Here is a 56,795-nt window from a genome sequence, read left to right on the forward strand (position 1 = left end):
CGGGCTTTGGGCAGGCCTCGGCTGGGCCATGCGCTGGCTCTGGCGAGTCCTGGCACTGGCGCTGACACTGGTTTTCTGGCCCATCCGGCTTTTCCTGCGTGCCATGGACCGCCTGGCCACCCACGTCAACGTGGGCAAGGGCATGCGACTGGCAGACCAGTGGCTCACACCGGCCCTGGAGATTCCTGGCCTGCGCTGGGTGATCCTGGCGGTGGGGGCGGTCACCGGTCTGGTCGTCATGACCACCCCATTCAACTGGTTCGGGCAACTGTTGTTCATGCTGCTCTGCTGGGGACTGTCCCTGGTGCTCCGGCGCCTGCCAGGCCGCTATCCTTCGCTGGCGCTTGCAGCGATCAGCCTGCTGGCGATGGGGCGTTACGCCTGGTGGCGCCTGACTTCATCGATTGAATTCGACTCGGTCATCGAGTCCTTCCTGGGCTACGGCCTGCTGGCGGCAGAGGCTTACACCTGGTTGGTGGTGGTGCTGGGCTTCATACAGACTGCCTGGCCCCTGCACCGCAGTCCGGCGGAGCTGCAAGGCGCACCCGCGTCCTGGCCCACGGTGGATGTGTACATCCCCACCTATAACGAGCCGCTGAGTGTGGTGCGCACCACGGTGCTGGCGTCGATGGCACTGGACTGGCCCAAAGACAAGGTCAAGGTCTTCATCCTGGACGATGGGCGGCGCGAGGAATTCCGTGCCTTTGCCGAATCCATGGGCGTGGGCTATATCGTGCGGCCCGACAACAACCACGCCAAGGCTGGCAACCTGAACCATGCGCTGGGCAAGACCGATGGTGAGCTGATCGCCATCTTCGACTGCGACCACATTCCCACACGCTCCTTCCTGACCACGGCCGTGGGCTGGTTCCAGCGCGACCCGAAGTGCGCCATGCTGCAAACGCCGCACCACTTCTTCTCACCTGACCCGTTTGAGCGCAACCTGGGCACCTTCCGCCGTGTGCCCAACGAAGGTGCCCTGTTCTACGGTCTGATCCAGGATGGCAATGATTTCTGGAACGCCACGTTCTTCTGCGGTTCCTGCGCGGTGATACGGCGCGGCCCTTTGCTAGAAGTGGGCGGCATCGCAGTGGAAACCGTGACCGAGGATGCGCACACCGCCCTCAAGCTGCACCGGCGCGGCTACACCACGGCTTACATCAATGAGACGCAGGCCGCCGGCCTGGCCACCGAGAGCCTGTCGGCCCATGTGGGCCAACGCATCCGCTGGGCGCGAGGCATGGCGCAGATCTTCCGCGTGGACAACCCCTTCCTGGGCAAGGGCCTCACGCTGTGGCAGCGCATCTGCTATGCCAACGCCATGGTGCACTTCTTCTTCGGGCTGCCGCGGCTGGTGTTCCTCACCGCGCCCATGGCCTTCTTGTTTTTTGAATGGCACATCATCAACGCGGGCGCCATCATGATCGCGCTGTATGTGCTGCCATACATCCTGCAGTCCAACATCGCCAATGCGCACGTGCAAGGCGAGCACCGGCACACGTTCTGGGCTGAGGTCTACGAAACGGTGTTGGCCTGGTACGTGGCCCTGCCCACCACGGTGGCTCTGATCAATCCGCGCCTTGGCAAGTTCAACGTGACAGCCAAGGGCGGGCTGGTGGACGAGCCGTACTTCGACTGGGTGATCTCCCGCCCCTACACCGTGCTGGTCCTGCTTAACTTCGCAGCCTTCGGCATGGGGCTGCTGCGCCTGTTCTTTTGGAATACCGAGGAAACCGCCACCGTACTCCTCAATCTGCTATGGACGGTCTACAGCATCCTCATGCTGGGTGCTGCGTTGGGTGTGGCATCCGAAGCACGCCAGGTGCGGCGAATGCACCGCGTGGCCACGCAATTGCCCGCAACCTTGTACCAGGACGACGGAACCGTGCTTCAGGCCCTTTGCATCGACTTTTCCATGACTGGTGTAGGCCTGCAATTGCCTGAAGGCACTCCACTGGCCGTGGGAGACAAGGTGCAGGTGGGACTGTGGCGCAACGATATGGAATGCACCTTTCCAGCCACGGTGATGTTGCACAGAGGCCAGAGCGCCACCGGTTTTCAGTTTGACCCCATGACGCGCGAACAACAAATCGACCTGGTGCAGTGCACCTTTGCCCGCCCCGACACCTGGAGGCAATGGAACGACAGCCACGATACCGACCGACCTTTGCATGGCCTGCAGGAAATCGCGCAGCTGGGCGTGCTGGGCTACCGCAAGTTCTGGACTTCGCTGGTGGAGTCGGCACGCAGCCGATGGCCCCTTCGCAAGCAGCGCGGGCAAGAAAGGCTGCCGGCATGAGCTTCTGGCATTTGATTTTCCTTGCCAAGGTGGGCCTGTACTTTGGTGGCTATATCGGCTTGAACTGGTGGCTGAACCTGCTGTTGTGGGCGTCCATGCTGCCCCCCATTGCGCACAAGAGGTGGCGCCGTGTACGCGCTGCAGTCGCCGTAGCGGCTGCCATCGCACTGCTGTATGCCGACTCTTACCTTCCCAGCCCAGGACGCGTGCTGTCGCAGCTCAAAGCGCTGAGTGGCTTCAGCGCGGACTACTGGCTGGAACTTGCCCAGCGGGTGTTCAACCCTGAAATGCTGCTGGTGGGACTGGTCGGCATCGTGCTTTATGCAGCACTGGCCCGGCGGGTGCGTGCGGGGACGTTTGCATTGCTGGCGTTGTTGAGCGTACCGGTGGTAGCGGCCCTGCAGGAGCAGGCGGCTACGCCCCAGGCCACCATGGCCGCAGCAAGCGGATTGAACTCGGCCGCCGCGCCCAACGACAATCAGGACACGTCGCCAGACGCTCTGCTGCAACGCTTTTACGCGAGCGAAAGCCAAAGGCGCGTCCAGTTCACCGCGCCCAATACGCCCCCGGCATTCGACATCATCCTGCTGCATGTGTGCTCCTTGTCGTGGGATGACATGGACTTTGTAGGACAGCGGGACAACCCATTCCTCAAGCGTTTTGATGTGTTGTTCACCAACTTCAACAGCGCTGCCAGCTACAGCGGACCAGCCTCTCTGCGGGTATTGCACGGCACCTGTGGCCAAACACCACACAACAAGCTGTACGAGGGCATTGATCCGCAGTGCTACGTGTTTCCCAACCTGGAAAAAGTGGGCTACCAGACCGCTGCACTGCTCAACCACGACGGGGTGTACGAAGAGTTTGCCCATGCGCTGGAACAGCGCGGAGGCCTTGCTGGCAAGCTGCAGTCCAATCAGGGCGCGCCCGTGCACATGCAGAATTTTGACGGCTCGCCCATCTATAACGACCACGCCTTGTTGGCGCAATGGTGGAAGAAGCGCAGCACTGACCGCAGCACCGGGCCCGTGGCGCTGTACTACAACACCATCTCCCTGCACGACGGAAATCGCGTGCCAGGCATGGCTTCGCGCAACAGCCTGGAGACATTCAAGCCCCGCTTGGTACAGCTGCTCGCCGACTTCGACAAGTTCATCTCCGAACTGGAGGCAGCAGGCCGCCCTGTGGTCGTGATGCTGGTCCCTGAGCACGGCGCATCGCTGCGCGGAGACAAAATCCAGATGTCGGGTATGCGGGAGATTCCTGGCCCCCGCATCACCCTGGTCCCCGCTGCGGTGAAGCTGGTGGGCATGAAGCCATCTGAGGCATCCGCCCCAGCAGCGCCCGTGGTTGTGAACCAGCCGATGAGCTACCTGGGCTTGTACACCTTGCTAGGCGATCTGATTCGCGACAACCCTTACGTCGACTCCGCGCGCCCGTTGGCGGAGCGGCTCGCAGCCCCGGTCACTACCCCCTTTGTGTCAGAGAACGCCGATGTGATCGTGATGCGCAACATGGAAGGCAAGTACGTGATGCGCTCGGGGAACGGTGAATGGGTTCCCTACAACTATTGACTACGTTGGCTTGAAGCCCGAACGGGGCGTGACGAGGGGTTGCGCGACAGCCCCCTTCTCCGCACCCTGCCGCATGCGTCCCGCATAATCCATCCGCACTGCCGCGCCATCCCGCGATGCCACGGCGGTGCGATGTCCTTCGCGTGCCCGCAACCCCCATCTGCCACCACTCATGAACCCACAAGCCCATCTGCTCTGGAAAGCACCCCGCTGGGCGCTCGCGATCCTGTTGGCTGTGCTGGGCATGCTCGGGCCTTTCTCCATCGACACCTACATCCCCGCGTTCTCAGGCATCGCCGCGGCGCTGGGAGCCACACCGGTGGAAATGCAGCAGACGCTGTCCGCCTACCTGTTCGGCTTTGCGTTCATGAGCCTGTTCCACGGCGCGCTGGCAGACAGCTTTGGGCGCAGGCCCGTGATCTTGTGGGGCATCGCCGTGTTCACGCTCGCTTCCGCAGGGTGTGCGCTGTCGCAAACGATCGGGCAACTGGTCTTTTTCCGGGCACTGCAAGGCCTGTCCACGGGAGCAGGGATCGTGGTCTCCCGCGCGGTGATCCGCGACATGTTCCCTCCAGCACAAGCGCAGAAGGTTATGAGCCAGGTGACCATCTACTTTGGAGTGGCTCCAGCGATTGCTCCCATCATCGGAGGCTGGCTGTTTGTCCACACCGGGTGGCACAGCATTTTCTGGTTCCTGACCTTCGTGGGAGTGGCCCTTTGGACCGCCAACTTCAGGCTGCTGCCAGAGACCTTGCATGTGGAGCAGCGCCAGCCCTTTCATGTGCGCCATCTAATGCGCGGCTACGTGCAGTTGGGCACCAGTGCGCGCTTTGTGCTGCTGGCGCTGGCCAGTGGCGTGCCCTTCAATGGCATGTTCCTGTACGTTCTCTCGGCTCCAGCATTTCTTGGCGATCACCTGTCGCTGGCGCCTACGCAGTTTTTCTGGTTTTTTGTCCTGACCATCTCGGGGATCATGGGCGGTGCGTGGCTCAGTGGACGGCTGGCAGGGCGTATCCCGCCCAAGCGCCAGATCCGCCACGGATTTGTCATCATGTTTTCGGTGGCTGTGTTGAACCTGGTCGCCAATCTGCTGTTCACACCCCACGCCTGGTGGGCTCTGGCGCCCATTGCGGTCTTCTCTTTTGGCTGGGCACTGATGGTGCCGGTGGTGACGCTGCTGGTGCTGGACCTCTACCCGGAGCGCCGAGGCATGGCCTCATCCATGCAGGCGTTTGTCGGCTCTTCGGCCAATGGCCTGGTGGCAGGCGTCATCGCTCCGCTGGTGATGCACTCTACCGTTTTGCTGGCGCTGTCATCACTCCTGATGTTGTGCCTTGGCATGCTGTCCTGGATCTGTCTGCACCATCGCTGGCCCGAGATCGGGCGTACGCCGGTCCACCTCTGATCAATACCCGACTGATCAAGGACTGGGCTGCCGCCGGTCCACGTTTTTTTGCTGGTAATAGCGGTTCTTCTCCGCATACATCGCCTGGTCTGCGCGATGGATCGCGGCTTCTACCGCATCTCCAGACTGGCAACAGGCAATCCCCATGGCCAGGCTCAGATGCTGGCCAGGGTAGAACTGGTTGTTGAGTTCGAGCATCGACAAAATGCGCTCCTGCAAAGCCATGGCTCCTCGCTCATCCGTGCCTGGCAACAACACCGTGAACTCGTCACCACCAATGCGGGCTGCGCAGGCCGGAGCATCCACGGCCTTGGCCAAGACCTCGCCAACGCGGCGCAGCATGGAGTCCCCCGCCGCATGGCCTTGCTCATCGTTCACCACCTTGAGACCATTCAGGTCGATGGCGATGATGGACAGCGGCCAAGGGCCCTTGCGGGTCAGGCGGTTGAGCTCCTCTGCATAAAAGGCTCGGTTGCGCAATTGCGTGAGCACATCGTGCTTGCCCAGGTACTCCAGATAAGCCTCGGCCTTCTTGCGTGCCGTGATATCCACCAATGACAGGAGCACCAGGCCCCAGTCGCTCATGTGATCGGCAAGCACCGAGAACTGCATGTGGATATGCACGGCATCCCCGGACAGTGCGTAGTTAACCACTTCGCGCTGTTGAAAGGTCTTGCCCTCCCACAGGTCCAGCAATTGCTCCGCAAAGGACTCGTGCATCTCACCGCGAAACACCCGACCAATGTTGTTCAGCAGCATTTCTTTGCTCTCTGCGCCGAACATCCGCAGGGTCTGCTGGTTCACATCGATCACCCGGATTTCGTGCATGCAGCGTGTCACGAACTCGGGATGCACCCGGATGAATGTCTTGAAATCATCAATACCCTGCGCACGCACACCATCGAGCAGGCTCTTGACCGCACTGAAGTCCTCCACCCACAAGGACACGGGTGAATGTTCGAACAAATCGCGTGCATACCGTTCGCTGCGGCGCAGCTCGGCACCTGCACGCACAGTGGCCGTAACATCCTCCAGCGACACCAGCACACGGCTCCAGTTGTCCTCGTAACCGGGCAGGATGCGCGCACGGATCTGCACATCCAGCCGGCGTCCGTCGAGCGCGTAGTTGACTGTCTGGTTAGAAAATTCCAGCTGACCGTCCCACAACTGTGACAGTTCATGCGCCACTGCGTCGTGCATGTCGTCCCTGAAGACCTTATCCAGATTGGCTTCCAGTACCTGCTGGCTCTCGGCGGCAAACAGATCCAGCGTGCGCTGATTCACCTTGAGCACCTTGAGGGCTGCACTGCAGGCCCGCAGGCGGGCCGGGTCCTCTGCCAGGAACTGGCGGATGTCGGTCACGCCTTCGGCGCGCCACTGCTCAAAAAGCTGCTTGAGCGCACTGTAGTCCTCCAACCAGAGCGACACTGGCGCCAACCCGAACATGTGCTCAAAGTCCGCACCCGAAGATAAAGAAGACGACACAGCAGATTCCTCCGGCGGCCATTATTGACGAGGCGCCGTTGGCATCCGCAGCTGAAATGGCCTCCCCAATGAAAAAAGGCCAGCACCTTACGGTACTGGCCTTTGCACAAAGGGCGGCGCTAGCGCCACACAACAATCAGCGCGCGGGGCGTGCAGGACGCTTGCGGGCGTCGTGGGCCACAAAGGGCTTGCCACCACCACCGGCAGGCTTGGCAAATGCAGGCTTGCGAGGAGCGAAATCGCCGCGCGGTGCACCCGCATCGCCACGAGGAGCAAAGCCACCACGGCCTGTATCACCAAAACCAGGCTTGCGGCCATAACCGTCACCGTCACGACGCGGCGCAAAACCACGGTCGCCGCCACGGTCATCACGGCCAGCGAAACCGCCGCCGCCTTCACCACGGGCAGGGGCGCCACGGTTGTCACGACCAGCAAAGCCGCCGCCAAAGCCACCGCCGAATCCACCACGATCATTGCCACCACGTGCGGGACCACCGAAGCGACCGCGCGACTGGTTATCACGGTTGTCATACGAACGGCCCGGGGCGCCACGGCCACCACCAAAATCGCCACCGCGAGGTGCCTGCGGAGCGCGCTGTGAAGGCTCCATGCCCGGAATCACTTCGGCCTTGAACTGCTGCCGGCTGTACGACTCAATGTCGTAGATCTTGCGGCGATCGCGGAACTCGGCAAACGTGATGGCCAGGCCATCGCGGCCCGCACGGCCGGTACGACCGATGCGGTGGGTGTAATCCTCAGCCTTCATGGGCAGGCCGAAGTTGAACACGTGGGTGATGGTAGGCACGTCGATGCCCCGTGCGGCCACGTCAGTAGCCACCAGAATCTGCACCTGACCAGCGCGCAGCGCCATCAAACGGCGGTTGCGCAGGCCCTGGCTCAGGGCGCCATGCAACGCGACGGCCGAGAAGCCTTCTTGCTGCAGGTCGTTGGCCAAACCGTCGCACTCCACCTGGGTGCTGGCAAAGACAATGGCTTGGTTGATCGTGGTGTCACGCAGCCAGTGGTCCAGCATCTTGCGCTTGTGTTGGGCATTGTCGGCCCAGTACAGAACTTGCTTGATGTTGGCGTGCTTCTCTTGCGGAGAATCGATGGTCACCTTCTGCACAGACGAACCACCGTCGTGCATCACGCGCATGGCCAGTTGCTGGATGCGGGGCGCAAATGTGGCGCTGAACATCATGGTCTGCTTGCGCTGCGCGGTCAGCTGGTTCAGTTCTGCCAGGTCATCCGAGAAGCCCAGGTCGAGCATACGGTCCGCTTCGTCAACGACCAGGAACTGCACCTTGTCGAGCTTGATTTGCATCGAGCGCTGCAGGTCCAGCAGGCGGCCAGGGGTTGCCACCACGAGGTCAGCGTTTTGCAGTTTGGCGATCTGCAACTGGTAAGGCATGCCACCCACCACATTGGCCACACGCAGGCCACGGCAATGCTTGACCAGGTCGATGGCATCGTGCGCGACTTGCTGCGCCAGTTCACGGGTCGGGCACAGGATCAGGGCACCAGGGGTGGCAGCCTTGAAGTTGCGCGAACTGGTAGGGTCCTTGCGTTTGGCGCGCTTGGGAGCAGGTTCGCCACGGGCAGCGGCTTCGGCCACGGCGCGTTCAAAAGCGGCGCGCTCTTCGGCTTCGGCAGCAGCTTGCTGGTTGATCAGTGTGTGCAGCACAGGCAGGAGGAAGGCGGCGGTCTTGCCGCTGCCCGTCTGGCTGGAGACCATGAGGTCGATGAACTTGGTGGAGTCGTTGCCACCGCCCATCGCCAGAGGGATCGCCTTGAGCTGCACGCTGGTGGGCTGGGTGTAACCCAGATCAGCCACGGCTTGCACGAGTTCAGGGGCCAGGCCCAGCTCGATGAAGCCATTGGGCTCAGCGGTCACAGCAGCATCGGCTTCGACGGCTGATACCACGGCGTCCAGGGGAGAAGACTGCACGGAAATGTCGGCAGCAAAGGAAGTGTCTGCAGGCGCGAATTCGCCCTGCACCAAAGAGGTGTCGGTCATGATTTTTCTCTCACGAAGACGGTCGCGGGCGCAGCCCACGATTGGCTTCGTCAAATGGTTAAAAAACATCAACCATCAAACGAAACCTGCGCTGGCTCAGAGAAGGCCGGAGCGGGTGGGCGTTATTCGCCAGTCCTGCACTGTCGAGTGACAGTCGGCTGGCAAGCCCGGTGTGTGAGGGGAGATGCACAATCTGCGAGGGATTCCTGCGCAGCTATCGATTATTGCACGATTAAGGGTTTGCCCGCAATACCCTCCTTTGCTTTTCGCCAGTGGCAATGCCTTCTCCGCCAGGAATCCAGTCCCGCGTCGTCGTAAAACACGCGCGCCAAAGGCGCGGATCTCACCAGGGCTCCCACGCCCCTCACAAAAGGGATGAGAAGCAGTGGCTCAAGACGTTTTCACATCCACGGCCAACAGGTGCTGACGGTAATGCGCCAGCTCGTCGATGGACTCGTGGACATCGGCCAGGGCCGTGTGTTTTTGCGCTTTCTTGAAGCTGGTGTATGCCTCGGGCTTCCAGCGCTTGGCCAGCTCCTTGAGCGTGCTCACATCCACATTGCGGTAGTGAAAGAACCGCTCGAGCTTGGGCATGTAACGCACCAGAAAACGCCGGTCCTGACCGATGCTGTTGCCGCACATGGGCGCAGTGCCCTTGGGCACGTACTGGGCCAGGAAAGCAAGGATCTTCTGTTCCGCTTCCTCCTCCGTCACCGTGGACGCCTTCACTTTGTCGATCAGGCCGCTGCGGCCATGCGTGCCTTTGTTCCAGGCATCCATCTTGTTCAGCAATTCATCCGGCTGGTGAATGGCAAATACGGGGCCTTCGACGCGGGGTTCCAGGCTCGGACCGGTCACGACCACGGCGATCTCCAGCAGGCGGTCGGTGTCGGGCTCCAAGCCGGTCATCTCACAGTCCAGCCAGACCAGGTTCTGGTCGGATTTGGCAAGCGTGGCAGGGGTGGGGTTGTTGGCTTCTGACATGGCACGCATTGTCGCCGATGGCCTAAACTCGCCGCACATGCCCACCTCTGACGACATTTCCCCCTCTTTGCTGTTCACCCTGGCCTTTGCAGCCGCGCTGCTGCTGGGCCTGGCCCTCAAGTTCTGGCTGGCGACGCGCCAGGTCCGGCATGTAGCACGCCATCGCGCGGCGGTCCCGGTACCGTTTGCCGAGCGCATCGCCCTGGCGGCGCACCAGAAGGCGGCCGACTACACCATCACCAAGGCCCGGCTGGGCATGCTGGAGATGGCGCTGGGCGCGGCCGTGCTGCTGGGCTGGACCTTGCTGGGCGGCCTGGACGCACTGAACCAGGCGCTGCTTGGCGTGCTGGGCGGCGGCATGTGGCAACAGATGGCATTCCTGGTCGCCTTTGCAGCCATCAGCGGCCTGATCGACCTACCCCTATCGCTGTACCAGACGTTTGTTGTGGAAGAACGGTTTGGGTTCAACAAGATGACCTGGCGCCTGTGGCTGGCGGACGCCCTCAAGGGCCTGCTGGTGGGCGCCATCATCGGGCTGCCCATTGCCGCACTGATCCTCTGGCTGATGGGCGCTGCAGGCCCGCTGTGGTGGCTGTGGGCCTGGTGCTTCTGGATGGGTTTCAACCTGCTGCTGATGGTGATTTACCCCACCTTCATCGCACCGCTGTTCAACAAATTCCAGCCGCTTGAAGACGAGTCGCTCAAAGCCCGCGTGACTGCGCTGATGCAGCGTTGCGGCTTCTCGGCCAAGGGCCTGTTCGTGATGGACGGCAGCCGCCGCAGCGCCCACGCCAATGCCTATTTCACTGGCTTTGGTGCCGCCAAGCGCGTGGTGTTCTACGACACCCTGCTGCGCCAGCTGGCACCTGGCGAGGTCGAGGCTGTGCTGGCCCATGAGCTGGGCCACTTCAAGCACCGCCACATCATCCAGCGCATCGTGATGATGTTTGCGCTCAGCCTGGCGGGCTTTGCGCTGCTGGGCTGGCTTTCCACACAGGTCTGGTTCTACACCGGGCTGGGTGTGCGGCCCAACCTCTCGCTGGACCCGGCCATGGCCGCCGCACCCAATGATGCGCTGGCACTGCTGCTTTTCATGCTGGTCGTTCCGGTATTTACCTTCTTCATCTCGCCGCTGTTTTCGCAACAATCGCGTCGCCATGAGTTCCAGGCGGACGCATATGCCGCGGCCCAGGCCAGCGGCGCCGACCTGTCGTCGGCCTTGCTCAAGCTGTACGAAGACAACGCCTCCACGCTCACTCCAGACCCGGTCTACGTGAAGTTTTACTACTCGCATCCACCCGCCACAGAACGGCTGGCGCGCATGCAAACCCCTGCTCACCCATGACTACCATGTTGAAGAAAAAAGACTGGTCCACGCTGACCCGACGCGCCCTGACAGCTACAGAAATAGTAGCAAACCTAGCCAAACTGGAGGGCTGGAGCCTCAGTGGCGACGGCGCCAACGTCGCCATCGAGAAGACCTACCACTTCGCCAACTACTACGAGACGATCTCGTTCGTGAACGCATTGGCGTTCATCGCCAATGCGCAAGACCACCACCCCGATCTGTCTGTGCACTACAACCGCTGCGTGGTGCGACTGAACACGCACGACGTGCATGGCATCTCCAGCACCGACTTCGAGTGCGCCACCCAGTTCGACGCACTGGTCGCACGGTGAGGCAGGCCCACCATGGCTGAACGCAGCGCCCTCATGGAAGGTACCGTGGTGGCCAGCCATGGGCGCCATTGCATGGTCGAGACCCCGGATGGGGAGCGCCGCATCTGCCACCCCCGCGGTAAAAAAAGCCAGGCCGTCGTTGGCGACCATGTGCTATGGCAGGCACCGCCGCCCGGGCAAGGCGAAGAAGGCACCATCGAAAAGGTCAAGGAACGGCGCAACCTGTTCTACCGACAGGACGAGATTCGCACCAAATCTTTCGCCGCCAACCTCGATCAGGTACTCATCCTGATTGCGGCGGAACCGGTGTTCTCCGAAAGCCAGCTATCGCGGGCACTGATTGCTGCAGAGGCGGAGGGCATCAAACCCATCATTGCACTCAACAAGAGTGATCTGGTCGAACCCTTCGCCCGCGCATGGGAGCGACTGCTGCCGTACCGGCACATGGGCGCCGGCAAACACTATGGCGTGCTGCCGCTATCTCTGGCGCTGTCCAGCGATGTGGACCGTGCCCTGCTCATGGAACACTTGCAGGGCAAGACCACGCTGGTGCTGGGCCCGTCGGGGTCCGGCAAGAGCACGCTGATCAACCTGCTGGTGCCGGGCGCCTCGGTGCTGACCGGAGAAATCTCGCAGGCCCTGAATTCAGGCAAACACACCACAACCAGCACCCACTGGTACTGGATGGATGCGGCGCGCACCACGGCACTGATCGACTCGCCAGGGTTCCAGGAATTCGGGCTGCACCATATCGCCCCCATGCAGCTGGCGGCCTGTATGCCCGACATCGCCGAGCATGCAACGGCCTGCAAGTTCTACAACTGCACCCACCTGCATGAGCCGGGGTGCGGTGTGCTGGATGCAGTCAAAAAGGGCCAAGGCGCTGGAGGAATAAGCCCTTCTCGCTACAAAATATATAGCGATTTATTTGAAGAGCTGAGTCACACCCGGTATTGACCGGCGTATGCCAGCGGCGCCACGCGAGATGGCGCGACAGGTGAACGGGCTAGCCGAGCAACCGGGCCAGCGTCAACAGCGCCAGCAGCAGCATCCAGACCACCACCGAGCGCCACACCAGGCCCACCACGCTACGAAGGTGGCCTACTTCAGGCTCGCGGCCGGGGGTGGAGTCGCTGTCACCCATGTCGGCATCAATCTCCAGACCCTGTGGCGCATGCAGCTCGGTGCGCGCCTTCAACGCCTCACCGCCCAGGCGCACATTAATGGCCCCTGCAGTGGCGGCAAGAACCACACCATCGTTGTCGTTGGGAAACCGCTGCGCATGAAAACGCCAGCCTTCAATCGCTTCTTCAAAACTGCCGACAACCGCAAAGCTCAGAGCCGTGAGCCGCGCAGGCAACCAGTCGATGGCAGTCCAGGCCTGGGCGGACGCCTGCTGCAAGGACTCGCTGGCGGGCAATGCGCCCGTGCGCTGCTTGTAATGCCAGTAGCGAGAGACAAATTCAGCCAGGCGATACAACACCGCCCCCGTCGGCCCCAGACCCAGCGCAGCCAGCACCGAGAACCACGCCAACACCCCAAATACATGCCGGTGCGCAGCCAGCACCGAATACTCGATCACATGGCGCACGATCTCGCTGCGCGGCAGCGCGCCCACATCCACCTGTTGCCAGTGCGCGAGGCGCTCGCGCGCCGCGTCTTCGTCACCCTCTTCCAGCGCATCGCGGATGCCGGTGAAGTGGTGGCTGAACTGCCGAAAACCCAGCGTGACATATAGCACCGCCACGCTCCAGAGCACCGCAAACGGCCAGCCGAGACCCCACAGCAGCAGCCAGTGGATGCCCAGTGTGACCAGGGCGGGAACGAGCACCGCGAGGCTCCACGCCACCCACCCGTGGTGCGATTTGCCCGCGTCGAAATTGCGGCTCACGGACAAGGCCCATGCACGCAGCCCCGCGTGGATGGGATTGCTGCGAGCCAGAGGGCGTGCCTGCTCGATCAGCAGAGCGAACAGGATGGCAAAGAAACTCATGGGGGGCAATGATACTGGCGCCAAGCCACGGGAGCACGTGATTCCGCCGAACCTCAGCAACACATCCTCCAATGAAGCGGGGACCCCACCCGCAGCCCTCAAAGCCCACATGGCCGAAGCCAGAGCCCCACGTGAGGGGTCGCGCTGCCACACACCGGGTGCGTCCGCGCGAAGCGCCTCAGGGGTGCTTCATTCAGCCATCATGAACCGGTAGAAATTGCGCAGCATGCCAGCCGTGGCGCCCCAGATGAAATGGGTCTTGTCGCCTTGCTGGTAGGGCATGGAGAACCATTCGCGGTGCACGCCATCACGGTCAAACACATGGCGGCGATGGTGAGCTGGGTCGAGCAAAAAGGCCAGCGGTACCTCAAACAGGTCGGCCACCTCATACGGGTTGGGCCGAAGCACACAGTCCGGCTGCACAAGGGCGACCACCGGGGTGATGATGAATGACGAGCCGGTCACGTAGGTGGGCAAGGTCCCCAGTACCTCGACAAATTCACGGTCCAGGCCCACCTCCTCCTGCGCTTCGCGCAAGGCGGTTTCAGCAGCACTGGCGTCTTCCGGATCAGCCCGCCCGCCCGGGAAGGCCACCTGCCCGGAATGGGTGGACAGATGTGCGGTGCGCTCCGTCAACAGCACCATGGGTTGCTCGCGCAACACGATCGCCAGCAACACGGACGCGTGGGCTGGCTCGCGGTTCATGAACTTCTTTTCCAGCACCACCTCCGGCTCCCACCGGGGTGGCTGTGCAAAACGCGCACGCAGCGCATCGGGCGTCCGCACAGCCAGGGGCACGGCGGGCAGGTGCGCATCCACCCCGACCACCGGCACCGTGCGAGGGTCAAAGTCGGGCAGGCTCGACAGAGGCGCAATGACCGATGAGACAGCAGGAGGAGAAGAAGGGTTCACAAAAAGCAGGTTCCACGGACCAAAAAAAAAGCCGCTACAGGCAGATGCTGTAGCGGCTTGTCAGGACAGGCCCTCGCCTTGCTTGAATTAAGCGGCGGTAGCAGCAGCCTTGACGCGCGAAGGCAGCTTTTCCTTGATACGCGCCGACTTACCGCTGCGGTCACGCAGGTAGTACAGCTTGGCACGGCGCACGTCACCGCGGCGCTTGACTTCGATGCTGGCGATCAGCGGGCTGTAGGTCTGGAACGTACGCTCCACGCCTTCGCCGCTGGAGATCTTGCGCACGGTGAAGCCGCTGTTCAGGCCGCGATTGCGCTTGGCAATCACCACGCCTTCGTAAGCCTGCACGCGCTTGCGGGTACCTTCCACCACGTTCACGCTCACGATGACGGTGTCACCAGGGGCGAATTCGGGGATGGTCTTGTTCAAGCGGGCAATTTCTTCCGCTTCCAGGGTCTGGATCAGGTTCATGTGAGTTTCCTAGTGATCTTGTCCGCGCCAAAAATGGCTGCGTCGGGATTGACGTCTCAGTGTTTTGCGGGAGAACTCCCAGTCAAAACGGCCGGCCAGAGGATCGAAAAGCCTTTGATTATAGCAATTCAGCCGAGCTTGGCCAATACGGCTTCATCGGCGGGCCCCAAACGCCCCGCTTTGCGCGCGGCGTCGATGAGATCAGGCCGGTGGCGGGCCGTGGTGGCCAGGCGCTGATCACGCCGCCAGCGCTCGATCTGCGCATGGTGACCCGACATGAGGGCCGCTGGCACCTGCTGCCCTGCCCACTCTTCGGGCCTCGTGTAATGCGGGCAGTCCAGCAGGCCATCGAGCGCGGGATTGAAGCTGTCGAGCTGGTGGCTGCCCTCGTCGTTGAGCACCCCGGGCTGAAGGCGCGCCACGGCGTCCAGCAGCGCCATGGCGGCAATCTCGCCGCCCGAGAGCACGAAGTCGCCCAGGCTTATCTGAACATTCACATGGGTGTCAATGAACCGCTGGTCTATGCCTTCATAGCGCCCACACAGCAACACGGCCCCCTCGCTGGCAGACCAGCGCTCCACGGCGGCGTGGTTCAGCGACTCGCCGATGGGTGAAAAAAGAACCAGCGACGCCTCGCCGCCCTCGGGCTCACCGCGCTCTGCCCGGATGGCCGCAAGGCACCGCGCCAGGGGCTCGGCCATCATCACCATGCCCGGGCCACCGCCAAACGGGCGGTCATCCACCCGGCGGTAGTTGCCGTCGGCGTAGTCGCGTGGGTTCCACAGGCGCACATCGACTTGGCCACTGGCATAGGCGCGCCGGGTCACACCGCTCGCCAGGAAGGGCGCGAACAGCTCGGGAAAGAGGGTGATGATGTCAAAGCGCATAGGGCGCGGGTCGTGACGGCGCGGTCAGTAGTCGGGCTGCCAGTCCACGGTGATGCGTTTTTCGGCCAGATCCACCTTGTCCACGAAGGCCGAGACAAACGGAATCATGCGCTCCTGTGCCTTGCCATCCTGCTCATAGGCCAGCACCAGCACGGTCTGTGGACCGGTGGACATCAACTCGCGCACCTCGCCCAGCGCCACACCTTCACGGTTGAAGACCGACAGACCGATCAGATCGACCCAGTAGTACTCGTCTTCGGAGGTGGATGGAAAACTGGATCGCGGCACAAAAATCCGCGCACCGCGCAACGCCTCTGCCCCATTGCGGTCATCAATGCCCTGCGCCCAGGCCACCACGGAGTCCGAATGATCCTTGGCCTGGCGGATGGGCAGCAGCACGGTGCCGCTGAAGGTCTTGACACCACGCTCGGAGGGCTGCAAATACCAGCGTTTGGACGAAAAAAGCGCCTCGGGATTGCTGCTGTGCGACAGGACCTTGAACCAGCCCTTGATGCCCCAGGCATCTGCGATGCGCCCCACTTCAACGGCGTCGGCAGGCAGTTCTGCGGGTTCGAGGGTCAACGGTGTGGTGGCCATGGCAGTGAATCCAGAATGAGAAAAGGGCGGGTTCCGCCAGACCAGCCGACGGAACCCGCCCTTTTCAGGGAGCTTTAAGCAGCCTTCTTGGCGGCTTGCTTGATCAGGCGGTCCACCGTGGGGGAGGACTGGGCGCCAACGCCCACCCAGTAAGCCAGACGGTCTTGCACGATGCGCAGGCCTTCTTCAGATTCCTTGGCGGTGGGGTTGTAGAAGCCGATGCGCTCGATGAAGCGGCCATCACGGCGCACGCGCTTGTCAGCAACGACGATGTTGAAGAAAGGACGGCCCTTGGAGCCGCCGCGGGAGAGTCGAATGACGACCATGATTTATCCTTCGGGTGGTGAACTCCGGCAACATTTGCCGTAAGCCACAGTGTTCGCAACCATATTCGCAACGCTTGAGACACGCGACATGGCCACCCGGCCAGCGACACGCTGCAAAGCCTGCGATTATATCCATTTCCCCAAAATGCCCTCTATCCGCCCCAGCACTGACAGCGATATTCCTGCCATCACGGCCATTTACCAACACCATGTGCTCCACGGCACGGGCACCTTCGAGATAGATCCCCCCTCCGAAGCCGACATGGCAAGCCGCCGCGCTGACGTGCTGGCGCGTGGCCTGCCCTGGCTGGTTGCGGAGAAAGACGGTCAAGTGCTGGGCTTTGCCTATGCCAACTGGTTCAAGCCCCGCCCTGCCTATCGCTTCTCGGCCGAAGACTCGATCTACGTGGCCGATCAGGCCCGCGGCATGGGCCTGGGCCGCAAGCTGCTGGCCGAGCTGGCGGTACAGGCCGAAGCGGCTGGCGTGCGCAAGCTGCTGGCGGTGATTGGAGACTCTGCCAACGCAGGCTCGATCGGCGTGCACCGGGCCCTGGGCTTCACCGATGTGGGCATCATGCGCTCAGTCGGCTGGAAGTTCGGCGCCTGGCGCGACATCGTGCTCATGGAAAAGACCCTGGGCGCGGGCGACACCACTTCACCCGAATAGCGCAGCACCCATGAAAAACAAAACCGTAGCCGCCTGGCTCGCCTTTGTCGGCGGCCCCCTGGGCCTGCACCGCTTTTACCTTCATGGCCTGTCCGACATGCTCGGCTGGTTGTTGCCCATCCCCACGGCGCTGGGCATCTATGGCATTCAGCGGGTGCAGCAACTCGGCCAGGACGACCACTACAGCTGGGTGCTGATACCGCTGCTGGGCTTCACGATTGCCGCCTGTGCGCTGCGCGCCATCCTGTACGCGCTGATGACACCCGAGGCATGGAATGCGCGCTACAACCCCAGCGCCGCACCGGACGCCGCGCCGGGCAGGACGCAATGGATCACCGTGGGCGCCATCGTGGTGTCCCTGCTGATCGGGACCACGGTACTGATGGCCAGCCTGGCGTTCAGTTTCCAGCGGTACTTTGAGTACCAGATCGAGGAAGCGCGCAAGATCTCGCAGTGATCCGCTGGCAGGCGCCAATGCAAACGCCCCATCAAATTCACACCCAATGGGGCGTATGCGCTAGTGTTGATTGCCTTGAATGCTATCTATTCAATAGCATTCGCGATAACTCCGCCATCAGAACAGCTGCAGGCTGATCCAGTAGGCGACGGCGGCCACAAATGCGCTCGCCGGGATGGTCAGAATCCACGCCCAGATGATGTTGCCGGCCACGCCCCAGCGCACGGCACTGGCGCGCTGGGTGGAGCCCACACCGACGATGGCGCCCGTGATGGTGTGCGTGGTGGACACCGGAATGCCCAGTGTGGTGGCCAGGAACAAGGTCAGCGCCCCACCCGTTTCGGCGCAGAAGCCGCCCACCGGCTTGAGCTTGGTGATCTTCTGGCCCATGGTCTTCACAATGCGCCAGCCGCCAAACATGGTGCCCAGGCCGATGGCCACGTAGCAGCTGATGATGGCCCAGGTGGGTGGCGAGGCGTCAGACGCCGATGCATACCCGGTGGCAATCAGCAGCAGCCAGATGATGCCGATGGTTTTTTGCGCATCGTTGCCGCCGTGGCCCAGGCTGTAGGCACCCGCAGACAACAGCTGCAACCGGCGGAACCACTTGTCCACCTTGCTCGGGCGCGTGCGCCTGAAGATCCAGGCCACGGCCACCATCATGAGCGAACCCAGCGCAAAACCCAGCAGCGGCGAGACAAAGATGAACGCCACGGTCTTGAGGATGCCCGCCGAGATCAGCGCGCCCGCACCAGCCTTGGCAATCACAGCGCCCACAATGCCGCCGATGAGGGCGTGCGAGGAGCTGCTGGGGATGCCGTAGTACCAGGTGATCACGTTCCAGGTGATCGCGCCCACCAGAGCGCCAAACACCACGTGCGTGTCCACAATGCCGGGCTGCACGATGCCTTTGCCCACCGTCGCTGCCACGCTCAGGTGAAAGACAAAGATCGCCACAAAGTTGAAGAAGGCGGCAAACAGCACCGCCTGCGCGGGCTTGAGCACGCCGGTGGAGACCACCGTGGCGATCGAATTGGCCGCGTCGTGGAACCCGTTCATGAAGTCGAACAGGATTGCCAGGGCCACAAGCAGAACCACAACCCAGAGGGCCGTCTGTACGGTTTCCATACTGGTCAGCCTGCGCGGATCAGGAGTTCTCGAGGACGATGCCCTCGATACAGTTGGCCACGTCCTCGCACTTGTCGGTGATCGTCTCCAGCAGTTCGTAGATGGCCTTGAGCTTGATCACCTCGCGGACATCGGGCTCCTCGCGGAACAGCTTGCTCATGGCGCTGCGCATCACGCGGTCGGCGTCGGATTCGAGCTTGTCGATCTCCTCGCAGGTCTTGAGCGCGGCCTCGGCAACGGCTGGGTCGGCGATCTTGTCGAGCAGCTTGACGGCATCGCGCAGGCGCTCGCAGCACTTGAGACTCAGGTCCGTGAGGCGGGTGATTTCTTCCGTCATGTGGCGCACGTCGTACAGCGCCATGGTTTCAGCCGAGTCCTGGATCAGGTCGGCCACATCGTCCATGGTGTTGATCAGCGTGTGGATCTGCTCACGGTCGATGGGGGTGATGAAGGTCTTGTGGATGGCCTTGTTCACCTCGTGCGTCACTCGGTCGGCGGCACGCTCGGCGTTGTCCACATCCTGGTTGTACTTGTCGCGCAGGTGCGGGTCGCTGTAGTTGGCCACCAGTTGCGAGAAGGCCCGGGCCGCCTCGACGATGCGGTCCGCATGCTGGTTGAACATTTCGAAAAAATTGCCTTCGCGTGGCAACAGCTTGGCAAACAGCATGGAGACTCCTGGATCGGGAACGAATGGTGAGAAAAGGCCGCGCCATGACAGAACCATGACGCTTTCGTGACCCGTCGAGTTTAACCGTGCGCCTTGCAGGGACTGATGCCGCTGCCTCATGCAGTCATGCGCACGGCGCCGTGGGCGACGACACACTGGCCGTTCAGGCCCTGTGCCTTCAGGCGCCCCGGAAGATGAAATACACCGCCCCCACCAGGCACAACCCCGCCCAAAGGTAGTCCCACTTCAGGGGTTGCCCCATGTAGAACACGGCGAAGGGCACAAACACGCCCAGCGTGATGACCTCTTGCATGATCTTGAGCTGCCCCACGTTGAACTGGGTGAAGCCAATGCGGTTGGCCGGCACTTGCAACAGGTATTCAAACAGCGCGATACCCCAGCTGACGAGGGCCGCGACATACCACGGCGAAGACGCCAGGTTCTTCAGGTGGCCGTACCACGCAAAGGTCATGAAGATATTGCTGGCAGTGAGCAGCAATACCGTTTGCAAAGAAATAGGCAGGGATTGGAGCGCGTTCATGGTGGAGCGGCAGGCTGGGGAAGTGAACGAAGCGGCCGATTATGAACAAAACCAATCGATTGTGCTGGTGTTACATACCTTGTCAGCTATATTTTTAATAGCAATTTACTGCAACACCACCCCCACCAACAGACATAAAAAAAGGCACTCCCGAGGGAGTGCCTTGCTGGACAGCCGCCGCACCACACCAGCGGTGCGCAGGCTTGCGGTCGCTTATTCGCCCAGGTAGGCAGCGCGCACCTTGGGGTCGTTGAGCAACTGCTGGCCAGGGCCCGACATGGTGATCAGGCCGGACTCCATCACGTAGCCGCGGTCGGCAATCGCCAGCGCGCGGCTGGCGTTCTGCTCCACCAGCACGATGGTCACGCCCAGCGCGTACACGTCGCGCACCACCTCAAAGATCTTGTCCACCATGATGGGGGACAGGCCCATGGAAGGCTCGTCCAGCAGCAGCACCTTGGGTTGGCTCATCAGCGCGCGGCCCATCGCCAGCATCTGCTGCTCACCGCCCGACATGGTGCCGGCCAGCTGGTCCTTGCGCTCGCGCAGGCGCGGGAAAATGGTGAACATCTTCTCGATGTCAGCCAGGATGCCGGCCTTGTCGGAGCGCGTGTAGGCGCCCATTTGCAGGTTTTCGGTGATGGTCATGCGCGCAAACACGCCACGGCCTTCCGGCACCATCACCAGGCCCTTCTTCACCAGGTCCCAGGCGCCCTTGCCCTTGATGCTTTCGCCCAGGTACTCGATGTCGCCGTCGTTCATGGCCAGGGTGCCAGTGATGGCCTTCATGGTGGTGGTCTTGCCCGCACCGTTGGAGCCGATCAGCGAGACAAGCTCGCCTTCACGCACTTCGAAGTCCACGCCCTTCACGGCCTGGATACCGCCGTAGGCCACTTTCAGGCCCTTGACCTGCAGCAGTACCTTGTTGGATTTTTCGGCCATTCTCAATGTCCTCCGGTGCCCAGATAGGCCTCAATCACTTTTTCGTTCTTCTGCACTTCGGCAGGGTTGCCTTCGGCGATCTGCTTGCCATAGTCGAGCACCGTCACACGGTCGCACAGGCCCATCACCAGCTTCACGTCGTGCTCGATGAGCAAGATGGTGCGGTTGTCTTTGCGGATGCGGTCGATCAGCTCGCGCAGCAGCACCTTCTCGGTGGCGTTCATGCCGGCGGCGGGCTCGTCCAGCGCAATCAGTTGCGGATCGGTGGCCAGGGCCCGGGCGATCTCCAGGCGGCGCTGGTCGCCATAGCTCAGGGTGCGCGCCTTGTAGTCGGCAAACTTGCCAATGCCCACGTAGTCGAGCAGTTCCTGTGCGCGCTTGGCGATGGCCAGCTCTTCTTCCTTGAAGCCCTTGGTACGCAGCACAGCGCCCAGCAGGCCGGACTTGGTACGGATGTGGCGGCCCACCATCACGTTTTCCAGTGCCGTCATTTCTGCAAACAGGCGGATGTTCTGGAAGGTGCGCGCAATGCCTGCCTTGGCCACTTCGTGCACGGCCGTGGGCTCGTAAGGCTTGCCAGCCAGTTCAAAGGTACCGCTGTCGGGGGTGTACAGGCCGGTGATCACGTTGAAGAACGTGGTCTTGCCTGCGCCGTTCGGGCCGATCAGGCCATACACCTGGCCTCGCTCAATGGTGATGCCCACGTCGGAGAGGGCTTGCAGGCCGCCGAAGCGCTTGGAAATGCCCGCAACCCGCAGCACCACGTCGCTGGCTGATTTCTGAATGTTCTCTGCCATGTTCTAACTTTCTGCGGTGTTCAGGTCTTCTGCGTGAGGCTCTTGCCATGGTCGGGCGCAGGCCACAGACCACGGGGACGCATCAGCATGATGATGATCATGGCCAGCGCGATCAGCAGCTGGCGCAGGATGGCGGAGTCCAGGCGACCGTCCGTCATGGCCTGCAGAGGGCCTGCCACATAGCGCAGCACTTCGGGCAGGGCCGACAGCAGCACGGCGCCCAGGATCACGCCAGGAATGTGGCCGATACCGCCCAGCACTACCATGGCGACGATCATGACCGACTCCATCAGGCTGAACGACTCGGGCGACACAAAGCCCTGGAACGCACCGAACATCGCACCCGACACGCCGCCGAACGAAGCCCCCATGCCGAAGGCCAGCAGCTTCATGTTGCGGGTGTTGATGCCCATCGCCTTGGCAGCGATTTCATCTTCACGGATGGCCATCCAGGCGCGGCCGATGCGCGAGTCCTGCAGGCGGTAGCAGATGATGATGGACACCACCACCAGGGTCAGGAACAGGTAGTAGTACAGGGTGACGGAATTGATGTCGAAACCGAACACCTCCAGTCGCTTGCCCAGGTCCAGGCCAAAGATCTTGACCGAGTCGATCTGGCCCAGGCCCTTGGGGCCGTTGGTCAGGTTGACCGGGTGGTCCAGGTTGTTCAGGAAGATGCGGATGATTTCGCCGAAGCCCAGCGTCACGATGGCCAGGTAGTCACCGCGCAGCTTCAGCGTGGGCGCCCCCAGCATGGCGCCAAAGAACGCCGCTAACAACGCCGCCACCGGTATCACGATCCACAGCGAGGTGTGCAGCCCGTTGGGGAACATGGCGGCAAACGCCGCAAAGTTGTCCGCCAGGTGCGGCGAAGCCATCAAGGCAAACAGGTAGGCGCCCACGGCGTAGAACGCCACGTAGCCCAGGTCCAGCAGGCCGGCGTAGCCCACCACGATGTTCAGGCCCAGGGCCAGCAGCACGTACAGCAGGGCCAGGTCGGCGATACGCACCCAGGCGTTGCCGAAGGATTGCAGGATCAGCGGCAGCACCAGCAGCGCGACGGCGCCGATGATCCAGTTGGTTTTGGTGTTCTTCATGGTGTGAGGCTCCTCAGGCGCGATCGGCCACACGCTCACCCAGCAGGCCCGAGGGGCGCAGCGTCAGGATGATGATGAGCACGATGAACGCAAAGATGTCGGTGTAGTGGCTGCCCAGCAAACCGCCCGTGAGCGTGCCGATGTAGCCGGAGCCGATGGCTTCGATGAGGCCCAGCAGGATGCCGCCCACCACCGCACCGGCCAGGTTACCGATACCGCCGAACACCGCCGCCGTGAAGGCCTTGAGCCCCGGCAGGAAGCCCATGGTGTGCTGCGCCGTGCCGTAGTTGGAGGCATACATGATGCCGGCGATGGCCGCCAGGATGGCGCCGATGATGAAGGTGGCCGAGATCACCATGTCGGGCTTCACGCCCATCAGGGAGGCCACGCGGGGGTTCTCCGCCGTGGCGCGCATGGCGCGGCCCAGGTTGGTGTGGTTGACCAGATAGACCAGGGAAGCCAGGGCCACCGCCGTCACCCCCAGGATCAGGATCTGGGTGGGAGTGATGTAGGCACCACCCAACTGGAACGGCGTGCTGGGCAGCAGCGTGGGATAGGGCTTGTAGTTGGGCTTCCAGATGATCATGGCCAGCGTCTGCAGCAGGATCGACATGCCGATGGCAGTGATCAGGGGGGCAAGACGGGGGCTGGTGCGCAGTGGCTTGTAGGCCACCTTTTCGATCACGAAGTTGAGCGTGGCAGCGACCACGCAGGCGATGAGCGTGGCCAGCAGCAGGATGACCCAACCCGGCGCGCCGGGCATGGCAGCCTGCATCATTCCAATACAGCTCCAGCTGGTGAGGGCGCCGATCATGAGCACCTCGCCATGGGCGAAATTGATGAGTTGAATAATGCCGTACACCATCGTGTAGCCCAAGGCTATCAAGGCGTACATGCTGCCGAGTACCAGACCGTTGATGATCTGTTGCAGCAAAATGTCCATAAGAGAAGTCCTTCGTTTGTGACGTACCCACCGCTTTGGCACCGGAATCGGTACAGCCTTGTGGGCCCGACTGCCATCTAGCAAAAAACCCGCCAGGAATGCAGCTGTGCGGGTTTGTGGACGGGATTGTAGCGAGTAGTCACAACCGCCCCAATCCAAGCCGGGCGGGGTTTTCCCTCGGGTTTTGGTCACATCAGCGCGCCACGCACTGCATAAGGAATTTTGATGCACGCAAGATAATTGATGTGCAAACTTATTACCTTGATCATGCAGAATCGGCATAAAGCAGGCTGCGCAGCACCTTGGGCCTGCCGCAGGACATGCGCGGCCACCTCGCCCCACCGAGCAGGTCTCGGATCAGGAGGCGGTGTCTGAATCCTGAAGGCCGGGAGTGGCTGCTGCGGCATTGCGTTCGCGCAGCTCACGCAGCTTCAGGGCAATCTTGATTTCGAGACCCCGCTCCACGGGCTGGTAGAAGCCAGGCTCTGGCATGCCTTCGGGCAGGTAGCTCTCCCCCGCCGCAAAGCCACCCTCTTCGTCGTGGGCGTAGCGGTAGCCCTTGCCGTAGTCGAGCTCTTTCATCAACTTGGTGGGCGCATTGCGCAGGTGCATGGGCACCGGGCGTGTGCCATCCTGTTTGACCCAGGCCCGCGCCGCGTTGTAGGCCTTGTAGACCGCGTTGGACTTGGGCGCCACCGCCAGGTACACCACGCATTCGGCCAGCGCCAGCTCGCCCTCAGGGCTACCCAGGCGCTCGTACACCTCGCTCGCGTCCAGTGCCAGGCGCAATGCGCGCGGGTCGGCCAGGCCCACGTCCTCGGCTGCCATGCGCACCAGCCGGCGCGCCATGTAGCGGGGGTCAGCACCGCCGTCGAGCATGCGCACCAGCCAGTACAACGCAGCGTCGGGGTCAGAGCCCCGCACCGATTTGTGCAACGCGCTGATGGTGTCGTAGAACTGCTCGCCGCCCTTGTCGTAGCGGCGCATGCGCTCGCCCAGCACCTTGAGCAGCCAGGCATCGGTGATCTCGGAAAGCTTCTCCTGCGCAGCCGCCATGGCCAGGGTTTCGAGCGTGTTGAGCAGGCGACGCGCGTCGCCATCGGCATAGGCCACCAAGCGGTCGATTGCTACACCTTCGATAGCAGGTAGCGCATCTTCCTCCTGCGCCAGGGCCACAATCTGCTTCAAATCTTGCTCAGACAGCGGCTGCAGCACGTAGACCGCCGCTCGCGACAGCAGCGCGGAATTCACCTCAAACGAAGGGTTCTCGGTGGTCGCGCCGACGAAGGTGAACAGACCTGATTCAACGTGTGGCAAGAACGCGTCTTGCTGACTCTTGTTGAAGCGGTGCACCTCGTCCACAAACACGATGGTGCGCTGCTGCATCAACCCATCGCGCGCGGCCTGGGCCTGCTCCACCGCCTCGCGAATGTCCTTGACCCCGCCCAACACGGCGCTGATGCTGATGAACTGCGCATCGAACGCATCAGCCATCAGGCGCGCAATGGTGGTTTTGCCCACTCCAGGTGGGCCCCACAGGATGCAGCTGTGCGGCCGGCCTGACTCGAAGGCCAGGCGCAGCGGCATGCCCGGGCCCAGCACATGCTGCTGCCCGATCACCTCGCCCAGCGTACGGGGCCGCAGGCGTTCTGCCAGGGGCTGATGGGCGGAGGGTTGTGCCGGAGAAGGGGCGGAGGCACCGCGTGCTGCCATGTTCGTATCCTGTCTACAGTACGCTGATTTTCAAGCCAAATTGGCTTCTAGCGCCTAAAAATCATGCGTTGGCAGCTATTGTTTCAAGAGCAGAAACTACTGCTTCACCACATCAGCCCCTGCCGGAGGCTTGAACTGGAACGTGCTGGCAGGCAGCGCCGCATTGGCCTGCATACCGGTAAAGCGAATCAGCGAGCGCTGGCCAAAGCTGTCCAGAATGTCCAGGGCCGCCAGCTGCTCGCCCGCAAAGCCCACACGCACGCTCTTGAGCTGGCCGTCCTTGGTCCTGGGGCTGGCCAGCACCCATTGCAGGCCATCCGCATCCGGCGAGGCCTCCAGCGTGAACTCGGCCTTCAGCGCCGACAGGTCCGGCGCGGACGCCAGCAGCGCAGCGGGCGTGCTACCCAGCGCCTGAGACTGCGAGCGCTGCGTGACCTGGTTCAGGTCCACGTCGTACAGCCACAAAGTCTGGCCGTCAGCCACGATGGTCTGCTCAAAAGGTTTTTTGTAGACGAACTTGAAGCGCCCGGGGCGCTGGAACTCAAAGCTGCCGCTCGATGTCTTGGTGCGCGCGGTCTGGCCGTCCTTGGGGGGCGAGGTCACAGTCTGGGTGAAGTCGGCCTTGCCCGTCTGCGTGCCCTTCATGAAGGATTCCAGGCTTTTCAGCCCGTCAGCGCTAGCCATGCTTGCCGCAGCAGCTATCAAAATTGCAGTAGCGATCTTTTTCAACAGAAACTCCTGTGGGGTAGGGTCCGGCCTTGCGGTCCGGCCGATCATTCGCTGCGGTTGGGTACCAGCACTTCACGCTGGCCGCTGGTGGTCAGGCCACTGACGAGTCCGGCCTTCTCCATGTCTTCCAGCAGCCGCGCCGAGCGGTTGTAGCCAATGCGCAGCTTGCGCTGCACGTAAGAGATGCTGGCCTTGCGGTCTTTGAGCACCACTTCGACGGCTTGGTCGTACATGGGGTCCTTCTCGCCCCCTTCGCCGCCACCGCCCTCCCCTGACAGATCACCCTCGCCATCCACAGTTCCACCTTCGAGCACGCCTTCTATGTAGTCCGGCTCCCCTTGTTCCTTGAGGTAACTGACGACACGGTGTACTTCTTCGTCCGACACGAAGGCGCCATGCACCCGGATCGGCAGGCCCGTGCCGCTGGCCATGTAGAGCATGTCGCCCATGCCCAGCAACGCCTCGGCACCCATCTGGTCGAGGATGGTGCGGCTGTCGATCTTGGAGCCCACCGAGAACGCGATTCGGGTGGGGATGTTGGCCTTGATCAGGCCGGTGATCACATCCACGCTGGGGCGCTGGGTGGCCAGGATCAGGTGGATGCCGGCCGCGCGCGCCTTTTGCGCCAGGCGGGCGATCAGTTCTTCGATCTTCTTGCCCACGACCATCATCAGGTCGGCCAGCTCGTCGATGATGACCACGATGTGCGGCAGGCGCTGCAGCGGCTCGGGCTCCTCGGGTGTGAGGCTGAAGGGGTTGTAGATGAACTCTTCCTTGGCCTTGGCCTCGTCGATCTTGGTGTTGTAGCCCGCCAGGTTGCGAACGCCCAGCTTGGACATGAGCTTGTAGCGGCGTTCCATCTCGGCCACGCACCAGTTCAGGCCATGGGCCGCCTGCTTCATGTCGGTGACCACGGGCGCCAGCAGGTGCGGAATGCCTTCGTAGACCGACATTTCCAGCATCTTGGGGTCGATCATCAACAGACGCACATCGCGCGCCTCGGCCTTGTACAGCAGCGAGAGGATCATCGCGTTGATCCCCACCGACTTGCCCGAGCCCGTGGTACCGGCCACCAGCACGTGCGGCATCTTGGCGAGGTCTGCCACTACCGGGTTGCCCACGATGTCCTTGCCCAGGCCCATGGTGAGCATGCTCTTGGCCTCGTGGTAGACCTGCGATCCCAGGATTTCGGACAGGCGGATGGACTGCCGCTTGGCGTTGGGCAGTTCCAGCGCCATGTAGTTCTTGCCGGGGATGGTCTCCACCACGCGGATCGACACGAGGCTGAGCGAGCGCGCCAGGTCCTTGGCCAGTCCCACGATCTGCGAACCCTTCACGCCCGTGGCGGGTTCGATCTCGTAGCGTGTGATCACCGGGCCGGGCATGGCCGCGACCACGCGCACTTCCACGCCAAAGTCCTTGAGTTTTTTCTCAATGAGTCGGCTGGTCATCTCCAGCGTCTCGGGGGCTACGGTTTCCTGGCGCTGCAGAGGGCCGTCCAGCAGGTCCACCAGCGGCAGCTTGCTGTCGGGCATCTCGGTGAACAGGGGCTTCTGGCGCTCTTTCACCACACGGGTGCTCTGTGGCACATCCACCAGAATCGGCTCGATGATTTGCACGGGCTCTGGGTGGTGCACCTCGCTTTCGGTGCGCTCCTCCAACACCACCACTTCGCGCTCGCGAGCCGCCTTGCGGCCCACGGCGACGTCCTTGGCCACCTCGCGTTTTGCCAGGCGCGCCTGTACCAGCGCATCAAGGCGCCCTCCGAGAAACTCCGCCACATGGCCCCACGAGAAGCGGAACACCAGCGCCGCCCCCGCCACAGCCAGAACGATCGCCAACAAGCCGGAGCCCGTAAATCCCAGCCACTTCACGCCAGCTGGCCCCACCAGGTACCCCAGCACGCCACCCGCATGTCCAGGCAGGAACGATTCAAACCGGTACAAACGCGACCATTCCAGCGCCGTGCTGGAACACATCAGCACCACCAGTCCACCCCAGAACGTGGCCCGGCGCACAAGAGGGCTGGCGGCGCCCGCCACCACTTCGCCCCCGCGCATCCAGCGCGCCAGCGACGACAGCCAGGCCCGCACGCCAGCCGCCACACACCACCACACTGAAAACCCCAGCGCAAAGTAGCTGCCATCGGCCAGCCAGGCGCCGAAGCGCCCCGCCCAGTTGGCAACGGAGCGCGCGTCGCGGGCGCCCGAGGTGGACCAGGCCGCATCCTGGGCCGAATAGCTGACCAGCGCCAGCAGCCAGAAAACCAGGGCCAGCAAGCCCACCACCAGGGCGATTTCGTGGCCAAAACGGGCGGCGCCCGTGCGGGGCGGCGACTTGGCCGCCGCCGATGCATTCAGGGTATTGAGGGAATAGGTCATAAACGTGCAGGGTGAGCTTACCCCATGCGTTGCGCTGGGCGCACCTCCCGGCGCAGGGTCCGCCCCCCGGATTTCAGCCCAGCGCGTTCAGCCGGTCCTTGAGCAGGGTAGCCCCGCTGGGCAGCGCCTCGATGAAGCCGCGCTCCTCCAGGTCTTTCATCACGCGGCTGACCATTTCGCGGGAAGCTCCCACCATCTTGGCCAGGTCCTGGCGGGAGATTTTGTCCTTGATCAGCAGCTGCCCCTGCGCATCGGGCACCGCAAAGTCCAGCAAGGCATGGGCCACACGGCCGTACACATCCAGTAACGCGAGTGACTCAATCTTGCGATCGGCATGGCGCAGCCGCTTGACCAACCCGCGCATCACCACCAAAGACATGGACGCGTTCTCGGTGAGACAACGCGCAAACTCCGCACGTCCCAGCATCAGCACGTCGGTCTGCACCTCGGCACGCACCGTGGCCGAGTGGGGTTCGTTGTCGATGATGCTCATCTCGCCCAGGTAATCGCCCTGGGCGAGGGTGGCCAGGATCACCTCACGCCCCCGGCTGTCCGAGGTCATGACCCGGGCGCGCCCTGTGAGCAGGATGTACAGGGCATTGGACTTTTGCCCCTGCTCCACCAGCGCCTCGCCCCGCTTGAAGCGGCGTTTGATCACTGCGCCGCTGATCACCTCGGCCTGCGCCACCGTCAGCAGCGAAAACAAAGGTACCCGGCGCAGCAGGTCGAGGTTGGACAACATCGTGGACATGCAAACATCTCCTTTCAGGGGTGCGACCCAACCGGAGCCGCAACGGGTTATCAATGGGTTCTTACAATCACCGTGATTGAAAACGGGGCCACTCTCGCGAGCGGACGCCGGTTGATACTCGGCGGCTCAACCCCCAGCTTTCCCAACAGCGCCCCATGTAGCGGGCGCAAAACACAGGCTTTTACCATGTCCACCACCCAACACGCGAAAGTTCTGATCCTCGGCTCGGGCCCTGCGGGCTACACCGCAGCGGTTTATGCCGCCCGTGCCAACCTGAACCCGGTGCTGATCACCGGCATGGCCCAGGGTGGCCAGCTGATGACCACCACCGAGGTGGACAACTGGCCTGCCGACGTGCACGGCGTGCAGGGACCAGAGCTGATGCAGCGTTTTCTGGAGCACGCAGAACGCTTCAAGACCCAGATCATCTTCGACCACATCAACAAGGTCGATTTCAGCAAGCGGCCCTTCACACTTACCGGCGACAGCGGTACCTACACCTGCGACGCATTGATTCTGGCCACTGGCGCATCGGCCAAATACCTGGGCCTGCCTTCGGAAGAAGCCTTCATGGGCAAGGGCGTGTCCGGCTGCGCGACCTGTGACGGCTTCTTCTACCGCGAGCAGGATGTCTGCGTGGTCGGTGGCGGCAATACGGCGGTGGAGGAAGCGCTGTACCTGTCGAACATCGCCCGCAAGGTCACCCTGGTGCACCGCCGCGACAAGTTCAAGGCCGAACCTATTCTGGTGGACAAGCTCAACGAGAAAGTCGCAGCGGGCAAGATCGAACTCAAGTTGTTCCACACCCTGGACGAGGTGCTGGGCGACAACACGGGCGTGACCGGTATCCGCATCAAGAGCACGAAGGACGGCAGCACGGAAGACATCAAGCTGCAAGGTTGCTTCATCGCCATCGGCCACGCGCCCAACACCGAGATCTTCCAGGGACAGCTGGAGATGGAAAACGGCTACATCATTACCCAGGGTGGGCTCAAGGGTTTTGCCACACAGACCAGCGTGCCCGGCGTGTTTGCCGCAGGCGACGTGCAGGACCATGTGTACCGCCAGGCCATCACCAGCGCGGGCACCGGCTGCATGGCCGCGCTGGACGCCCAGCGCTTCCTCGAACAAGAGTCTTGATGAAAAAATGAGCCGCAGGTTATAATCTGCGGCTTTGCTGAATTCGGCCCGTTTTTGCGGTCCTCCGAAACCGGCAAATCGGGTTACCGCCACCCTTTCTGGCGAGGTGAGGCCGCAAGCCAACCTGGGCACACAGCCCAGGGCTCAGCGAACGGCCGTTAATCAGTATCGGAGTGTCCTCATGGCACGCGTCTGCGACGTAACGGGCAAGAAGCCCATGACGGGGAACAATGTTTCCCACGCCAACAACAAAACCAAGCGCCGGTTCCTGCCGAACCTGCAATACCGCCGTTTCTGGGTCGAGACCGAAAACCGTTGGGTGCGCCTGCGTGTTTCGAGCGCTGCCCTGCGTTTGATCGACAAGAACGGTATCGACTCGGTGCTCGCAGACCTGCGTGCCCGTGGCCAGGCTTAAGGAGTAGCACCATGGCAAGCAAAGGCGGACGCGACAAGATCAAGCTGGAATCCACTGCGGGTACCGGTCACTTCTACACCACGACCAAGAACAAGAAGACCATGCCCGAGAAGATGCTGATCATGAAATTTGATCCCAAGGCTCGCAAGCATGTGGAATACAAGGAAATGAAGCTGAAGTAATTCAGTCTCTTTCTTGTCATCCCAAAAGCCGCCCGGCATTCAGCCTGGCGGCTTTTTTCATGGCTGCAATCCATGCAGCCCGATGACTACAGCACCGCCTCCCGCCATCGACGACTTGTTCACCACCAACTTCGAGCGCCAGCAGGTCCACAGCCAACAAAAAACCGCTGAGGGCACAAAGCCCTGCAGCGGTTTATGGGGAGGTGCGCCATGGTCAGGGGTCCGACCGACAGCGCCACCAAGGCACTACATCAGGCCCGTGCAGCGCGCAGACTGATGGAGAACTCGCGCAGAGTGGCAATACCGCTCTCCTCGGCACGACGGCACCAGGCCTGCAAGTCGGCAGTGAGTTGCTCACGGGATTGCGAGGTATTGAGCCACAGCTGACGCAGTTCTTCGCGCATGGTCACCATCTTGTCCAGGGCCGGATGCGCAGCGCGGGCCTGAGCCAACTGGGGCAAGGCCCCCGCCGGCACCTTCTCGGCATCGCGATGCAGCCAGCGCTTGGCGGCCTTGAGCACCGATACATCGGCCTGACGGGCCTGCAGCGCGGCAATCTCATCCTTGCACGCCTTGCGCACACCGCGCGCATAGCCCGCCATCACTTCATAGCGGTTGGCGATCAAGGCCTCCAGCGTCTTTTCATCAGCCACCGGCTTGACATCGCCCAGTTGCAACTTGGGTGGCACCTTCTTCACGGTAGCCCAGCCGATTTTCTTCATGAGGCTGATGTACACCCAGCCAATGTCAAATTCATACGGCTTGACCGAGAACTTGGCCGACGTGGGGTAGGTGTGGTGGTTGTTGTGCAGCTCTTCGCCGCCAATGATGATGCCCCAGGGCGACAGGTTGGTGCTGGCGTCCTGCGCCTCAAAGTTGCGGTAGCCCCAGTAGTGGCCCACACCATTGACCACCCCTGCTGCCCAGAACGGAATCCAGAGCATCTGCACCGCCCACACCGCGGCGCCGAGGGCGCCGAAGAGGGCCAGGTTCAGGATGAGCATGAGGCCCACGCCTTGCCAGCCGTAGCGGGTGTACACATTGCGCTCCATCCAGTCATCGGGCGTGCCGTGGCCGAACTTCTTGATGGTTTCCATGTTCTTGGACTCGGCGCGGTACAGCTCGGCGCCGCGCCACATCACGGTGTCCAGCCCGCGGGTCTGGGGGCTGTGGGGGTCATCCACGGTTTCACACTTGGCGTGGTGCTTGCGGTGGATGGCCACCCATTCCTTGGTCACCATGCCGGTACCAATCCACAGCCAGAAGCGGAAGAAATGCGAGGGGATGGCATGCAGGTCCAGCGCGCGGTGTGCCTGCGCGCGGTGCAGGAAGATCGTGACCGCAGCGATGGTGATGTGGGTCGTGGCAAGGGTGTACAACACGATCTGCCACCAGGACAGGTTCCACAACCCATTTCCCAGCCAGTCAATGGCGGCGTTCAGTACAGCCCAGTCGGGTAACAGCATATTCACAAAAACCTTACTACAGAGAACCCGCTCACCAACGAAACAGGTCATTAATTTTAGAGGGCCCGTTTCTGAACGGATCAGGGGAATCCACAGTATTTACGCTGGTTTAGGGTGTTTAGAGCCCTACCTCCAGCGTTTCAGTCCTTTTTGGCCCAGATGGCGGCAAAAAACCCGTCGGTCTGATGCAGATGGGGCCATAAGCGCAAATAACCACTGCCCGATGCACCCCCGCTGCGCAAACCCTTGGCCCCCTCGACCTTGAGCTGCTCCAGCAGTTCACCAGCATCCAGCAGCTGGAAGTCGGGGTGTGTTGCGCTGAAGGCCTCGGCAATGGCCTCGTTTTCTTGCGGCAGGATGCTGCAGGTGGCATACACCAGACGGCCGCCCGGCTTGAGCAGGCGGGCTGCGCTGTCCAGGATGGCCGTCTGCTTGGCCACCAGCTCCTCGATGGCCTTGGGCGACTGGCGCCATTTGAGGTCGGGGTTGCGCCGCAGGGTGCCCAGGCCCGAGCAAGGCGCGTCCACGAGGACGCGGTCGATCTTGCCCGCCAGGCGCTTGACGCGGTCGTCGCGCTCGTGGGCGATGGCGGCGGGGTGCACGTTCGACAGGCCGCTGCGGGCCAGGCGGGGCTTGAGCGCATCCAGGCGGTGAGCTGACACGTCGAACGCGTACAGGCGCCCGGTACTGCGCATGCTCGCACCAATGGCCAGTGTCTTACCCCCTGCACCAGCGCAGAAGTCCACCACCATCTCGCCACGCTTGGCGTCGAGCAGCAGGGCAAGCAGCTGTGAGCCCTCGTCCTGCACCTCGATGGCGCCCCGCGTGAAGGCATCGAGCTTGGTCAGCGCGGGCTTGTCGTCAATGCGCAGGCCCCAGGGTGAATACGGTGTGGGATGCGCCTTGATGCCAGCTTTGGCCAACTCCTTTTGCACATCGGCGCGCTTGTCCTTGAGGGCATTGACGCGCAAATCCAGGGGGGCGCTCTGGGCCAGACTTTCCACCAGCGGCCAGAAGCCATCGCCCAGCTGGTCCTTCAGGGGCTTGACCATCCATTCGGGCAGGTTGTGGCGATGGCGCTCCATCAGGTCATCGACCGTGACCGCATCGCACTGGTCCAGCCAGTTTTTCTCCTGGTCGGTCAACGCACTCTTGAGGAAATCGCGCGGGCCATAGAAACCCAGGATGGCCAGGCGGCGCTCCTTGGGACCCGAGCCTGACGGGGCCATGTGGTCAAACAGGAGCTTCTTGCGCAGAACGGTGTAAACCGTTTCAGCCAGCGTGGCGCGCTCGCGCGGCCCCAGGCCCCGGTTGTCGCGGAAGAAACGCGACACCACCGCGTCGGCGGGGTGTTCAAACGTGAGGGTGAGCCTGACCAGTTCGGCGCAGGCGTCGAGAAGAACTTTGGGATGCATCCTGCGATTGTCCCATTCCCTGCCAACCTGGCGACATCGCCCCCACCCGCCCAGTGCGGGAGCCAAACCTCAACGGCCAAGTCGCTCCATGCACGGCCTGGGCGTCAACGGGTATAGATCGGCTCGAACGCCGAGCGCTCGATCTGCTGCAGCGTCGGTGACTCGCCCGCCCACAGCACCAGCGCCGGCCCCGGCAGACTCAGGTTGCGCTCCAGCGCGCGGCACAGGTGATAGCGGCTTTCATCGTCCATGCCCGGCAGCTCGACAAACACCAGGTAGGCCCTGCGCTGGGGGTACTCGCGCAGGTTCTTGCGCACCAGCCAGCAGCGGGCCAGAGGAGCGCAGCGGGCCAGTTCGGACTGCAGTTCGGCCAGCTCGAAGGAGCTGAGGTCGTGCCGCACGATCTGGCTGAAGAACGAGGTGCCCGACAGCTCTTCCCAGGCCCGCTCTTCGGATTCTTGCGCGCGTTCCAGCCGCTTGCGCCACTGCTTGAAGGCGGCTGCATCGTGGTCCAGCCCCAGGCGTGGGGTCTCCAGCTCGGCCAATGCCATGCGCGCGGCCCAGTAGCGGTCGCTGCTGCCTGTTTCCCACAACCGGTGCAGCAGCTGGAGCTTGCCCTCCCGATCATCGTCCGCCAAGCAAGGCACCAGTCCACGCAGCGCAGCGGGGTATTCGGGGCTGCGCTGCAGTGCCAGCTCGTACAGGGCGCGCACATCGGCATGCGGATCCAGGTGGCGCTTGAGGCGGGCCAGTTCCACCAGGTCGGCCGCACTGCTCTGTGCCGTCGATGCCCCCAGGGCCTCGGCGCGTGCGCGCACGCGCCCCAGCCAGGCGTGGTGCTGCTTCCATTCGCTGGCATTGTCGCGGCACCATTGCTTGTCGAAATGTGCCACCCAGCGCTTGGCATCCGGCCCCAACAGGGCCAAAGCGTTGCCGCACGACCAGTCGGGCAACGTGGGCGTGGCATCCAGTGCCTCGATGCGGTCGCGCAGGCCGGGGTGGGTGTCGTCCAGATTGCTCAGGCGCTTGAGCGCCTGGCGCAAGGCGTCGTTGGCAAAGGCTGCATCGGGGGCCTTGGCCAGGGCACGGCGCATGCTGCGGTAAGGGCCCACCGGCAATGGATTGCCCGCCGCTGCGCACCAGTGGCTGCCCCAGAACTCTGCCTGCAGCCACGCGCCCCGGATCTCGATCTCGGCGAGGGCCGCAGCGGTCACGTCGCGACCCAGCAGCTTGCCAGCGATCCGGTCGGCTTCGTATTCATCCTGGCGGGCCAGCGCAAAGGTCTTGGCAGAGAAACGCGGAAAGTACCAGCGCATGAACAGCTGGGTGGCGGCAGCGACCGGGCCTTCATCGTCGGCCAGGCTGTGGTTCAAGCGCATCCACGACAGGCGCGTGCGGTAGATCCAAGCCGCAAAGCGGCCATGGTCGCCCCGCAGGTGGCCATACTCGTGCGCCAGCACCGCCAGGAACCGCGGCCGGTCAAGTGCCATCAACAGGGGCAGGCCAATGCTCAGGTGATTGACGGCGCCGCCCAGCAGCCCAAAACGCGGCAGTTGCTGGATGCTGGCATTGAACTCGTCGGTCAGCGTGACCTTGTGGATGGGGGGGCCCTTGATCTTGCGGCGGATGCGCGCCAGCGCTTCAAACAGGTCGGGGGCATCCAGCGCTGTGATCTCCACGCCCGGGGGCTCATCAAACCGCACCCACAGCGCACGCAGGCTCACCCACAGCAGCCCCCCTGCACCCAGCAGGGCCCACAGCATCGCGAAACGAAAGCGCCCCTGCAGCAACTGGGGCACCACCCACAGCAAAATACCCACGGCCAGTGCCATACACCCCAGCACCCATGCATAACCCAGGGCGGCAAACGCAGCCACACTGCGGCGGTATGCGCGACTGTTCTCGGCGCTGGCATGCTCGCTCATGCGCACCATGTGCACAAAATCTGCCTGATCCACGGGCGTCCCTCACTCTGGTTGATTTTTTTCAGCCGCCATCCTAACCATTCACGCCACCGCAACACCATGACCGACGACGACCTGCCAGAGCTCATCCGCACGCCACCCGGCCTGTACCGCCACTACAAGGGCATGCTCTATGAAGTGATCGACACCGTGCGCCACAGCGAGACGCTGGAGCCCATGACGCTGTACCGCGCACTGTATGGCCAGCGCGGCTTGTGGGTGCGGCCGGCCGCCATGTTTGAGGAGCAAGTGCTCATCGATGGCGTGCTGCGCCTCCGGTTTGAAAAATGGGAGGGCGAAGCTCCCACCGCCTGAGCCCTACTGATATCCGGCGACAGCGCGCGGAAACACCGCTGCCACCACCAGCCCACCGCCCGGTGCATTGCGCAGCGCCAGTCGGCCACCGTGGCGCCGCACGATGTCGCTGGCGATGGTGAGCCCCAGCCCCACCCCGCCGCTCTGGCGATTGCGCGAGGCCTCCACGCGGTAGAAGGGCTCCAAGACCCGGTCCAGCTCCTCGGGCGGCAAGCCCGGGCCGTGGTCGCGCACCTCGATGGTCAGGGCGTCTGCCACATCGTGCAGCGTGACCTCGGCGCTGCCGCCGTAGCGCACGGCATTGCCCACCAGGTTGTCCAGGCAACGCCGCAGTGCCACGGCCTGCACGCGCAAGGGGGCAGCCTGCCCCGCCACGGTGACGGCGTGGCCCATCGCCACCTGGTCGTCCGCCATGCTGTCCACCAGGGCCTGCACATCCAGATGCACCCAAGCCTCCGCACCCGCCACGCCGCGCAGGTAATCCATCGTGGAGGCAATCATGGCGTCCATTTCGGCAATGTCGCGCCGAAACAGCTGCTGCGCCTGGGCGTCGCCCAGGCTTTCGGTGCGCAGCCGCAGCCGCGTCAGGGGCGTGCGCAAGTCGTGCGACACCGCCGCCACAAAGCGGTCCCGCTCGGCCAGTTGCTGGCGGATGCGCGCCTGCATCTGGTTGAACACACGGCTGGCGTCGCGGCATTCCAGCGTGCCGTCCTCGGGCAACGGGGTGCGGTGGATGTCACGCCCCAGCTCCTGTGCGGCCGTGGCCAGCCGGCGCATGGGGCGTGACAGCCAGCGCGCAGCCCACCAAGCTGCAGCCACCAATGCGGCCAGGCGCACACTGATGTCCAGCAACAGGCCCAGCTGCAGCGACGGTGGTGCGTTCCACAAGCCTGGTGCGGGTCCCGGCGGCGGCAATGGGCGCCCATCGGCCGCCAATGCGTGCGGCGGCGGGCCGGGCGGGTGGCCTGGATGGGCAGGGCGCAGCTCGAACATCAGCGTCAGCGCCAGCACATGGCTCACGATGACGGCGGCGATGAGGAGCAGGGCGAGCCGGCCAAACAGGGTGTCAGGCATGCAGCGCTGGACTGCAGCGCGCAGCCGCGATTGCGTTGGCGTCAGTGGGGCCACCCTATCTGCCCTTGCAGCGACTGCACGTTGAACAGATACCCGGCACCGCGCACGGTGCGGATCATGGAGGGCGACCGCGGATCGTCCGCAAGCTTGCTGCGCAGGCGTGACACCAGCAGGTCGATGCTTCGCTCGAATGCATCCATGGCCCGGCCGCGGGCCTGCTCCATGAGCTGGTCGCGGCTGAAAACGCGGCGCGGCATGCGCAAAAAGGTGCACAGCAAACGGAACTCGGCATTCGACAAGGGCACCACCATGCCCCCGGGCGACACCAGATGCCGCTCCAGGCTGTGCAGCGTCCAGCCATCAAACCGCACCACTTCATCAGGCCCTTGCCGCACAGGTGCCTCGGCGCCGCGCGTGCGGCGCAGCACGGTCTGGATGCGGGCTACCAGCTCACGCGGCTCGAAGGGTTTGCCCATGTAATCGTCCGCGCCCATCTCCAGCCCCAGCACGCAGTCATACGGGTTGGCGCGCGCAGTGAGCATGATGATGGGCACCCGCGAGCGCTCACGCAGCTCCCTTGCCAGCGTGATCCCGTCGGTGCCGGGCAGCATCACATCCAGCACCACCAGGCCGATGGGCTGGGCGGCCATCTGGGCGCGCATCGTCTGCGCGTCACAGGCCGCGTGGGCGACATAGCCAAAGCGGGTCAGGTAGTCGGTGAGGAGTGTGGTGATCTCGACATCGTCGTCCACCACCAGGATGTGTTGCATGGGCAGGCACAGGCACAAAAGAACGCACCAAGTTTAGGGAGGCTGCGCACCCTGCGCGGGGCAATCTGGCGGGCCTTTGCCCCCCTGTTCATGCCTTGCATCTGCTCTTTGTATCGGCCTTGGTACAAAGCGGACAAACCCTGGAGACACGCGCACCCAAGAATGGGATCGGGCCATGGCTGAGGGCTTCCGCAGTGGAGGGCCCGGCACCGGTCCACCTTTGGAACGAAAGGAACAACGATGACGACCATCAGTAGCGTCAGCAGTGCCTGGTCCAGTGCGAGCGTGCAGCGGGCATCGCGCCCGGGGCCTTCGCCGGAGCGGCTGCTGTCCAAGATCGATACCGACGGTAGCGGCGGCGTGAGCGACACCGAATTGCAGGGCCTGCTGGACGACGTGGCGAAGAAAACCGGCGCCAGCAGCCAGACCAGCGCGGCCGACCTGGTGAAGCAATACGACGCCAACGGCGACGGCAGCCTGAACGCCGACGAGCTGGGCAAGACTCTGCAAAGCGTGCTGCCACCGCCTCCTTCCACCATGGCGTTTGCCCAATCGCGCGGTGGCGAAGGCAGCAGTTCGGCCACCAGCGCCACCGGCCAGGCGGGTGACGACCTGTTTGGCAAAGTGGACAGCGACGGCGATGGCGCCGTGAGCAAGACCGAGCTGCAGGCCCTGCTGAAGGCCATGTCCGGCGGCACCGCCAGCCAGACCGGCGTGAGCAGCGACGACGTGTTCAGCCAGCTGGATACCGATGGTGATGGCAGCCTGACGCAGGCCGAGTTCGATGCGGGTCGCCCCTCGGGCCCCGGCGCGGGTGCCGATGGCATGCAGGCCATGGGCGGCATGCCGCCGCCTCCGGGTGGTCCGAGGGGTGCAGGTGGCGCTGGCGCCGCATCCGACAGCAGCTCGGCGACCAGCTACGACCCCCTGGACACCAACGAGGATGGCGTGGTCTCGGCCGCCGAGCGCGTGGCGGGCGGAACCAGTACAGCCGAGCAGGACGCCATCACCTCGCTGTTCAACGCCATCGACACCGACGGCGATGCCAGCATCAGCGCCAGCGAGTCGCAGGCGTTCATCGACCAGCTGACCAGTCAGGTGCAGTCCACCACCAGCACCAGCACCGAGTCCACCGGCCGCAACGACCTGGCGCGGCTGGCCGACTTTGCGCGGCAGCAGTACGAACGCACCGCCAGCGACTGGCGCACGGCGTCGAACACCAGCAGTCTGAGCGCCGTGGCCTGACAAGGTGTGAACGATCCGGCGGCGCCCTCCGGGCACCCCTGATTTCTGGCCGCACAGTGCGATTCGCCCGTCAGTTGACGAGCTGTGCGAGCCAGAAACCGGCCCCGGGGCTGGTGGGTGGGTCCTGGGACACGAAATCTGATCCAAATCGGCCAGATGCGCTAGTGCATCATGCCTTGATAGCTATAAATTTAGTAGCGCCAACCCTGTCAACGTGGGAGCGGTGGGCACCCCACGCGCCCGGCCTGCCTCGCCCCGACCTCACCCCCCTACAGGGAGCGCACCAGCGCCCGCACGGCGCGGGGGTAGATCACATGCTCCTGGGTCAGCACCCGGGCGGCCAGCGTCTCGGCGGTGTCGCCCGGCAGCACCGGCACCACGGCCTGGTCCAGGATGGGGCCCACATCCAGCTCGGCCGTCACCTGGTGCACCGTCACGCCCGCAAACTTGCAGCCCGCGTCGATGGCGCGCTGGTGCGTGTGCAGCCCGGTAAAGGCCGGCAACAGCGAAGGGTGGATATTGATGAGCCGCCCGGCGTAGTGCGCCACAAACCCTGGCGTCAGGATGCGCATGAACCCCGCCAGCACCACCAGGGCAGGCTGGTGGCGGTCGATGGTGGCCGCCAGCTCGGCATCAAAAGCCTCGCGGCTGGCAAAGGCCTTGTGGTCCAGCGCCTCGGCGGCGATGCCCTGCTCGCGCGCAAACACCAGCCCGGCGGCCTCCGGTTTGTTGCTGATGACAGCCGCCACGCGGGCGCCGTAGCGCTGCTCCCAGCGCTCCTGCTGTGCCGTGCGGACGATGGTGGCCATGTTGGAGCCGCCGCCAGAGATCAGAATGACGATGTTCTTCATAAATTGCCACGGATTATCTAGGAGGCTGTCGAGCATGGGGTTGGCTCTGCGCCACCGCCTGGGGGTGCCAGGCAAGGCGCGGGTGAGGCCGTGTGGCCCAGCCACACAACGAACCCGCAACGCAGCATGGCGGCCCCAGGCGGCGGCCCGAAGGGTTGTGCGACATAGCACGCAGGCGGCGTTGCCCATGCTCGCTGCACAGCCAGTGCAGCTTGCGCTGGGCGCCTAGCCTGCATACTCTGTCGCACAACGCAGCGCCAACCCCAAGCCCGACAGCCTCCTCATGCCCTTCGACCCCACCACCCGTCCCCTGACACCCAACGAAGCCCGCGTGCTCGCCACCCTGATGGAAAAGGCGCGCACCGTGCCCGACAGCTACCCCATGTCGCTCAACGGCCTGGTCACCGGCTGCAACCAGAAAACCAGCCGCGACCCGGTGATGAACCTGAGTGACGCCGAGGCGCAGGAGGCGCTGGATTCGCTCAAACTGCTGACGCTGGCGTTTGAGAGCAGCGGCAACCGCACCACACGCTGGGAGCACAACTTTCAGCGTGGCGTGGGCGTGCCCGAGCAGTCGGCCGTGCTGCTGGGCTTGCTGATGTTGCGCGGCCCGCAGACGGCGGGTGAGCTGCGCATCAACGCTGAGCGCTGGTACCGGTTTGCGGACATTTCGTCGGTCGAAGCCTTTCTGGACGAGTTGCAGGAGCGCAGTGCCGAAAAGGGTGGCCCGCTGGTCGTGCAGCTACCCCGCGCTCCCGGCGCGCGCGAGCAACGCTGGGCGCATTTGATGTGCGGACCGGTGGACACCACCGCCAGCCATGCGCACGCAGGCAGTGCGGGCGCCAGCCCATCGCCCGCACTGCAGGCCCGTGTGGACGCCCTGGAGGCCGAAGTGGCAAACCTGCGCAACACCGTGCAGCGCCTGTGCGCCGAGCTGGGCATTTCCCCTGAGTTCAGTCCAATGTCGCCACCCGGACAGGAATAAAACGAACGACCGTGCTACAAATGCAGCATCACTAGGAGACGCACCGCATGGATCTCGCATTCACCCCCGAAGAGCAGGCCTTTCGCGAAGAGATTCGCGCTTGGGTTCACGCCAATCTGCCCAAAGAAATCTCTCACAAGGTCCACAACGCCTTGCGCCTGACCCGCGAAGACATGCAGGGCTGGGCCAAGATTCTGGGCAAAAAAGGCTGGCTGGGCTTTGGCTGGCCCAAAGAGTTTGGCGGCCCGGGCTGGACCGCCGTGCAAAAGCACCTTTTTGAAGAAGAGTGTGCGCTGGCCGGTGCGCCCCGCATCATCCCCTTCGGCCCCGTGATGGTGGCCCCGGTGATCATGGCGTTCGGCAACGCCGAGCAGCAAAAGCGCTTTTTGCCCGGGATCGCCAGCGGCGAAGTCTGGTGGAGCCAGGGCTATAGCGAACCTGGTTCGGGCTCGGACCTGGCCAGCGTCAAGACGCGCGCAGAGCGCGTGGGCGACAAGTACATCGTCAACGGCCAAAAGACCTGGACCACCCTGGGCCAGCATGGCGACTGGATGTTCAACCTGGTGCGCACCAGCACCGAGGGCAAGCCCCAGACCGGCATCTCCTTCCTGCTGCTGGACATGAAGTCCAAAGGCGTGACCGTGCGCCCCATCAAGCTGCTGGACGGCGAGTGCGAGGTGAACGAAGTGTTCTTCGACAACGTCGAAGTGCCTGCCGAGAACCTGATCGGCGAAGAGAACAAGGGCTGGACCTACGCCAAGCACCTGCTGAGCCACGAGCGCACCAACATAGCCGACGTGAACCGCAGCAAGCGCGAACTGGAACGCCTGAAGCGCATCGCCAAGACCGAAGGCGTATGGGACGACCTGCGCTTCCGGGACCAGATCGCCCTGCTCGAAGTGGACATCGTCGCCCTGGAAATGCTGGTGCTGCGCGTGCTGTCCGCCGAGAAGTCGGGCAAGAACTCGCTCGACATCGCGGGCCTGCTCAAGATCAAGGGCAGCGAGATCCAGCAACGCTACGCCGAGCTGATGATGCTGGCCGCCGGCCCCTTTGCCATGCCCTTCATCGAAGAAGCTATGGAAGCTGGCTGGCAAGGCAATTTCCCCGGCGGCGTCACCGCCAACGCGCCGCTGGCATCCACCTACTTCAACCTGCGCAAGACAACCATCTACGGTGGCTCCAACGAAGTGCAGCGCAACATCGTGGCGCAGACCGTTCTGGGCTGACGCCCAGTACGGTCCGCGCCTTGCGCGACAGGACTGCTCCCCCGTGCCCCCTCCGGGAGGGGGTTCCCGATAGAGCTTCGCTGGTTGTTGAGGGCGCCACGGCGCCACAACCGGCACAAGGAGAGACAAATGGATTTCGATTTTTCTGACGACCAGGAACAACTGCGCGACGCCGTGCGCAAGTGGGTGGACAAGGGCTACACGTTTGAGCGCCGCCGCGCTGCCGTGGCCGCGGGCGGTTTTGACCGCGCCGCCTGGGGCGAATTGGCCGAGCTGGGCCTGACCGCCCTCACCGTGCCCGAAGCGCATGACGGCATGGGCCAGGGCGCCATTGATGCGATGGTCGTGGCCGAAGAACTGGGCCGCGGCATTGTGCTGGAGCCGATTGCCCAAGCCTTCATTGCCAGCAGCGTGCTGTCGCACTACGCACCGGCCGACGTACAAGGCGCCTGGCTGCCCCGCGTGGCCAGCGGCGAAGCCCTGGTGGTGCTGGCCCAGCAGGAGCGCAAGGCGCGCTACCGCCTGGACGTTTGCGATGCAAAAGCGGTCAAAGCGCAATCAGGATATGCGGTAACAGCTATCAAAAGCGTAGTGCCCGCTGGCGACAAGGCCGACGCCTTCATCGTGCCTGCGCAACTCGACGGCAAGATCGCCCTCTTCCTGGTCGAGCGCACGGCCAGCGGCGTGACCACGCAGGGCTACGTCACGCAAGACGGCAGCCGCGCCGCCGAGGTGCTGCTGGCCAACGCGCCTGCCACGCTCATCACCACCGACGGCCTGGCCGCGCGGGAACTGGCCGTGGACACCGGCATTGCCGCCGCCTGCGCCGAAGCCGTGGGCGTGATGGACAAGACCGTGGCCATCACGGTCGAATACATGAACCAGCGCAAGCAGTTTGGCGTGTTCATTGCCAGCTTCCAGGCGCTGCGCCACCGCGTGGCCGACATGAAGATGCAGCTGGAGCTGGCCCGCTCGATGAGCTACTACGCCAGCCTGAAGCTGGGCGCCCCCGCCGCCGAACGCCGTGCCGCCATGGCCCGCGCCAAGGTGCAGCTGGGCCAGTCGATGCGCTTTGTCGGACAGCAAGCGGTGCAACTGCACGGTGGCATTGGCGTGACGGACGAATACATCGTGAGCCACTACTTCAAGAAGCTCACGCAGCTGGAAGTGACTTTTGGCGACACGCTGCACCATCTGGGCGAAGTGTCCGCCCGCATGCAAGACACGGCGGGCGTGTTTGCCTGATGTGAACTGACGCAGGCGCGTAACACCCGCAAACGATGCTCGTGGATTCCCCAGTCCACGGGCATTTTTTCTTTTTGGAGACTCCCCCATGAATCACGCATTCCTGTTGCCACGCCGATCCCTCTTGCTGGCAGCCGCTGCGGCCGCCGGTCTGGCGCTGGCAGGCTGCGCCACCCAGAGCCCCAGCCTGGCAGAAGCACCGCCCATCGTCTTTGTGCATGGCAACGGCGACACCGCCGCGCTGTGGCAGACCACCGTCTGGCGGTTTGAGTCCAACGGCTGGCCCCGCGAGCGACTGCACGCCATCGACGTGCCTTACCCCCTGTCGCGCGATGAGGACGCCAAGCCCCAGCCGGGCCGCACCTCGGCAGCAGAGCACATGGCCTACCTCAAGGCCGAAGTGGACAAGGTGCTCAAAGCCACGGGCGCCCGCCAGGTCGTGCTGGTCGGCAACTCGCGCGGCGGCAATGCCATCCGCAACTACATCTACAACGGGGGCGGCGACAAGACGGTGAGCCACGCGATCCTCGGCGGCACACCCAACCACGGCGTGTGGGCGATACCGGGGTTCCGAGAAGGCAACGAGTTCTCTGGCACAGGCCCCTTCCTCAAAGCGCTGAATGCCCCCAAGAACGCGGCGGGCGACGAGGTGAGCGGCCCCGTGAAATGGATGACCATCCGCTCGGACAACAACGACAAGTTCGCCCAGCCCGACGGCCTGTGGATCGGCCAGAAAGGCACGCCCACCAACGTGACCGCCACCGGCCCCGAACTCAAGGGTGCCACCAACGTGGTGATTCCGCGCATCGACCACCGCGAGACTTCGTACTCCCCCGTTGCGTTTGAAGCCACCTACCGCTTCATCACCGGCAAGGCCCCCGCACGCACCGAGATCGCTGCGGAGAAATCCGTAGTGATCAACGGCAAAGTCACGGGCCTGGGGGTGGACTCTGCCGACCCCAAGACCGGCAACTTCAGCAACAACCTGCCCCTGGCGGGTGCCCAGCTGGAGGTGTACGCCACTGACTCCGCCACTGGTACTCGCACGGGCCATCCGCTGCTGCGAAAGACAGTGGGTGCAGATGGCCAATGGGGTCCACTGACGGTTTCACCCGGCGCACCCATCGAGTTCGTGATCACCGCGCCTGGATATGCCACCACCCACATCTACCGCAGCGGCTTTCCGCGCAGTAGTGGCCTCATCCATCTGCGCGCAGAACGCATGGCCGATGCCGACAAGGGCGCCGAGAGCGTCGTGACCTTGACCCGCCCGCGCGGCTACCTGGACCCGGCGCGCGACAAGATGCTGCTGGATGGTGCAGTGCCTGCGGGCGTGCCCGCTGGCGCCGGCGTGGCATCTGCCAAGGTCAAGCCCGCAGGGGGCGTGCGCAGCATTGCGGGCGAATTCAACGGGGAACGGGTGGTGGGGCAGACTTGGCCTGCTGCGCAAGGCCACGTCGTCATGCTGGAAGTCAGCCAATAAAAGCAAAAAGCAGCCCGCAGGGGCTGCCTCCAAAAGACTGAATGGGCAACACACCCATTGCCCACCGCCTGGCTGCCGACAGGCCCTTCATTCAAGCAACCAAGTGTGTGGCAAGGGGAGCCAGGCACATTCAGTGTTTGTGTCCCTTGTGGTCGTGATGGTCCTGACGCTCCTCTGCGCGCCTGCGATCATCGACCACGTTCACCGTGACACCGTTGGGCAAGAGCATGTCGCCGGGCCGCATCGCTGCGCGGCACTCACCCAGCCACCGCCCTTCAAACACCTTGGGCGGTGGTGTTTGGGAGGCCATGCTGGGGTATCGAGTTTCCAGACGCCCTTCATAGCGTGACGTCAGGTCACCCTTCAACTCCATGACGGTATCCACGCGCTGTTCGTGCACATGGCAGGCGGTGCGAATGCGATGTCCTTTTTCCTTGAGCCGCGCAACACCAGGCTTGCCGCAGTTTTCTTGCCCCGGCGCAATCGACATCAACGTCAGCGCATCGCTTGCGCGGTCCGTGCACTGCAATACTTTAAGCACCGCAGTATCTGCAGCACCCTCGGGGCGGATAGATACCTCCCAGAGTCCTGCCTTGCGTGTGGGCAGAGTCTGCGCCCACGCGGCCTGATTCACAACAACAGCCAGGGCCAAGATGGCGAAAGTTTTCATACTTGCATCCGAGTGCGCTGCGGACAGACCAAAAACCAAATGCCCACCTGCGATCGAGGTGGGCATCGGGCATGCCGCAGCAATGAAGAATAGACGGATCAGTGCGTGAGTCTGCGACCTGCAGGCAGTCGCTGCAACCCCAGAGCAGCAAGCGCCAGGGCCATCACGATGAGCGCCCACTCCGACAAGGTGGGAATGCTGGAGGCGGACACGAACGAAGCAACCACTGTGCAACTGCCTGCAATCGCATTCGTGGTGAAGGTATTCCCCACCAGACTTCCCGGGCAAGAGGTTCCACTTGTGGAAATACGCGCCACGTAGCCCGCATTGGGCGTCAGGGTGAACGTGTGTTGCGAACCCAGTGCCACCGTCTGTGCACCAGCCGCCAATATGCCACCGTTACCACCATTGACGGATGAGGTCACGGTGGCCGTCGCGTTGGTGAATGCCACGTTGAAAGTGCAATCAGCATTCACGGGGGATATGGTGTACTGGTTGCCAGAAAGCACACCAGGGCAGTTCCCGGTGATCAGCGGAGCATAGGTCGGATCGGGGTTGATGGTGTATGTCACCGTGGAGCCAGATACCACCGTTGTAGGTGTACCCGGCGTGATGGTGCCGTTAGCGCCCACCACTGGTGTGACCGTACGAACCAGCGCAAAAGTAGCAATGACGTTGGCACTAGCGCCCGACACGTTGACAGTGCAAGTCCCCGTTCCCGAGCATCCCGCCCCCGACCAACCGGTGAAAACAGAGCCCGGTGCAGCGACTGCAGACAGAATCGTCGTGGTTCCATTTGCCACGCTCATGGATGCAGATGTGCACGCAGCTGCACAGCTGAGCCCTGTTGGAACGCTGGTCACGGTGCCAGTACCCGTGCCACTTTTCGAAAGGCCTACTGCGTACAGGGTGCCTACGGCATTGGTATCCGCTGCGGCGTTGTTGGCTGCATTGCTGTCCGTGACACCCGCGGGAGCCGCGACATTCACCGTGGTGGATGTCGTGGTTCCTGCGGCACCTGCAGTACCTGTGACCGTGTATGTGACGGAGGCGCCGACCGGCAATGAGGGGGCGTCCGTGATGGAGTTCGCCCCGCTAGCGGCACCACAAGCTGCGCCAGAGTTGGCCACACAGGTCCATGCGACCGCGCCCAATCCGGACACAGTTTGCGAGACGGGCGCAGCCACCACAGCGGTAGGTCCGTTGTTGGTCACAACCACGGTGTAGGTGACTGTGCTGCCCGCCGCCACAGCTGAGACGCCTCCATCAGAAATGGTGATACCCAGATCGGTCAAAGAACTTGCCAACGGCACCACCTGGGTCTGGAACAGAGGCCCCAGGAACGCACTGGTGCCGTCAGATGCGATCTTGTAGTTGCCGTTGTTGACCACGTTGGTCGGGCTGGAGGTACTCGCACCCGACGGAATCGTGACTGTCACCGTGAACGAACCACTGGCCCCGTTGTTGAGGGTACCGAAATTGCAAACCACCGGCGCATCTGCCGTCCCCACGGTCGGCAGCGAGCAAGTACCGCCATTCGGCTGGATGGACACAAAGGTGGTATCCAGGTTGTTGCCCGATTTGGGCATCACTGCTGTCACCGTCGTGTTGTTGGATATCACCCCACTGTTATTGGTGTAGATGTAGGTGTAAGTAATCTGGTCACCCGGCTTGGCCGTGGTGGGCCCCACTGCGGTAACAGCCAGACCTTGAATGAACGCGCCGACGGAATCGAGGTACAAATGACCTTCGTGCCCGCTGGGCTGGCACCCGGCGACAATCACTTCTATCTTGACGGAGTCCCCTACGTCCAGGAAACCATTGCCGGGCGCGATATCAAAACCCTGCCAATCGGTGAACTTGTAGTCGCCCACGCCACTTTGCCAGGGAATGCCGGGCTGATTCGAGAAATTAAAAGTGGTGAACAGCGTAGTTCCCTTGGTGACATTGGTCACCTGAATGAAGAAGTACGGCTGCAAGTTGTCAGCGTGGGCGGGTGCACGCAAAACGGGTGCGGCGGCAAAACGCAAGTGGATTTTGCCGTCAGAAGGATCCACATCCGCCAGCGTCATCGTGGCTGTCTGCTCGATCGAACTGGCCTTGTCCTGGTTAGAGCCGGGATCAGCCCCGAACTGGTTGTGAACGCGCGCGACAGCATTGCCCCAACGAGGAAATTTCAACAACCCATTGGTGTTGGTGTCGTTCAGACTCTCCGAGGAGCCGCGCAGAACCGCAGACAGATCAAACGTGGATACGGGCGCCGACAAGTTCAGATGCGACTTTTGCGTCGGTGGAAATGTGGTGATCCCCCCCGTCTGCAAGTTGTAGGACTGTTTGGTCCATCCCGCAAAATCAGTGGAGTCTTCAAACCCCCCGTTGACCACACCAGCCATAGCAGCCTGGGTCATCATCACACCGCCAAGCAACGCAACTGCGGCGCTCCGCAATACGTTAGAAAAATCGCGCAGCAGCCCGCGACCGCGTGCAACCTGCACCGGCATCCAGTCGTCCTTCATGGAATTCGCTCTTTCGTTTCTTGTTTTCGATCAGGCCACCCAGTTGCAGGCGCCCCTCCCAATTGCCCCCGACGGCTAACGCTGAGCTAGCCCATTCCCGGAGCCACGGCCTCTAAAAAGGGGCCGCCACGGGAGCATAGCGAGATTCAATTAACTATTGATACATGTTTGACAATAGTTAACATTCAATCCCGCAGATAACAACACCCTGACCGGTGCACACACACAGAGCAGGCGGACAAGCGCTGGTGGACAGGGTGAAACCCCTTCACGCACGGCGCTCGATACTTCCAGGCCGGAAGCCATCCGAACGCCTTAGCAGGGCAGACGCGAAACCTGGCAAGCGCCTGCCATCCGCCGCGCTCCTTTTGAGATGGAAGCCATAGCGCCCCCTACAACCTCAAGCCCCGACCGAGGCGTCGCGAACGCGTCGGATGTACAGGTATCAGCGTGCTGCATTGACGCGCGACCGGGTCCGCATATCGATGTCTCGGAATCCGCATGCAGCCTTTTCAGGAGGGTGCACTGTCATAAAACGCAGACAACACGATGCAGGCATTGGTTCGACTGGGTGAGCTCCTGCCGGTTGCGCCCGACCAGGCCCCAGGTTTGCTCGATTGACTCGAAAAATGGGCTGGTACCGATTGGGGGTGGCAAGTGAAATCACCCAGAGCACAGGTTATGACGACCCTTCTACGGTCCCGTAGAAATGGCAAGCAAATCTCTCTGAAACGAAACACTTACAAGAACAGCTACCCACGGCAGCCACGTCAGCGGCTGCAAGGACGCGCGAAAGGAGCCCTAAGCCAGCAGGCGCGATGACTTCGGCACGTGCGCCATCAAAAACTCCATCTGATCGGCCAGGATGCGCCGGTTGCGCAAGATGAAGTCTTCCCACAGACTGGGCACATAGGGCGCATACAGCAGCGGCATGTGCGCCTGCTCTGGCGTGCGGGGGCCCTTGCGGTGGTTGCAGGGGCGGCAGGCCGTGACCACGTTCATCCAGTGGTCCTGGCCGTTGCGGGCGAAGGGCACGATGTGTTCGCGCGTCAGGTCTTCTTCGTGAAAGTGCCCGCCGCAGTAGGCACACACATTGCGGTCGCGGGCAAAGAGCTTGCTGTTGGTCAGGCTGGGCTTGAGCTCGAACGGATTGATGCTGGGCACGCCCTTGGTGCCGATGATGCTGTTGATGGCGATCACCGATTACTCACCCGAGATGGCGTTGTGCCCGCCCCGGAACCGGGCAATCTGGGCACCAGACTCCCAGCGCACTTCCCCGGCGGCGTAATGAATGACCGCCTGCTCCAGCGAAATCCACGATTGGGGCAGCCCTTGGGCTGACAGCTTCAAGACCTTCAAAACACGCCTCCTGGAACACAAAGTACACAAGGATCGGAACGCAGATGTCTCGCGGGCAGCCCTGCGCGGGGCCAGCCGTGGGTCACAATATACTCCGTTTTCATGAAAAATTGGCGTCCTGCGCTTATTGCGCTTGCACAGACCGCTATCAAAAAGATAACAAACCGATGAAGATCTTTCGCGGATTCCACCACCCTGGCATCGCTGACGCCTGCGCGCTGACCATCGGTAATTTCGATGGCGTACACCGAGGTCACCAGGCCATGTTGGCCCTGTTGAACAGCGAGGCCGCACACCGGGGGGTGGAGAGCTGTGTGCTCACTTTCGAGCCCCACCCACGCGACTACTTTGCCGGTGCACACCACAAGCCGGAACTCGCACCAGCCCGGATCGGCACCCTGCGAGACAAGCTCACCGAGCTGGCACGCTGCGGTGTGCAGCAGACTGTGGTGCTACCGTTTGACGCGCGACTGGCCGCACAGTCGCCCGAGGCCTTCATCGACGAGGTGTTGGTGCGCGGCCTGGGCGCCCGCTACGTCCTGGTGGGCGACGATTTCCGCTTTGGCCGCCAGCGAGCGGGCCACTACGCCATGCTGGACTCGGCCGGGCAAACCAAGGGCTTCGACGTAGCGCGCATGAACAGCTACGAGGTGCACGGCCTGCGCGTGTCCAGTTCCGCCGTGCGCCAAGCCCTCGCGGCGGGCGACATGGAGGCGGCGGCACGCCTGCTGGGGAGGCCCTACACCATCAGCGGCCATGTGGTGCATGGCCGCAAGCTGGGGCGCGAACTGGGCGCTACGGCGGAAGGCGCGGGCGACGGTTTTCGCACCCTCAACCTGCGGTTTGCGCACTGGAAACCCGCCGCCAGCGGCATCTTTGCCGTACTGGTCCATGGTCTCGGTGGCGAGCCCTTGCCGGGTGTGGCCAACCTGGGCGTGCGCCCCTCCCTGGACCCCAATGACGTGAACGGCGGCCGCGTGCTGCTGGAAACCCATTGCCTGCACTGGCCTGCCGAACTGGGTGCCGAAGGGGCGTACGGTAAAATCGTGCGTGTGGAACTACTGCACAAACTGCACGACGAACTGAAGTACGACAGTCTGGACGCCCTGACGACGGGTATCGCGAACGACTGTGCGGATGCGCGCGCCTACTTTGCATCGGCCCACGCCGCTCCCAACCACACCGAGACCCGGCGCCAAACCACGCGCGACCGAATTTAGGGGGCTGCCTGCGCAGCGCCTGCCCTGCAGGCACTACACCTCCCGCGTTTCGCCCCCTGTTCCCCCGCATTGCTCCGGGCCTGCCCCGGAATGCCCCGTTTTAAGGCTCCTTCATGTCCGACAACGCCAGTACCCCCGCATCCACCGCCACGGACTACCGCAGCACGCTGAACCTGCCCGACACCCCCTTCCCCATGCGCGGCGACCTGCCCAAGCGCGAGCCGGGCTGGGTGAAGGACTGGGAAGACCAGGGCGTCTACAAGCGCCTGCGCGACGCCCGCCGGGGAGCCCCCAAGTTCATCCTGCACGACGGCCCGCCCTACGCCAACGGCCAGATCCACATGGGCCACGCGGTCAACAAGATCCTCAAGGACATGATCACCAAAGCGCGCCAGCTCGAAGGCTTTGACGCGCTGTACGTGCCTGGCTGGGACTGCCACGGTCTGCCGATCGAGAACGCCATCGAGAAGAAACACGGCCGCAACCTGAGCCGCGATGACATGCAGGCCAAGAGCCGCGCGTTTGCCACCGAGCAGATCGCGCAGCAGATGGTGGACTTCAAGCGCCTGGGCGTGCTGGGCGAATGGGACAACCCCTACAAGACCATGAACCCCGCGAACGAAGCGGGCGAGATCCGCGCCTTCAAGCGCGTGATGGAGCGCGGCTTTGTGTACCGGGGCCTCAAGCCCGTGTACTGGTGTTTTGACTGCGGCTCTTCGCTGGCCGAGTTCGAGATCGAATACCAGGACAAGAAGAGCACCACGCTGGACGTGGCCTTCAAGTCGCACGACCCCGCCAAGCTGGCAGCCGCCTTTGGCCTGCCCGCATTGGTCAAGGATGCGTTTGTGGTCATCTGGACCACCACTGCCTGGACCATCCCTGCCAACCAGGCGCTGAACCTCAACCCCGAGATCAGCTACGCGCTGGTGGACACGGGCGAGCGCATCCTGCTCGTGGCCGAGCCGCTGGTGGCCTCGTGCCTGGAGCGCTATGGCCTCACCGGCAGCGTGCTGGCCTCCACCCTGGGCAAGAACCTGGGCGGCCTGGAATTCGAACACCCGCTGTACGACGTGGCCAGCGAGGACGGCAGCTTTGGCTACCGCCGCCTGTCGCCCGTGTACCTGGCAGACTACGCCACGGCCGACGACGGCACGGGTATCGTGCACTCCTCGCCCGCCTACGGTCTGGAAGACTTTAACTCCTGCCGCGCGCATGGCATGGCGCTCGACGACATCCTGAACCCCGTGCAGGGCAACGGCACCTACGCGGCCGACTTCCCGCTGTTCGGCGGCCAGCACATCTGGAAGGCCGTGCCTGTGATCATCGAAGCCATGCGCAACGCAGGCCGCCTGATGACCACCAAGGACATCACACACAGCTACCCGCACTGCTGGCGCCACAAGACGCCGGTGATCTACCGCGCGGCCGCCCAGTGGTTCGTGCGCATGGACGAGGGCGAAGGCGTGTTCACGAAGCCCGGCATGAAGCCCGCCAAGACGCTGCGCCAGATCGCGCTGGATGCCATCGAGCACACCAGTTTCTACCCCGAGAACGGCAAGGCCCGCCTGCACGACATGATCGCCGGGCGACCCGACTGGTGCATCTCGCGCCAGCGCAGCTGGGGCGTTCCCATCCCGTTCTTCCTGCACAAGGATTCGGGCGAGCTGCACCCGCGCACCATGGAAATCATGGACCAGGCGGCTGACATCGTTGAAAAGGGCGGCATCGAGGCCTGGAGCCGCGTGACGACCGAGGAAATCCTGGGCGCCGAAGACGCGCCGCACTACACCAAGAGCACCGACATCCTGGAGGTGTGGTTTGACTCCGGCTCCACCTTCAGCCATGTGCTGCGCGGCACGCACCCCGAGGTGCACCACGACACCGGCCCTGAGGCCGACCTGTACCTCGAAGGCCATGACCAGCACCGCGGCTGGTTCCATAGCTCGCTGCTGCTGGCCTCCGCGCTGGAAGGCCGCGCGCCCTATCGCGGCCTGCTGACCCATGGCTTCACCGTGGACAGCCAGGGCCGCAAGATGAGCAAGTCGCTGGGCAACGGCATCGACCCGCAGGAAATCAACAAGAAGCTGGGCGCCGAGATCATCCGTCTGTGGGTGGCCGCCAGCGACTACTCCGGCGACATCGCGGGCGACGAGAAGATCCTGGCCCGCGTGGTGGACGCCTACCGCCGCATCCGCAACACACTGCGCTTCCTGCTGGCCAACGTGAGCGATTTCGACCCGGCCAAGGACGCCGTGCCGTTCGACCAGATGCTGGAGATCGACCGTTACGCCCTCACCCGCGCATCCGAGTTCCAGGCCGAGGTGCTGGCGCACTACAAGGTCTACGAATTCCACCCCGTGGTGGCCAAGCTGCAGCTGTACTGCTCGGAAGACCTGGGCGGCTTTTACCTCGACGTGCTCAAGGACCGCCTGTACACCACGGCGCCCAAGAGCCTGGCCCGCCGCAGTGCCCAGACCGCGCTCTACAACATCACGCACGCCATGCTGCGCTGGATGGCGCCGTTCCTGTCGTTCACGGCCGAAGAGGCGTGGAAGGTGTTTGGCAACTCCGACTCCATCTTCCTGGAGACCTATGGCAACGTGGCGGGCGTGGGTGCCGGTGCCGACGAAGGCCTGTTGGCCAAGTGGGCGCGCATCCGCGAGATCCGCGATGCGGTGAACAAGGAGATCGAAGCGCTGCGCGCCGCCGGCCAGGTGGGCTCGTCGCTGCAGGCCACCGTCACCCTCACGGCTGCGCCGGAGGACCACGCACTGCTGGCCAGCCTGGGCGATGACCTCAAGTTCGTCTTCATCACCTCCGCTATTGAATTGGTAGCTGGTAGCGCTTTGCAGATCAGTGTCAAGCCCAGCTCCGACGCGAAGTGCGAGCGCTGCTGGCACTACCGCAGTGATGTGGGCAGCGATGCCGCCCATCCCACCATCTGCGGCCGCTGCACCAGCAACCTCCACGGCGACGGCGAAAGCCGGGCGCACGCGTGATGGCGCGCACAGCACAGGCCGGACGCACCGGCGCGGGCATGTGGCCATGGCTGGCATGGGCGGTGTTGCTGATGGGCGCCGACCAGATCACCAAGACGCTGATCCTCAACCACTACCAGCTGGGCGACTCCACGTTCATCACCAGCTTCTTCAACATCGTGCGCGCGCACAACACAGGCGCAGCGTTCTCGTTCTTGTCGGACGCTGGCGGCTGGCAGCGCTGGCTGTTCACCGGCATCGGCGTGGCGGCCACGATCTTCATCGTGTGGCAGCTGCGCGCGCACCCGGGCCAGAAGCTGTTCAGCTTTGCGCTGTCCAGCATTCTGGGTGGCGCAGTGGGCAACGTGGTGGACCGGCTCATGCACGGCTATGTGGTGGACTTCTTGCAGTTCCACTACGCGGGCTGGTACTTCCCGTCGTTCAACCTGGCGGACTCGGCCATCACGGTGGGTGCGGCCTGCCTGATCCTGGACGAGCTGCTGCGGGTGCGGCGCGAGCGTTGAGGCCACGCTGGCTTTGTTCCCCCTGAACGGCCCGCTGCATGCGGGCCGTGCTGTTTGTGCGCAGCAACGCACCCAGCGCCGACATGGGCATCTGCTCCAGCGCTATGGAATCAGGAGTATGCTTATGTGTCAGTTTTATGACAGCCCGGTGTGCGCGGTTCTTGCATTGGCCCCTGGGTCTGGTCATCGCAGGGTTTGCGCCCATCACAAGAAGAAGAAACAACGGTTTTCATGAAGCATCTCCTCAATCTCCTGGCAGCCGTGGCGCTGCTGATCTGGGGCACCCACCTGGTGCGCACCGGCATCCTGCGCGTATTCGGCGCCAACCTGCGCCAGCTGATTGCGCACAGTGTCAGCAGCCGCTTCACCGCTGTGCTCTCCGGCATTGGCGTGACGGCGGTGGTGCAGTCCAGCACGGCCACCGCGCTCATCGTGTCGTCCTTTGTGGGCCAGGGCCTGGTGGGCCTGCCTGCGGCGCTGGCCGTGATGCTGGGCGCCGACGTGGGCACCAGCGTGATGGCCGTGGTGTTCTCCATGGATCTGTCGTGGCTGTCGCCCCTGTTCATCTTTGTGGGCGTGGTGCTGTTCATCTCGCGCAAGGACACCGCCGTGGGCCGCGTGGGTCGGGTGCTGATCGGCCTGGGGCTGATGCTGCTGGCGTTGCGCCTCATCACCGAATCGACCACGGTGCTCACCCAGTCGCCCACCGTGCGCACGCTGCTGGGCGCGCTCACGAGCGATCTGCTGCTGGAGATTTTTACCGGCGCCATTCTGGCCATCGTGGCGTACTCCAGCCTCGCCACCGTGCTGCTCACAGCGGCGCTGGCGGGATCGGGCGGTATTCCGGCGGACGTGGCGCTGGGTCTGGTGCTGGGCGCCAACCTGGGCAGCGGTGTGCTGGCGGTGTTGACCACCATGAAGTCCAATGTGCAGACACGCCAGGTGCCACTGGGCAATCTGTTCTTCAAGATCATTGGTGTGCTCATCATGACGCCGCTCACCGGCCTGTGGCTGCAACATGTGCGGCCCTACGTGCCCGAAACCGCCGCCCTGGTGGTGCTGTTCCACCTGGCCTTCAATATCGTGGTGGGCATCGTCTGCATTGGCCTGACAGGTACGGTGGCGCGGGCCGTGCAGCGCCTGCTGCCGGTTGAAAAGGCGCAGGCGGCCGCAGGCACCCGTCCCCAGCATCTGGACCCCTCCGCCCTGGCCACGCCATCGCTCGCCATCTCATGCGCGGCGCGCGAAGCCCTGCACCAGGCCGACGTGGTCGAGTCAATGCTGCTGGGCCTGCACAAGGTGATCCGCACGGACGACCTGCAATTGGCGGAAGACCTGCGCAAGCTCGACGACGAGGTAGACGGCCTGTATTCGGCCATCAAGTACTACATGACCAAGATCTCGCGCGAGGCCCTGGACGAACGCGAGGGCCGCCGCTGGGCCGACATCATCAGCTTCACCATCAACATGGAGCAGATCGGCGACATCATCGAACGGGTGCTGATCGACATCGAGGACAAGAAGATCAAGAAGGGCCGCCAGTTCTCCGAGGCAGGCATGGAAGAGATCAACGAACTGCACGCCCGCCTGATCGACAACCTGCGGCTGGCGATGAGCGTGTTCTTGAACGGCAGCGTGCGCGACGCACAAAAGCTGCTCGAAGAAAAAGCGCGCTTTCGCGACCTGGAACACGCCTATTCGGCCACTCACCTGGCACGCCTGTCAGACAACACGGTGCAGAGCATCGAGACCAGCTCACTGCACATCGACCTGATCAGCGAGCTCAAGCGCATCAACTCGCTGCTGTGCTCGGTGGCCTACCCCATTCTGGAATCGGCCGGCGCCCTGGCGCCCAGTCGCCTGCGCACGCTCAACGAACAAAGTTGAAGCCTTTTGGGCTGCAGGCGCATATTCCCTATGCGCTTTCAGCTACATAAAATATAGCAAACTAGCGTCTACGCACTGCGCCGCGCATAGCGTTGCGCCAGCACCGCACACACCATCAGCTGCATCTGGTGGAACACCATGATGGGCAGCACGATGGCGCCCACCGCGTGCGACGCAAACAGCACCTTGGCCATGGGCACACCACTGGCCAGGCTCTTCTTGGAGCCGCAGAACACCAGGGTGATTTCGTCCTCTTTGGAGAACCCCATGCGCCGCGCAACCCAGGTGGTGGTCACCAGCGCCAGGGTCAGCAGCACGGCGCACACCACCACCAGGCCCAGCAGCGCAGACGCTGGCAGCTGCCGCCACAGCCCCTCAACCACCGCAGCGCTGAAGGCGGTGAACACCACCAGCAGGAT

Annotated in this window: 51 protein-coding genes and 1 pseudogene (2 of these 52 only partly in view); 22 read left to right on the forward strand and 30 right to left on the reverse strand. The window is 63.3% G+C overall.

Annotation, left to right across the window (positions count from 1 at the left end; genetic code table 11):
- From bcsA to ATF69_RS13600, 3 genes are all read left to right on the forward strand, one after another.
- Positions 1–2,299: the 3' portion of a UDP-forming cellulose synthase catalytic subunit gene (bcsA, locus tag ATF69_RS13590; RefSeq protein WP_233193705.1), read on the forward strand. 212 nt of this gene lie to the left of the window's left edge; only the last 2,299 of its 2,511 coding nucleotides appear in the window; the start codon falls outside the window, past its left edge; the stop codon is at positions 2,297–2,299.
- Positions 2,296–3,873, forward strand: a complete 1,578-nt coding sequence (gene bcsG / locus ATF69_RS13595; RefSeq protein ID WP_099729616.1) for a cellulose biosynthesis protein BcsG — start codon at positions 2,296–2,298, stop codon at positions 3,871–3,873. The genes bcsA and bcsG overlap by 4 nt, the downstream gene beginning before the upstream one ends.
- A 172-nt stretch (positions 3,874–4,045) precedes the next feature.
- Positions 4,046–5,278 carry a multidrug effflux MFS transporter gene (locus ATF69_RS13600; RefSeq protein WP_099729615.1) on the forward strand — a complete coding sequence of 411 codons (1,233 nt, stop codon included), beginning with the start codon at positions 4,046–4,048 and terminating at the stop codon, positions 5,276–5,278.
- A gap of 15 nt (positions 5,279–5,293) precedes the next feature.
- On the opposite strand, the gene ATF69_RS13605 is transcribed toward ATF69_RS13600, so the two are convergent.
- From ATF69_RS13605 to orn, 3 genes are all read right to left on the reverse strand, one after another.
- A complete protein-coding gene (locus ATF69_RS13605) occupies positions 5,294–6,763 on the reverse strand; it encodes a sensor domain-containing diguanylate cyclase (protein WP_167514355.1) in 1,470 nt (489 codons plus the stop codon).
- A 136-nt stretch (positions 6,764–6,899) separates the two neighbouring features.
- Positions 6,900–8,780, reverse strand: a complete 1,881-nt coding sequence (locus ATF69_RS13610; RefSeq protein WP_108498108.1) for a DEAD/DEAH box helicase — start codon at positions 8,778–8,780, stop codon at positions 6,900–6,902.
- Positions 8,781–9,170: 390 nt separating this feature from the next.
- Positions 9,171–9,764, reverse strand: coding sequence for an oligoribonuclease (gene orn / locus ATF69_RS13615; protein WP_056062110.1), 594 nt, complete (start codon positions 9,762–9,764; stop codon positions 9,171–9,173).
- Positions 9,765–9,801: 37 nt separating this feature from the next.
- On the opposite strand from orn, the gene ATF69_RS13620 reads away from it, so the two are divergent.
- Genes ATF69_RS13620 through rsgA form a run of 3 tightly spaced genes read left to right on the forward strand, consistent with a single transcriptional unit; the run spans position 9,802 to position 12,401 of the window.
- On the forward strand, positions 9,802–11,109 hold the full coding sequence (locus ATF69_RS13620; RefSeq protein ID WP_056747746.1) for a M48 family metallopeptidase: 1,308 nt from the start codon (positions 9,802–9,804) through the stop codon (positions 11,107–11,109).
- The gene (locus ATF69_RS13625) at positions 11,106–11,444 is read left to right on the forward strand and encodes a 4a-hydroxytetrahydrobiopterin dehydratase (protein ID WP_146871298.1); all 339 of its coding nucleotides are present in this window, start codon (positions 11,106–11,108) and stop codon (positions 11,442–11,444) included. The genes ATF69_RS13620 and ATF69_RS13625 overlap by 4 nt, the downstream gene beginning before the upstream one ends.
- A 12-nt stretch (positions 11,445–11,456) precedes the next feature.
- The gene (gene rsgA / locus ATF69_RS13630) at positions 11,457–12,401 is read left to right on the forward strand and encodes a ribosome small subunit-dependent GTPase A (protein WP_056747488.1); all 945 of its coding nucleotides are present in this window, start codon (positions 11,457–11,459) and stop codon (positions 12,399–12,401) included.
- Positions 12,402–12,450: 49 nt separating this feature from the next.
- Here rsgA and ATF69_RS13635 read toward each other — a convergent pair whose 3' ends face one another.
- From ATF69_RS13635 to rpsP, 6 genes are all read right to left on the reverse strand, one after another.
- Complete coding sequence (locus ATF69_RS13635; protein WP_056747487.1) at positions 12,451–13,437, reverse strand: CobD/CbiB family protein; 987 nt, start codon at positions 13,435–13,437, stop codon at positions 12,451–12,453.
- Positions 13,438–13,626: 189 nt separating this feature from the next.
- Positions 13,627–14,349 (reverse strand): CoA pyrophosphatase, encoded by a 723-nt coding sequence (locus tag ATF69_RS13640; RefSeq protein WP_208758729.1) that lies wholly within the window; start codon positions 14,347–14,349, stop codon positions 13,627–13,629.
- An 87-nt stretch (positions 14,350–14,436) separates the two neighbouring features.
- The gene (gene rplS / locus ATF69_RS13645) at positions 14,437–14,820 is read right to left on the reverse strand and encodes a 50S ribosomal protein L19 (RefSeq protein WP_056061081.1); all 384 of its coding nucleotides are present in this window, start codon (positions 14,818–14,820) and stop codon (positions 14,437–14,439) included.
- Between the two features lie 128 nt (positions 14,821–14,948).
- Positions 14,949–15,707: a tRNA (guanosine(37)-N1)-methyltransferase TrmD gene (gene trmD, locus ATF69_RS13650; protein ID WP_146871299.1), complete on the reverse strand. Its 759-nt coding sequence runs from the start codon at positions 15,705–15,707 to the stop codon at positions 14,949–14,951.
- 24 nt (positions 15,708–15,731) lie between these two features.
- Positions 15,732–16,304 (reverse strand): ribosome maturation factor RimM, encoded by a 573-nt coding sequence (rimM, locus tag ATF69_RS13655; RefSeq protein ID WP_146871300.1) that lies wholly within the window; start codon positions 16,302–16,304, stop codon positions 15,732–15,734.
- Positions 16,305–16,378: 74 nt separating this feature from the next.
- Positions 16,379–16,630, reverse strand: coding sequence for a 30S ribosomal protein S16 (gene rpsP / locus ATF69_RS13660; protein WP_015013104.1), 252 nt, complete (start codon positions 16,628–16,630; stop codon positions 16,379–16,381).
- A 145-nt stretch (positions 16,631–16,775) separates the two neighbouring features.
- On the opposite strand from rpsP, the gene ATF69_RS13665 reads away from it, so the two are divergent.
- Both ATF69_RS13665 and ATF69_RS13670 read left to right on the forward strand, forming a co-directional pair.
- Positions 16,776–17,297, forward strand: coding sequence for a GNAT family N-acetyltransferase (locus tag ATF69_RS13665; RefSeq protein ID WP_056061071.1), 522 nt, complete (start codon positions 16,776–16,778; stop codon positions 17,295–17,297).
- Positions 17,298–17,307: 10 nt separating this feature from the next.
- Complete coding sequence (locus ATF69_RS13670) at positions 17,308–17,754, forward strand: TM2 domain-containing protein (RefSeq protein ID WP_056061068.1); 447 nt, start codon at positions 17,308–17,310, stop codon at positions 17,752–17,754.
- Between the two features lie 117 nt (positions 17,755–17,871).
- On the opposite strand, the gene ATF69_RS13675 is transcribed toward ATF69_RS13670, so the two are convergent.
- The 3 genes from ATF69_RS13675 to ATF69_RS13685 all read right to left on the reverse strand — a co-directional run bounded on the left by ATF69_RS13675 (position 17,872) and on the right by ATF69_RS13685 (position 20,090).
- The gene (locus ATF69_RS13675; RefSeq protein WP_116749216.1) at positions 17,872–18,882 is read right to left on the reverse strand and encodes an inorganic phosphate transporter; all 1,011 of its coding nucleotides are present in this window, start codon (positions 18,880–18,882) and stop codon (positions 17,872–17,874) included.
- A gap of 19 nt (positions 18,883–18,901) precedes the next feature.
- Complete coding sequence (locus ATF69_RS13680) at positions 18,902–19,549, reverse strand: DUF47 domain-containing protein (protein ID WP_055403060.1); 648 nt, start codon at positions 19,547–19,549, stop codon at positions 18,902–18,904.
- Between the two features lie 178 nt (positions 19,550–19,727).
- Complete coding sequence (locus ATF69_RS13685; protein ID WP_015013099.1) at positions 19,728–20,090, reverse strand: DMT family protein; 363 nt, start codon at positions 20,088–20,090, stop codon at positions 19,728–19,730.
- On the opposite strand from ATF69_RS13685, the gene ATF69_RS23155 reads away from it, so the two are divergent.
- Entirely contained in the window at positions 20,020–20,319 is a 300-nt protein-coding gene (locus ATF69_RS23155; protein ID WP_162251097.1) for a hypothetical protein, read from the forward strand. The genes ATF69_RS13685 and ATF69_RS23155 overlap by 71 nt on opposite strands.
- Here ATF69_RS23155 and ATF69_RS13690 read toward each other — a convergent pair.
- The 8 genes from ATF69_RS13690 to ATF69_RS13725 all read right to left on the reverse strand — a co-directional run bounded on the left by ATF69_RS13690 (position 20,304) and on the right by ATF69_RS13725 (position 29,443).
- A complete protein-coding gene (locus tag ATF69_RS13690; protein WP_056061060.1) occupies positions 20,304–21,032 on the reverse strand; it encodes an ABC transporter ATP-binding protein in 729 nt (242 codons plus the stop codon). The two genes, ATF69_RS23155 and ATF69_RS13690, sit on opposite strands and share 16 nt — an antisense overlap.
- Before the next feature lie 2 nt (positions 21,033–21,034).
- Complete coding sequence (locus tag ATF69_RS13695; protein WP_056061058.1) at positions 21,035–21,829, reverse strand: ABC transporter ATP-binding protein; 795 nt, start codon at positions 21,827–21,829, stop codon at positions 21,035–21,037.
- A gap of 20 nt (positions 21,830–21,849) precedes the next feature.
- Positions 21,850–22,926, reverse strand: coding sequence for an ABC transporter permease subunit (locus ATF69_RS13700; protein WP_056061055.1), 1,077 nt, complete (start codon positions 22,924–22,926; stop codon positions 21,850–21,852).
- 13 nt (positions 22,927–22,939) lie between these two features.
- Positions 22,940–23,869: a branched-chain amino acid ABC transporter permease gene (locus ATF69_RS13705; protein WP_056061051.1), complete on the reverse strand. Its 930-nt coding sequence runs from the start codon at positions 23,867–23,869 to the stop codon at positions 22,940–22,942.
- A gap of 357 nt (positions 23,870–24,226) precedes the next feature.
- Positions 24,227–25,582: a replication-associated recombination protein A gene (locus ATF69_RS13710; RefSeq protein ID WP_146871301.1), complete on the reverse strand. Its 1,356-nt coding sequence runs from the start codon at positions 25,580–25,582 to the stop codon at positions 24,227–24,229.
- A gap of 96 nt (positions 25,583–25,678) precedes the next feature.
- Positions 25,679–26,311 carry an outer membrane lipoprotein periplasmic chaperone LolA gene (gene lolA, locus ATF69_RS13715; RefSeq protein WP_055403072.1) on the reverse strand — a complete coding sequence of 211 codons (633 nt, stop codon included), beginning with the start codon at positions 26,309–26,311 and terminating at the stop codon, positions 25,679–25,681.
- Between the two features lie 44 nt (positions 26,312–26,355).
- On the reverse strand, positions 26,356–28,692 hold the full coding sequence (locus tag ATF69_RS13720) for a DNA translocase FtsK (protein WP_056061046.1): 2,337 nt from the start codon (positions 28,690–28,692) through the stop codon (positions 26,356–26,358).
- A 73-nt stretch (positions 28,693–28,765) separates the two neighbouring features.
- Complete coding sequence (locus ATF69_RS13725; protein ID WP_108498114.1) at positions 28,766–29,443, reverse strand: Crp/Fnr family transcriptional regulator; 678 nt, start codon at positions 29,441–29,443, stop codon at positions 28,766–28,768.
- 186 nt (positions 29,444–29,629) lie between these two features.
- On the opposite strand from ATF69_RS13725, the gene trxB reads away from it, so the two are divergent.
- From trxB to rpmG, 3 genes are all read left to right on the forward strand, one after another.
- On the forward strand, positions 29,630–30,583 hold the full coding sequence (gene trxB, locus ATF69_RS13730; protein ID WP_056061042.1) for a thioredoxin-disulfide reductase: 954 nt from the start codon (positions 29,630–29,632) through the stop codon (positions 30,581–30,583).
- A 181-nt stretch (positions 30,584–30,764) separates the two neighbouring features.
- Entirely contained in the window at positions 30,765–30,998 is a 234-nt protein-coding gene (rpmB, locus tag ATF69_RS13735) for a 50S ribosomal protein L28 (RefSeq protein WP_010463481.1), read from the forward strand.
- Between the two features lie 11 nt (positions 30,999–31,009).
- Positions 31,010–31,180 (forward strand): 50S ribosomal protein L33, encoded by a 171-nt coding sequence (gene rpmG / locus ATF69_RS13740; protein ID WP_008904999.1) that lies wholly within the window; start codon positions 31,010–31,012, stop codon positions 31,178–31,180.
- A gap of 251 nt (positions 31,181–31,431) precedes the next feature.
- Here the strand turns inward: rpmG and ATF69_RS13745 are convergent, their stop codons facing one another.
- The 3 genes from ATF69_RS13745 to ATF69_RS13755 all read right to left on the reverse strand — a co-directional run bounded on the left by ATF69_RS13745 (position 31,432) and on the right by ATF69_RS13755 (position 36,019).
- Positions 31,432–32,646, reverse strand: a complete 1,215-nt coding sequence (locus tag ATF69_RS13745) for a DesA family fatty acid desaturase (RefSeq protein WP_056061039.1) — start codon at positions 32,644–32,646, stop codon at positions 31,432–31,434.
- Between the two features lie 140 nt (positions 32,647–32,786).
- A complete protein-coding gene (locus ATF69_RS13750) occupies positions 32,787–34,061 on the reverse strand; it encodes an RsmB/NOP family class I SAM-dependent RNA methyltransferase (protein WP_146871302.1) in 1,275 nt (424 codons plus the stop codon).
- Positions 34,062–34,165: 104 nt separating this feature from the next.
- Entirely contained in the window at positions 34,166–36,019 is a 1,854-nt protein-coding gene (locus ATF69_RS13755; RefSeq protein ID WP_146871303.1) for a M48 family metalloprotease, read from the reverse strand.
- 66 nt (positions 36,020–36,085) lie between these two features.
- Here ATF69_RS13755 and ATF69_RS13760 point away from each other — a divergent pair, with 66 nt between their 5' ends.
- Positions 36,086–36,340, forward strand: coding sequence for a DUF1653 domain-containing protein (locus ATF69_RS13760; protein WP_146871304.1), 255 nt, complete (start codon positions 36,086–36,088; stop codon positions 36,338–36,340).
- A gap of 3 nt (positions 36,341–36,343) precedes the next feature.
- Here the strand turns inward: ATF69_RS13760 and ATF69_RS13765 are convergent, their stop codons facing one another.
- Both ATF69_RS13765 and ATF69_RS13770 read right to left on the reverse strand, forming a co-directional pair.
- Complete coding sequence (locus tag ATF69_RS13765; protein WP_146871305.1) at positions 36,344–37,414, reverse strand: ATP-binding protein; 1,071 nt, start codon at positions 37,412–37,414, stop codon at positions 36,344–36,346.
- Positions 37,415–37,455: 41 nt separating this feature from the next.
- Positions 37,456–38,184, reverse strand: coding sequence for a response regulator (locus ATF69_RS13770; RefSeq protein ID WP_146871306.1), 729 nt, complete (start codon positions 38,182–38,184; stop codon positions 37,456–37,458).
- Between the two features lie 240 nt (positions 38,185–38,424).
- Between ATF69_RS13770 and xopAW the strand changes: the two genes are divergently transcribed.
- Entirely contained in the window at positions 38,425–39,429 is a 1,005-nt protein-coding gene (xopAW, locus tag ATF69_RS13775; protein ID WP_146871307.1) for an EF-hand domain-containing protein, read from the forward strand.
- 269 nt (positions 39,430–39,698) lie between these two features.
- Here the strand turns inward: xopAW and purN are convergent, their stop codons facing one another.
- Positions 39,699–40,280, reverse strand: a complete 582-nt coding sequence (gene purN / locus ATF69_RS13780) for a phosphoribosylglycinamide formyltransferase (RefSeq protein ID WP_056061020.1) — start codon at positions 40,278–40,280, stop codon at positions 39,699–39,701.
- A 283-nt stretch (positions 40,281–40,563) separates the two neighbouring features.
- Between purN and ATF69_RS13785 the strand changes: the two genes are divergently transcribed.
- From ATF69_RS13785 to ATF69_RS13800, 4 genes are all read left to right on the forward strand, one after another.
- Positions 40,564–41,265, forward strand: coding sequence for a YceH family protein (locus tag ATF69_RS13785; RefSeq protein ID WP_146871308.1), 702 nt, complete (start codon positions 40,564–40,566; stop codon positions 41,263–41,265).
- A gap of 47 nt (positions 41,266–41,312) precedes the next feature.
- Complete coding sequence (locus ATF69_RS13790) at positions 41,313–42,494, forward strand: acyl-CoA dehydrogenase family protein (protein WP_056061013.1); 1,182 nt, start codon at positions 41,313–41,315, stop codon at positions 42,492–42,494.
- Positions 42,495–42,623: 129 nt separating this feature from the next.
- Positions 42,624–43,739: an acyl-CoA dehydrogenase family protein gene (locus tag ATF69_RS13795; protein ID WP_146871309.1), complete on the forward strand. Its 1,116-nt coding sequence runs from the start codon at positions 42,624–42,626 to the stop codon at positions 43,737–43,739.
- 88 nt (positions 43,740–43,827) lie between these two features.
- On the forward strand, positions 43,828–45,222 hold the full coding sequence (locus ATF69_RS13800) for an alpha/beta fold hydrolase (protein ID WP_208758730.1): 1,395 nt from the start codon (positions 43,828–43,830) through the stop codon (positions 45,220–45,222).
- Between the two features lie 130 nt (positions 45,223–45,352).
- On the opposite strand, the gene ATF69_RS13805 is transcribed toward ATF69_RS13800, so the two are convergent.
- From ATF69_RS13805 to ATF69_RS13815, 3 genes and pseudogenes are all read right to left on the reverse strand, one after another.
- Positions 45,353–45,892 carry a DUF3617 domain-containing protein gene (locus ATF69_RS13805; RefSeq protein WP_146871310.1) on the reverse strand — a complete coding sequence of 180 codons (540 nt, stop codon included), beginning with the start codon at positions 45,890–45,892 and terminating at the stop codon, positions 45,353–45,355.
- Positions 45,893–45,990: 98 nt separating this feature from the next.
- On the reverse strand, positions 45,991–48,408 hold the full coding sequence (locus ATF69_RS13810; RefSeq protein ID WP_146871311.1) for an IPTL-CTERM sorting domain-containing protein: 2,418 nt from the start codon (positions 48,406–48,408) through the stop codon (positions 45,991–45,993).
- 801 nt (positions 48,409–49,209) lie between these two features.
- Positions 49,210–49,767: pseudogene (locus ATF69_RS13815) on the reverse strand (HNH endonuclease).
- A 167-nt stretch (positions 49,768–49,934) separates the two neighbouring features.
- Between ATF69_RS13815 and ATF69_RS13820 the strand changes: the two are divergent.
- The 4 genes from ATF69_RS13820 to ATF69_RS13835 all read left to right on the forward strand — a co-directional run bounded on the left by ATF69_RS13820 (position 49,935) and on the right by ATF69_RS13835 (position 56,376).
- Entirely contained in the window at positions 49,935–50,987 is a 1,053-nt protein-coding gene (locus ATF69_RS13820; RefSeq protein WP_146871312.1) for a bifunctional riboflavin kinase/FAD synthetase, read from the forward strand.
- A gap of 113 nt (positions 50,988–51,100) precedes the next feature.
- Positions 51,101–53,986: an isoleucine--tRNA ligase gene (ileS, locus tag ATF69_RS13825; RefSeq protein WP_146871313.1), complete on the forward strand. Its 2,886-nt coding sequence runs from the start codon at positions 51,101–51,103 to the stop codon at positions 53,984–53,986.
- The gene (gene lspA / locus ATF69_RS13830) at positions 53,986–54,489 is read left to right on the forward strand and encodes a signal peptidase II (RefSeq protein WP_108498127.1); all 504 of its coding nucleotides are present in this window, start codon (positions 53,986–53,988) and stop codon (positions 54,487–54,489) included. Before ileS ends, lspA begins: the two co-directional genes overlap by 1 nt.
- A gap of 231 nt (positions 54,490–54,720) precedes the next feature.
- On the forward strand, positions 54,721–56,376 hold the full coding sequence (locus ATF69_RS13835) for a Na/Pi cotransporter family protein (protein ID WP_015013072.1): 1,656 nt from the start codon (positions 54,721–54,723) through the stop codon (positions 56,374–56,376).
- A 68-nt stretch (positions 56,377–56,444) separates the two neighbouring features.
- On the opposite strand, the gene ATF69_RS13840 is transcribed toward ATF69_RS13835, so the two are convergent.
- Positions 56,445–56,795: the 3' end of a bile acid:sodium symporter family protein gene (locus ATF69_RS13840; RefSeq protein ID WP_146871314.1), read on the reverse strand. The gene runs 630 nt beyond the window's last position; 351 of the gene's 981 nt are visible here — the last part of the coding sequence; its start codon lies off the right edge, out of view — the gene reads right to left on this strand; the stop codon is at positions 56,445–56,447.

Source organism: Acidovorax delafieldii (assembly GCF_007993815.1).
Taxonomy (GTDB): Bacteria; Pseudomonadota; Gammaproteobacteria; order Burkholderiales; family Burkholderiaceae_C; genus Acidovorax; species Acidovorax delafieldii.

Bases quoted from the DNA above. Each gene is read 5' to 3' on its own strand.
- bcsG (WP_099729616.1), top strand. From the start codon at position 2,296: ATGAGCTTCTGGCATTTGATTTTCCTTGCCAAGGTGGGCCTGTACTTT.
- ATF69_RS13600 (WP_099729615.1), top strand. From the start codon at position 4,046: ATGAACCCACAAGCCCATCTGCTCTGGAAAGCACCCCGCTGGGCGCTC.
- ATF69_RS13610 (WP_108498108.1), bottom strand. From the start codon at position 8,780: ATGACCGACACCTCTTTGGTGCAGGGCGAATTCGCGCCTGCAGACACT.
- orn (WP_056062110.1), bottom strand. From the start codon at position 9,764: ATGTCAGAAGCCAACAACCCCACCCCTGCCACGCTTGCCAAATCCGAC.
- ATF69_RS13620 (WP_056747746.1), top strand. From the start codon at position 9,802: ATGCCCACCTCTGACGACATTTCCCCCTCTTTGCTGTTCACCCTGGCC.
- ATF69_RS13625 (WP_146871298.1), top strand. From the start codon at position 11,106: ATGACTACCATGTTGAAGAAAAAAGACTGGTCCACGCTGACCCGACGC.
- rsgA (WP_056747488.1), top strand. From the start codon at position 11,457: ATGGCTGAACGCAGCGCCCTCATGGAAGGTACCGTGGTGGCCAGCCAT.
- ATF69_RS13635 (WP_056747487.1), bottom strand. From the start codon at position 13,437: ATGAGTTTCTTTGCCATCCTGTTCGCTCTGCTGATCGAGCAGGCACGC.
- rplS (WP_056061081.1), bottom strand. From the start codon at position 14,820: ATGAACCTGATCCAGACCCTGGAAGCGGAAGAAATTGCCCGCTTGAAC.
- trmD (WP_146871299.1), bottom strand. From the start codon at position 15,707: ATGCGCTTTGACATCATCACCCTCTTTCCCGAGCTGTTCGCGCCCTTC.
- rimM (WP_146871300.1), bottom strand. From the start codon at position 16,304: ATGGCCACCACACCGTTGACCCTCGAACCCGCAGAACTGCCTGCCGAC.
- rpsP (WP_015013104.1), bottom strand. From the start codon at position 16,630: ATGGTCGTCATTCGACTCTCCCGCGGCGGCTCCAAGGGCCGTCCTTTC.
- ATF69_RS13665 (WP_056061071.1), top strand. From the start codon at position 16,776: ATGCCCTCTATCCGCCCCAGCACTGACAGCGATATTCCTGCCATCACG.
- ATF69_RS13670 (WP_056061068.1), top strand. From the start codon at position 17,308: ATGAAAAACAAAACCGTAGCCGCCTGGCTCGCCTTTGTCGGCGGCCCC.
- ATF69_RS13675 (WP_116749216.1), bottom strand. From the start codon at position 18,882: ATGGAAACCGTACAGACGGCCCTCTGGGTTGTGGTTCTGCTTGTGGCC.
- ATF69_RS13680 (WP_055403060.1), bottom strand. From the start codon at position 19,549: ATGCTGTTTGCCAAGCTGTTGCCACGCGAAGGCAATTTTTTCGAAATG.
- ATF69_RS23155 (WP_162251097.1), top strand. From the start codon at position 20,020: ATGAAGATATTGCTGGCAGTGAGCAGCAATACCGTTTGCAAAGAAATA.
- ATF69_RS13685 (WP_015013099.1), bottom strand. From the start codon at position 20,090: ATGAACGCGCTCCAATCCCTGCCTATTTCTTTGCAAACGGTATTGCTG.
- ATF69_RS13690 (WP_056061060.1), bottom strand. From the start codon at position 21,032: ATGGCCGAAAAATCCAACAAGGTACTGCTGCAGGTCAAGGGCCTGAAA.
- ATF69_RS13695 (WP_056061058.1), bottom strand. From the start codon at position 21,829: ATGGCAGAGAACATTCAGAAATCAGCCAGCGACGTGGTGCTGCGGGTT.
- ATF69_RS13700 (WP_056061055.1), bottom strand. From the start codon at position 22,926: ATGAAGAACACCAAAACCAACTGGATCATCGGCGCCGTCGCGCTGCTG.
- ATF69_RS13705 (WP_056061051.1), bottom strand. From the start codon at position 23,869: ATGGACATTTTGCTGCAACAGATCATCAACGGTCTGGTACTCGGCAGC.
- ATF69_RS13710 (WP_146871301.1), bottom strand. From the start codon at position 25,582: ATGGCAGCACGCGGTGCCTCCGCCCCTTCTCCGGCACAACCCTCCGCC.
- ATF69_RS13720 (WP_056061046.1), bottom strand. From the start codon at position 28,692: ATGACCTATTCCCTCAATACCCTGAATGCATCGGCGGCGGCCAAGTCG.
- ATF69_RS13725 (WP_108498114.1), bottom strand. From the start codon at position 29,443: ATGTCCACGATGTTGTCCAACCTCGACCTGCTGCGCCGGGTACCTTTG.
- trxB (WP_056061042.1), top strand. From the start codon at position 29,630: ATGTCCACCACCCAACACGCGAAAGTTCTGATCCTCGGCTCGGGCCCT.
- rpmB (WP_010463481.1), top strand. From the start codon at position 30,765: ATGGCACGCGTCTGCGACGTAACGGGCAAGAAGCCCATGACGGGGAAC.
- rpmG (WP_008904999.1), top strand. From the start codon at position 31,010: ATGGCAAGCAAAGGCGGACGCGACAAGATCAAGCTGGAATCCACTGCG.
- ATF69_RS13745 (WP_056061039.1), bottom strand. From the start codon at position 32,646: ATGCTGTTACCCGACTGGGCTGTACTGAACGCCGCCATTGACTGGCTG.
- ATF69_RS13750 (WP_146871302.1), bottom strand. From the start codon at position 34,061: ATGCATCCCAAAGTTCTTCTCGACGCCTGCGCCGAACTGGTCAGGCTC.
- ATF69_RS13760 (WP_146871304.1), top strand. From the start codon at position 36,086: ATGACCGACGACGACCTGCCAGAGCTCATCCGCACGCCACCCGGCCTG.
- ATF69_RS13765 (WP_146871305.1), bottom strand. From the start codon at position 37,414: ATGCCTGACACCCTGTTTGGCCGGCTCGCCCTGCTCCTCATCGCCGCC.
- ATF69_RS13770 (WP_146871306.1), bottom strand. From the start codon at position 38,184: ATGCAACACATCCTGGTGGTGGACGACGATGTCGAGATCACCACACTC.
- xopAW (WP_146871307.1), top strand. From the start codon at position 38,425: ATGACGACCATCAGTAGCGTCAGCAGTGCCTGGTCCAGTGCGAGCGTG.
- purN (WP_056061020.1), bottom strand. From the start codon at position 40,280: ATGAAGAACATCGTCATTCTGATCTCTGGCGGCGGCTCCAACATGGCC.
- ATF69_RS13785 (WP_146871308.1), top strand. From the start codon at position 40,564: ATGCCCTTCGACCCCACCACCCGTCCCCTGACACCCAACGAAGCCCGC.
- ATF69_RS13790 (WP_056061013.1), top strand. From the start codon at position 41,313: ATGGATCTCGCATTCACCCCCGAAGAGCAGGCCTTTCGCGAAGAGATT.
- ATF69_RS13795 (WP_146871309.1), top strand. From the start codon at position 42,624: ATGGATTTCGATTTTTCTGACGACCAGGAACAACTGCGCGACGCCGTG.
- ATF69_RS13800 (WP_208758730.1), top strand. From the start codon at position 43,828: ATGAATCACGCATTCCTGTTGCCACGCCGATCCCTCTTGCTGGCAGCC.
- ATF69_RS13805 (WP_146871310.1), bottom strand. From the start codon at position 45,892: ATGAAAACTTTCGCCATCTTGGCCCTGGCTGTTGTTGTGAATCAGGCC.
- ATF69_RS13810 (WP_146871311.1), bottom strand. From the start codon at position 48,408: ATGAAGGACGACTGGATGCCGGTGCAGGTTGCACGCGGTCGCGGGCTG.
- ATF69_RS13820 (WP_146871312.1), top strand. From the start codon at position 49,935: ATGAAGATCTTTCGCGGATTCCACCACCCTGGCATCGCTGACGCCTGC.
- ileS (WP_146871313.1), top strand. From the start codon at position 51,101: ATGTCCGACAACGCCAGTACCCCCGCATCCACCGCCACGGACTACCGC.
- lspA (WP_108498127.1), top strand. From the start codon at position 53,986: ATGGCGCGCACAGCACAGGCCGGACGCACCGGCGCGGGCATGTGGCCA.
- ATF69_RS13835 (WP_015013072.1), top strand. From the start codon at position 54,721: ATGAAGCATCTCCTCAATCTCCTGGCAGCCGTGGCGCTGCTGATCTGG.